Genomic DNA, 57,671 nt, shown 5'->3' with positions numbered 1-57,671 from the left:
ATAGAAAACGAATTTTATCTTTAGGTAGTGAAAGATGTTGACTCATTACGGCTCCGCTACAAAGGCCAAATTTAGTGGCAGTATATTAGCACACCAAAGCGACTATACGCATTTGCTTTCAATCGTTGTATGCTGATATTTTTTAAACGTTTTTGCTTCATAGTGTTAGTTTTAATCATTTTGAGGTGATTTTACTGTAAAAGCTTGATGAATAAAGCCTTTGATAGCGTACTGAACACGCGATTTTAGCCGAGTTTTGGTCGAGTCTAGCCAATTCAACTAAGCCGATTGTCTAAAAATGCCTTATACTACAAAGCCTAATCAGGCAGTTTCTGTACTGCTGAGTCAAATATCATGTGCTTGTCTGTGATCTTGTCTATGATCTGGACAGTGTAAGCAGCTCGCTACTGTTCATGAATTTGCTGAACTTTTACCCCGTGTCTTACTTTGCTAGGTCTGCTGACAATGAATGCTCCAGTCGCTTTAAACCCCGAATTACTGACCCAATTGACCGCTATTGTTGGCGAAAATCGTATTAAAACGGATAGCGATAGTCTCGAAAATTGGGGACGAGACCATACTAAGCACTTTGATCCAAATCCATCGGTTATCGTGTTCCCATCAAGCACTGAACAAGTTCAAGCTATAGTTAAACTTGCAAATCAGTTCAATGTTGCGATTACACCGAGTGGTGGTCGTACTGGGCTTTCTGCTGGTGCTGTAGCAAGTAATGGTGAAATCGTAGTGAGTTTGGACAAAATGAACCAAATCCTACAGTTTTTACCTGCTGACCGTATGGTGCGTATTCAAGCTGGCGTGGTCACTGAACAATTACAAGACTATGCAACTGAGCAAGGGATGTATTATCCAGTTGATTTTGCCTCTGCAGGTTCTTCGCAAATGGGCGGGAATATCGGGACCAATGCGGGTGGTATTAAAGTCATCAAATATGGCATGACACGTAACTGGATTTTAGGTCTTACTGTAGTGACAGGTAAGGGCGATATTCTCCGTTTAAATAAAGGCATGATTAAAAATGCAACCGGTTATGCGATGCAGCATTTATTCATTGGTGCAGAAGGGACTTTGGGGATTGTGACTGAAGCTGAAATTAAGCTTGAACGTCAACCACATGATCTTCAAGTGATCGTTTTAGGTGTACCTGATTTTGCTGCGGTTATGCCGGTACTTCACGCATTTCAAAATAAAATCGATTTAACTGCATTTGAGTTCTTTGGTGAACTTGCAATGCAAAAAGTACTCGACCATGGCCACGTACAACGTCCATTTGCAACTGAATGCCCATTTTATGTATTACTAGAGTTTGAAGCGCCGTATGAGCCAATTATGGACGCGGCGATGGAAATCTTTGAACATTGTATGGAACAAGGCTGGGTGCTAGATGGTGTGATGAGTCAAAGCCTCGAGCAAGTACAAAATTTATGGCGCTTACGTGAAGATATTTCTGAATCTATTGCGCCATTTATTCCATATAAAAATGATATTTCAGTTCTAATTAGTCATGTTCCTGCATTTATTGAAGAAATTGATGCGATCGTGTCTGAAAACTACCCTGATTTTGAAATTTGCTGGTTTGGCCATATTGGTGATGGTAATTTACACCTCAATATCTTAAAGCCAGCTGATTTGAGTAAAGATGAATTCTTTGCTAAGTGTCAGGTAGTTAACAAATATGTATTTGATACAGTGAAAAAATACGATGGTTCGATTTCTGCTGAACATGGTGTAGGAATGACCAAAAAGCCGTATTTGGACTACACCCGTAGTGCTGAAGAAATAGAATATATGCGTGCATTAAAACAGGTTTTCGATCCAAATGGTGTGATGAACCCTGGAAAACTTTTTGATTTAAAATAATATGTTGTATTGAGTCGCTAAGACTTATAAAACCACACTATATCCAGATATAGTGTGGTTTTTTCAATTGAAAGTAGAGAAACATTGCGCTGTTTAACAATATGACTTAAATTTTGCAGAAATACATTATTTATAGAGAGCTGACCATGCGTTTGATCCTTGCTGCCACACTCCTCGCGACTGTGAGTCTGGCTGGCTGTAATAGCCTTCAATCTCTTTATCCATCAGCATTAAAAACTGAAAAGAACGTAGAACAGAAAACACCGCCTAAGCTTGTACAACCGATCGTACAAACGCCGTTGCAACAGCTACATCGTTTACAACCTGACTTAGCCACTGAGTTAAATCAAGTTTCTATCCAACAGGTATTTAATCGCGTCGAATCACCGACTGCTGCACAAGTAACCGTCATACAATCAGGATTGATGGATGACTCCATCGATGCAATCCGAACGGTTTATCAATTTAAACGAGAAGATACGGGTCACTGGGCATTGAAGCAAACTGAAACCAGCTACAAATGCCAGCGTGGTAACAACAAAAAGCTTTTTGAAACAAAACCTTGTGCTTAACTCTATTTCATAATTAAGGTCTTAGACGGGCTTTCATTGAAGAGCCGTTTATAATCTGTAGAAAACTGGGAGAGATGCCAAAAACCCCAATAGCTTGCGGCATCTCCAATAGAAATTTTATTTTTTGCCTGTTGTAACATGCGACGTACACCATTTAAGCGCCAGTATTTTAAAAATAAAGAGGGGCTTTGCCCTGTGACAATCTCAAAATAATTTTGTAGGGTACGTTTGGAAGTTTGAGTGAGCTCACAGCATTTAGATAGTGATATTGGCTGATCTTTATTTTCAATTAAATAGTCGATTAAATATCTAACGACTTCATAGGCTTTACTTTTGGAAATCGCATCATGAAAAGGGCGATCGTGTTCAGTATGAAAATATCGGTAAGCCAAATCAATGAGATCTGATTTGAGATACTCGCATTGTAATGCGCTCAGTTGACTATGCGGATTATGTTGAATAAAAGTAATCATCTCGGTCATTTTTAGATAGAGCTGCATATTTAGTCTTTTATTTTTTATTATATTTTTAGCATCATGTAATCTTTGTAAATCAAACTCTTGCAGTAAGGCTAAGGGGAAATGTAAGGCATAAAACAATGAGTTTTCGGGTGTCTTAATGATGACTTCACTGTCTGGATAGATGCACATCACATCGTGCTGATCAATTGCTTTTCCCATCCATAGTACAGGTTGTTGAATTTGCCTAAATAAGCCAATACAGATGACATCATCTTTGGCTTTACCTTGTTGAAAAATGCACGGTGAGAGGTGTTCTTCGTAGATCCCGATCTCATCTAACCAAAAGCTATTGAGCTGGCTACTAAATTTTCCTTCAGAGACTTGATGATAGAGAAAGTCCCATTCATTGATTAAAGCGGTATGCTGAGAAAGGTTATTAATATTGGGATATGACTGATAGCCTAAGTCGGTCGTTTGATGTTGTAGCGTCATCACCAGCTCCATCTAAATACAGTAAACTCATCCTAAATTCACTTCTAATCTACTGAACTCACAGCAAGATTGCCATGAGTTCAGGAACTAAAATATGCGACTTATGCAGTCACTTGTTTAAATGCAGATTTGAGTGCATTAATCAGTACATCACAGCCGGCTTGATCAATCGTGAGCGGTGGTGCTAGGCAGAGTTTAGTACCAATAGGACGAATCACAGCACCTGCATCTCGGCAAGCTTCTGTTAAACGACTAGCAATATCGCTATCTGCATCGATTGGCTCTCTGGTTTTTTGGTCTTTAACCAGATCAAGAGCAAGCATCAAACCTTTACCACGTACTTCACCGATTAACGCATATTGCTCTTTGATTTTTTGTAGCTCAGTGAGTAAGTAGCGGCCCATTTGAGCTGCATTTTCAGGTAAATTTTCTTTTTCAACGATGTCGAGGACAGCCAGTGCTGCTGCACAACCTAGAGGATGTCCGCCATAGGTATAACCATGCATGAACAAACCTTTATGATCGTTGTTGTCATAAAATGCTTTGGCAATACGGTGGTTAAATATCGTTGCTGAAAGAGGTACATAACCAGAGCTTAAGCCTTTTGCAAGGGTCATCATATCTGGCTTTACTCCCCAACCACGTGAACCAAACATGCTTCCTGAACGGCCAAAGCCTGTGATGACCTCATCAGCAATGAGTAAAATGTCATATTTATCGCATAACTTACGCAGTGAAGGCCAGAAAGCATCAGGTGGAACAATGATACCACCTGCACCTTGAATCGGTTCAGCGATGAAGGCTGCGATGCTGTCTGCACCGTGATATTGAATAGTACGTTCAAGCTCATCAATGACCAGTTGTGCAAGTTGATCAGGATCTTCACAGTTCCACGGATTTCGATAAAGCCAAGGTGATTCGATTTGTATGCACTGTTCGAGGAGTGGGCCGTAATTCATCTTAAATACTGGCATACCGTTGAGTGAGGTCCCACCAATATTGACACCGTGATAAGCATTTTTTAGTGAAATTATACGAGTTCTTTGCGGTTGTCCTTGGAGTACCCAATATTGGCGCGCAATTTTGATCGCAGTTTCAACGGCATCTGATCCACCACTGCCGTAGACTACATTGGCCATATCTTCTTGGGCAGTCATTGCGATCAATTTATTAGAGAGTTGCTCAGCAAGTGGATGGCTAACTCCTGCAAACAATTGATAGTAGGAGATTTCATCCATTTGTTTTTTGATAGCATCTTTGACTTCTGTACGATTGTGACCGACATTGACACACCAAAGTCCAGCAAAGCCATCGAGCATTTTATGGCCTTTGTCATCCCAGACATAGAGACCATCGCCTTTAACTATGCGTAATGGTTGTTGTGTACGCCATTCATTTGGGTGAGAAAGTGCGTGCCAAAATTGATAAGTACTCTGAGTTTTGTTTTCAACGAACTGGTTCATAATGTCTATCATCCTGATCTATATTTGTTTTGATTCATCGCATTGAATAAAGCTTGGCGATGTCTTAGAGCATAGAAAATATGAAATCATCAGGGTTATCGATATTATGCAAAATGGCAGATTAATTTTTAAGTGATCAGTAATTTAAATAACAACAAAGCTCGTTTGGAGCTTGTGAGCTGAGCAAGCGAGCATTGTTGTTATGTATTTTGTTCAATATAAATCTCTTAATGACCTATAAATGCATTAACAGATTAGTCATATTGAATTGTCATTGTGGCAAGTCCTGTTACCCGACCAGGCGTTACGCTTGTAGCACTTTGATAGTAACGTGCAGTCATTGGGACTTGATATTGCACGGTTTGATTGGAGTTGACGCTGCCAAGTTCAAATTTATCATTGTTGGAAATCACTTGTTTGCTTGGACCTTCCCAAAGGAGTTGTGTCGATACACCTTGAGCTTTGTTGTTGTCTGAGGCAATGTTTTTAATCACATTTTGTGCTGAACCTTCGGGTGTAAAATCATAACTTAAACTGATCAGATTTTTTTCCGTATAGCCAGAAGGGTTTTCACCACCATTACATAAAATAGTCATATTAAAAGCTTGCTCTGCCAAGGTCGTACCCACACCTTTGAAGTCAGCTTTGGTCACAGGCGCGAGCTCAATAAAGCGGTTGGTATTACCTTGAATTTCACAAGAAGACGAAGCAATGGTAATGGCATTACCGTATACAGTTGATGTAAGCACAGGTACAGAATTGTCTCTATAGCTATAACTGCTATAGCGACCAGGTGAAAAAGCACCTGAACCTGTTACTGCTGCTGTTTTAATGATTTCTACCACAAAGTAGCCTGGGCTGAGTCTGTACTCGCTCGCAATAAGATTACGTACATAGGGGTAATAGCCTGAGAATTGATCATCTTCTAGTGCCTTACGATAGAGTCGAATACCAATTCCTTGAATATTGGTGTTATAGACTGAATCGCCAACAGGACTTAAGCTTGGATTTTTGTCTAGGACAGCGTGAATCGTACTGCCAGAACCATCACACTGAGATAAAGAGCCATTGGGCACAATGACAAAATTTGCTGTATGTAATATTTGACCCACTGTATGGCTTGGACGTACAACAACACGCCCGACATTCATTGGGATATCTACAGTCGCAAAGCCTGGTTGAGTAATACACGCTGCATTAATGCTTTGCCATGCACCGAGACATAAAATGCAAAGCGCTGTTTGAGTTAAGCACTGATTCATTGACAAATCGCCTCCGTTACAATCGCATCTTGTTGTTTTATTTTAAGTTGTTGACTAATGTCATAATCAATATGGCACTGTACTGTATTGTTCTCACCCCAATGAACTTGCAAATGATCTTTACTGAGGGGGCTACGCAAATAGATCATGCTTCCTTGTGCGACCATACCAACAACTTGTTGGTCTTGATTGGTGACTTGAGCTGCGAAAGGGAGGTGACCACCATCTTTGGTACGTGTATGGATATAGATGGCGTAGCCTTTTTTGGTGTTGAAATCGACTTTAGCTATAGCGCCAGCAAATGGTGCGATACGTTGACTACTCTCTTCAAGTTCAACGCGTGTAGACATATTTTGTGGATCTAAAGTGACATCGTTTAAACGGTAGGGGGTGACATAAGGAATCACCGCATATCCTGCTTTATTGATGCTCAGTCCTGCAACGTTATTGACTTTGGCCCCAGCCGCATCTGGTGCATAAACCAAGACCATGGTTTGTCCTTGTTCCGCGCCAAATAATACTCCACCTGCATGTGCGACGATATTTCCGCTGACATTGAGCATCGCCTGCTGATAACGATCTGCAATATTATAGCTACTTGTTAATGTGGCGTAATTGGTACGATATCGCCCATTAATATTCAATGATGGTTCAGAATAATCTTGTCGGGTAAAAGAAGCACCGTAGCTAAAGCGGTCATTGACCATACTGCTGATGCCAATATTCTGGCTATGCTGGGTAACTGCTGTGTTGACATTGATTGTGTTTTGAAATCCAAAGGGAAGGATAAACTCATCATATATTCAGTGTCATTGCTACTATGGGTAGAGCCATATTGCACTTGACGTTTATTTGCAGATAAACCATATGTTAGACCGCGATAGTTATTGGTATACCCGATTTGATACTGTTGTAAGGTTTCATTACGGTTCCAATAGTCAAGCCAAGAACCGACAACATAAATATTGCCCCAATTTTGAGAGAGACCTTGGTCAAGGGTAATTTGGAATTCACTGCGTTGCTTGCCATGTGCGTGAGTATCAATGCCTTTACTTTCTAGATCTTGTATCCACACTGCATCACGGAAACGATAGAAATCCTCTGTTGAATATCGATAAGCTGCAAGGGTAAGGTTAGTGTTGGTTGGGGAGAATAATTTGCTATAACTGAGCTTAAAACTTTGCCCCGATTTACTCCCTTGATGTTCAAAGTCTGCGTTGGATTGAGTGACGTCAAATGCAATAGAGCCAATTGGTGTTGCAATAGCACTTCCGAGTAAGATTGCAGCATAGTTTTCAGCAACTTGTAGGCCAGTATAGCCTGTTAAGTAGTTATTGATCCCATGCTGATATTTAATTTGACCGAACCATGGTGTGGCATCAATATGGTGATCACGAAACTGTCCAAGTGTTGCTGAGTAGCGGTTTAAACCTGGGCGCAGCATTTGAACTACCGATGAATACGGCACGGTAAAACGTTGGATCTCACCATTGGCTTCAATGACGGATACTTCAAGTTCTCCACCAAATCCTGTTGGATAAAGATCATTAATCTCAAAACTACCAGCAGCTACTGTCGTTTGATAGAGCAGTTGACCTTGCTGACGAATTTCAACTTTGGCATTTGTTTTTGCATTACCGCGAATCTGGGGAGCATACCCCAACATGCTGTTAGGTAACATTCGGTCATCACTTGAAAAGTCAACTCCACGATAAGCTAACGAGTCAAAGACCTCACCATCAGTAAAGCTATCTCCAATGGTAACCATGCCCCTATAGTTAGGAAATGCACGTTGCAGATAAGTGCTATTGGCTTGATAATCTGACCTCGCTTGACCATCCGCTGGTTGGCTTAACCATTGCCATTGACCATTATGTCTCAATTGCCAACTGGCAAGATTTATTCCAGTGTTCAAACTAAGAAAGGCATTGGTACTGTCTTTGTTGTGGTTGGAGTCACGGTTAAAAATCTTATAAGCACTACCGCTATAAGATAAAAAACCTGCATTAATTCCACGATTCCATACGCTTGGGTCTATATAACCCTGCGCATTTTTCTGTAATGCGATTTGTGGAATAGAGATATCCAAACGTAAACGTGAGCTATCAAATTCGTAAAAAGCAGCTTCAATCCATTGTTCAATGTGATAACAACCTGTAGAAGATAAATTATTTTGTAGTGTTAGGACTTGTTTCTTTACACCATATTCAAGTAATTGGGTCTCAGTAAAACAGGTTTGGGCTTTTGATTTATTTTCACTATTTTTAAATTGCACACGACGTTTGCCGAACCAAGTATTGTTGACATATATATCAACATTATACTCACCCGCTAAAATTGGGTTTCCGTACCGAAAAGTAGAAATATCAACTTTTTGTGCATCACCAATTAGAAAACTTGAGTCAAAGTCAGCCGCTGTTACTACTGGAGCTGAAGTAATATTTTCGGCTTGTACCGTCAATGGAATCGCGAAAGTTATCATACCGCTAGCAAAATAAAAGCGGATATGGCGCCTAAAAAAGTGAGAGGGTGAGCTGTATGTGGACATAATTACCCCGCCTATTCAAATGAGTAGGTCTCTTATAAATGTTTAATTTTTTAAATGGTTAGTGGTCTGTTATTGCAGCTTAATTTTGTGTTCTATACGACCGCCGTAGTCATTAATGTTGATAAAAATCATGTTTTCAACATTGCTACTTTGTAATGCTATTTCTTCAGTTGAAAACGGCTTTAACATCATTCCATGCGGGAGTAGGTCAACTTGTTGTTCACCTTTCTTTTGATAAAGGGCCGTTAAGGTGATGTGGAAAGGTGTTGGATTTTTTACATTTAAAGAGTTACCTGTTTTCAACCATTGCAATTGTTCAGCTGCATTATGCGCATCACCTTTAAGCTTAGCTGGTCGATAGAAAACTTTAATCCTTGAGCGAATAGCCAGTTGTAAAAAGTTTTCAGGCGCATCATTTTCACTGCTTGCTGTAGGTTTTGGAGGAATATCAACAACATTAAGCCAAAGTACCGTTTCCTGATTTTGGTTAAATTGCTCAGCCTGTGGCAATGCAGTAATTCTCAGTGTTTGGCTGCGCTCAGCTTCAACTCGTGCGATGGGTGGACTAATCATAAAAGGTGCTTTTGATTGATCCGGTGTACTGTGTGGATTTCCTTCGTCAATCCAAGCCTGAATCAAAGAGGGTTTGCTACCATTATTACTCAATTGTAAGGTGACCTCACGGGCATTGGAGGGATAAATCACCCGCGTACCATGTAGGATAATTTCGGCATGAGCTGCTGTAGCAAAGACAGCAGTGCCAAGTGCAGTTGCAAATAATGCTTTACTCAAGTTCAATTTCATTTCAGCACGCTCATCAGTGTAAATAGGGCACAACAGGACACAGAGTTTTTATACCAAGATAAAAACTCTGTAAGAGCTAGTGATTAATGATAAATAATGGTGTATTGAACAGAAGATTTAACAAGACCTGCACTCGCAGCAGCAGTTGCATAGTATTCAGCATAATAATTGAGGTCTGCGCCAGCTCCATCAGCCACGGTTACCCACTGAGAGTTGTTTTGAGCACCAGAAGCCCCAGCAGCAGTGACAGGAATGAACATATTGTTACTCCCTAGAAGCTGAACATGGACATTTTTTGCGCCAGTCGTATCCATGTTTAAGAGACGTCCACTGTTAAAGTCTACGTTTGAACCAGGCTCAAAATAAGTTGCAACTTTGCCTGCCGAACAATTTGCTAAATTGATTTGGAAAGGTGTACGACCAGCAACACTACCTGTTGTTCCAAGTGTGGTTTTAGAAACTGTAGGTAGCGTAACCGTAAAGTCTTTGCCTGCTGGAGTAACAATGTCACAAGTTTTATCTGTAACTAAACCGTTAATGGTAATGGTCCCATCTGCTGCGTATAGGTTTGACATTACTGCTGTTGTTAATGTTGCGATAAATACAATTTTTTTCATATTGTTGTCTCTAAGTGAATTTTTATCATCTCTTGGTTTTAAGATGGAAACCAAAGAGTGCTATGAAATTAACATTTTTGTGATATATATCCAGAAATCACATATTTTTATCTATAAACACTTGTTTGATTGGATGTTTTATAAATTAATGCCAATTAATAAGCAGGTTTGTTATCAACATGCGTTGTTAAAATTTGATCTTAGGTAGACATAAATATCGTATAAATTAAATTGCGAAGGATGCTTAAACGCTTAGCTAAAAGTGGGTAATAAAAAACCACAGCGTCGATTGAACGTGTGGTTTTAGGGGCATAAATTAAATAATTTGAAGAGCCAGCTGGTTTAGTTGCTATTTACCTATACGCCAGATTGCAATGACACTGGCAAGCACAATCAGAACAACGGAGACATACCAAGGACTAATTACAGCAATACTTAGTAAAATCGCGATGATACTACCGAACATCCAACTACGTTTTTGTTGATATTCCATTTGTAAACGCATGGTTTGTAATTCGCGTAATTGCTTTTCATGCCAAGCCGATTGGTTTTTTAAACCATTTAAGCTATCGATCATTAAGCTTGGTAGATCATGTGCACCAAGAAGTAAGTCAGGAATTTGTTGACCGATTTCTTTGATGTTTTTTACTGGGTTTGCATTTGACTTAATCCATTCAGTCAAAATGGGTTTAGCCAGTTTCCAGATGTCTAATTGTGGATAGAGATCTGTACCCAAGCCCTCAACATGGACTAAGGTTTTTAGCAAGAGCATGAGTTGTGGTGGGATCTCTAAGCGGAAACGTCGCGCAATATCCATGATCTGTACCAAGATACCTGCAAAATCCAATTGATCCATGGGTTTTGAAACCATTGGGCCAACTGTTCGACGCATTTCACGTGCTAGCGCATCTTGATCTGTGCCTGGCGGAATCCAGCCAGCTTGATGCACAATTTGAATAAGCTGCATAAAGTTACTGTTCATGACGGCCAAGAGCATACGTGCTACGGTCATTTGGTCATGTTTAGATAACTCACCCATAATCGCACAGTCGAGCGCAATAAAGCGTGGATTGGCTGGGTTAATTGTTTCTACGAAGACATTACCTGGATGCATGTCTGCATGGAAAAAATTGTCACGAAAAACTTGAGTAAAGAAGATGGTTAGACCTTTCTCAGCCAAGTCAGCGCGATCCATACCCAAGCGATCAAAAGTTTCAATCTCAGAAATCGGTACGCCTGTGATACGCTCTGCCACCATGACATCGTAACTATCCATATACACTTCAGGCACATACATCATGCTTGAGCCTGTAAAGTAGTGACGCATACGGCGAGTATTATCAGCTTCTAGGGTTAGATCTAATTCATTTAAAATAATTTGACGATAATCCTGAATAATCTCAGTGAGATGTAGAGCTCGTGCAGCTTCTATACGTTTTTCAAGACGCTCACCTAACCACTGTAAGATTTCAAAGTCTTGTAAAATTTGTTGGCGAATATTCGGGCGTGTAACTTTGACTACGACTTCACGGCCATCATGTAGGGCTGCGGTGTGTACTTGTGCAATGGATGCTGCTGCAAGGGGTTGCTCATCAAAACGAGCAAACAAAGTATCAATATCCGCTTTGAGGGATTGTTGAATACGTGTTTTAGCAATGGTGCTATCAAAAGGTTTAACACGATCTTGTAGAAGAACTAGCTGCGCTAAGATCTCAGGTTCAATCAGGTCACGACGGGTAGAAAGTAATTGGCCCAATTTGATTGCAAGTGGCCCCATTTCTTCAAGAGCGAGCTTGAGTTTTAACGGATTTTTACGTTCTTTACTTGACCATGCAGCAGGATGCAAACGGATCAAGGACAAAACATGTCGTGCTTTCTCTGGTAATTCTTCCGCAGGAAACAACGTGTCGAGTCTATAGTGCGCTGCAATACGCCAAAGTTCGAGTAAACGTGAAACGTGCGGAATCATAATGCGTATTACCTAGTCTTAATGGGGAGAAGTTTGTGCTGCAAGATCTTGTGGCCCTGATTGCAGTTTATTTTTTAGCTGTGCAATTTTGGCTTCAAAACGATCAAGTTCTTGATTGAGCTTACGGGTATTTTGTTGTAGATCATCCATTTGCCAACGTGCAGCAAATAGACCACTGTCTTCTTTGATAAAGTCCTGAGCAAAAAATAGTTTACTGGCAAAACTACGTTGCAATAGTTTGGGTACAGCCTGTAATTTTCCAATTTCATGCGCAAGAGCAGGACTGATCCAAGGACTCAATTGAGCTGCCAAATCAGGCTCAGCATTTTGAATAATGTTTTGAATATCTTGCAATAGGTGATAATCACCTTGTACAGGAATCGTGCCTACATCACTATTCAACAGCAGTTTTATCAGGCTAACAATATTACTGACATGCAAAACAGCAGTGGCTTCACTGATCGGCTGCGCTTGGTCAAAAGGCCTTTGTTCAAAGATCGATGGTGTTTGTGTATGTCCAGTGACAGTAGGTTCAAGACGAACTTTGTTGTCATCAAAAAACACATCAACAGAAAGCTGAGGGGAGTCGATAATCACCCTCAACATTTTGCCTTGGAGCTGGTTAACTTGGATGCGGGTAATTGCATCCAAGTTAATTGTATGATGAATGATTCGTTCAATTGCACCAAGTGCCAGAATCGACCACATAATTGAAAACCTTAAAGTTTAAAACCACGGTGTACAGCAACAATACCAGCGGTTAAATTGTGATAATCACAATTTTGTAGGCCAGCATTTTCCATCATTCCTTTTAAAGTACGTTGGTCTGGATGCATACGAATTGATTCTGCTAAATACTTATAGCTTTCAGAGTCATTAGCAACCAATTTGCCCATCAATGGCAGTGCTGTAAATGAATAAAGATCATAGAGTTTTGCAAACGGTTCAAATACAGGCTTTGAAAATTCTAAAATAAGTAAGCGACCACCCGGTTTGAGTACACGGTGCATAGCTTGAAGTGCTGCATCTTTATCCGTGACGTTACGTAAACCAAAACTAATCGTTACAAGATCAAAACTATTGTCTTCAAAGGGTTCTAGCGTCTCTGCATTGGCCAAAACAAAGTCAACATTACTACAACCTGCATCAATTAGACGGTCACGACCAACATTGAGCATTGATTCGTTGATGTCCGATAATACAACATGACCTGTAGGGCCGACTTCACGGCTAAATACTTTTGCAAGGTCACCAGTACCGCCTGCGATATCTAGGACACGTTGACCACGACGTACACCTGACATATTGATTGCAAAGCGTTTCCAAAGGCGGTGTATACCAAAAGACATCAAATCATTCATGACGTCATATTTGCTTGCTACAGAGTGAAAAACCTGCGCAACTTTTTGTTCTTTATCAGTTGTATTAATGGTTTCAAAACCAAAGTGAGTCGTTGCGCCAACGTTGCCCGTTTGTGCGCCACGTGGCAAGTTGTAATGTGGGATATTGCTATTTGTTGAGGTTTGAGTTGTAGCTTGAGCTAAACTTTGCTGTTGGCCTTGTGGAGCACCTTCAGGAAGTGTTTGGTTAAGAAAAGGGCTTGGTGTCTCATTCGGTTGTGTTGCTTCAGGCGTTGATTGCGGCTTTTGATTTTCATTCGACATTCGAGTCATTCCTCAACACAAAAAAATTAATATCTCGCAAGGTATTGCATAATGCCAGATTGTTCAAGTTTTTACAGCTTTGTTCCAACAATAGTTAGCCATTATATACTGCAAAAACAACAAAAGGGTGGGCAGTTTTAATGCCCGATCTCAGTTAGTTTGTTGAGAAGGGTTGTGGATGACCGCTGTGTACAGCACTAATGATTAAACGCTCTTTTTCAATGAACTGCTGTAAAAATTTACTGGTTGATTTCATCGGCTTAATTGCAGCAAAACCCTCACCAATAAAACTATACATCAAGTCAAATTGATACTTATGTGCGACACCTTTACACATTTTAAAGGCGGTCAGCAAAATAAATGAACGTAGATATTTATCTAGGCTATGGCCGAGCTCGTCGAGTAATTCCAGTTGTTGTAGTCGAGCTTGTTGCTGATCGAGTTTAATCAAGGTAACACGCATCATTTCGTCGTCAATAGTTTGATCGGCGGGGAAATCTTGCAAAAGTTGAGCTGCAACTTGTTCATCTAATTGCATGGCAAGGAGGGCAAGTTGGATACTTTTTACACCAGTTTGAATTGCTGTGTCTGGAATTTTCTTTTCTGCTTTGTGGGCATATTTGAGTAAACGGGCAATTTGCGCAGCTAAGGCATCAAACTCAGGGCCACCATAGAGGCGATTCATAAAGTACGCTGCCATCAACTGATGTGCAGGTTGAGCGAAGAGTTCTTGATGGGTGTGTTCGATACGATTTTTTAACCATGCTTGTGCTTGTTCTAAACGAAGCTTAAGCTTGGGATCTTGATGATAGGCCAATTGTTGGTACTGTTGTAGTAGCTCATCAAGTGCTGCGAGTTTTGACATATAAAAGCCCAAAGACTGGAGAATTGGCACAGCATAATGGCTGTTGCGCTTTATCTCCATGCTAATGATCAAAAAAAATAACAAATTAAGTCACTAGTGATCAAAAAGTGCATTTCACTCCATAGGATTAATACAAATATAATGTTGATCAATTTTTAGTTTTCCATGCGACTTTGTAGCAATTGTTATATTGAAATGAGTTGTTATACACTGCGGTTAAGTTAAACCTTTTAAGGTTTTCAATAACATGGTTGATGATCATTATGCTTAAAAATAACAATCACTTTAAAGAAATGGATAAAGAGCAGCTCACCTTAAAACTTATAGAGGCACAATATGCGTTGCTGAACTCAGCCGGACGCAACAATGCCAAGAGCTTAGTGGTTTTAGTCAGTGGTATTGAGCTTGCAGGTAAAGGGGAAGCAGTTAAGCAACTACGTGAATGGGTAGATCCGCGTTATTTAGGGGTAAAGGCAGATCCACCAAATATTTTTTCAGAAAAAGAGTGTTTTTGGCAGCCTTATGTCCGTTCTATCCCTGCTGAAGGGCAAATTCAGATTTTATTTGGTAATTGGTACAGTGATTTATTGGCAACAGTTAGCCATGTTTCGAGACCTTTGACGGATAGTGTTTATGATGCATATATTGAACAAATGCGTGCTTTTGAACATGATTTAAAAAATAACAATTGTGAAGTCATTAAAATCTGGTTTGATTTATCTTGGAAGACCCTACAAAAACGTCTTGATGAAATAGATGCTTCGCAGCAACGTTGGCAAAAACTGCATGGCTTAGATTGGCGCAACAAAAAACAATACGACATGTTGCAAAATCTGAGACAGCGTTTTACAGATGATTGGATCGTCATTGACTGTGAAGATGAAGGGATACGTAACCAACAATTTGCTCAACATATCCTACATGCATTGAAGCAACTGCCTCCGCATAAAATGAAGGTCATCGGTAGTTCTTGGCAACAAACAGCTGTACCTGAACAACTGCGCCAGCCTGCGGCTGAAAAAATGGATAAAGCTGAATACAAGGCACAGCTAAAAGAACTTACAGCGAAAGTGGCACGAAAACTCCGTAAAGATAATCGTAATATTTTAATTTTGTTTGAGGGCATGGATGCAGCAGGTAAAGGCGGGGCGATTAAGCGAATCGTCAAGCAGCTCGATCCTAGAGAGTATGAAATTTATAGTATTGGTGTGCCTGAAAAATATGAGCTGCGTCGACCTTATTTATGGCGCTTTTGGACACGCTTAAAGGGAAATGGTGCCATCTCAATTTTTGATCGGACTTGGTATGGACGTGTTTTGGTAGAGCGTATCGAAGGCTATGCTAAACCTGTTGAGTGGCAGAGAGCTTATGATGAGATTAACCGCTTTGAGGAAAACTTGGCATTGAACCAAACACTGGTGATTAAGTTTTGGTTGGCGATTAGTCCTGATGAGCAGGCGAAGCGTTTTAAGTCACGCGAAGAAATGCCACATAAGCGCTTTAAAATTACACCAGACGATTGGCGTAACCGCAGTCATTGGGATGAATACTTAGACTCAGCTGCGGATATGTTGGAGCTTACCCATACAGATGCTGCACCTTGGAATGTGATCGCTACTGATGACAAGTACACTGCGCGGATTCAGGTGCTAAATACAATCTTAGAGAGACTTAAGGCAGATTAATCTACCTTAAGTCTTAAATAAACGTATATGTAATTGGGTGCAACTCAAGTCAGCTGTTAAAAGCTGACTGTCGACATTTGCTGTTTTTGACGGATTTCTTTAGCAAGTTTGTAGCAGTCTTCAATGTGCGCTTGAGCAATTTTTTTCATGATGATATAGCCCAGACCTGCAGCAACGATTTGTCCACCAAGTGGTATAAACTTGGTCACTTGTTTAGTGATGGTCTTGGTGGCGAAATTATTAATTGATTTTTTAATTGCAGTACGTGCCAGTACAAAACCTGAGAACTCGAAGCCTCGTTTACGCAGTTCGTTCCAGTGGACCTGTTTGGTCTTAGGATCATATACGCTGATTTGTTCAGGAGAGAGACCGAAACGGGTATTCACTTCAGGAATTAATATTGACAACATGCTGACATCAATAAGCACATCGAAAAATGGGATAGGTACAAGCGCAGCACCAGCAGAGACATAAGCACGCTTTTGTACTAAGGCCAAACATTCAGTGCGAATGCGTTCTAAATCTAAATTTGGGTCGATAGCATCTGGAATATTATCTATTTTCATGAAAGTACCCACAGTAAAGTTAAGGTTTAAAATACGTGATTTTTATCAGTAAGTGAACTGCCATTGATCAGCTTACTTTTATTTTTAGCTTAAAGCCAAATGTTGCTTAAAATAATTAGCTTCAAATTATTAGATTGAAAAACAGCAACTCAGACAATGGCCTGTTCAATTACATCACTATCAGATTTGCTAAGACTTCAATAAATTTAGCAAAAAAGTACGGCAAAGCTGACTATACTAAAGCCATGGTATTGAAAAAGAACCAGAGTTGCCATAGTGATCAGCTTATTTTAGTTCTTTATTTCAACAGCCGTTATTTACAGTTATGACCGATGGGTCAGGTGTTATTCGAGGGAATATGGGAATTCATGTCATTCAAAGTCAACGTATTGATGTGTTATTAAATGCAGCAGTGAATATGACAACACGTTTGAGTCGTGATGTATTCAGCGTATTTAAAGCACAGCACTTTGTGACCCCTTCGACAGCAGTAGAACAATGGTTAGTACAAAAAATTTCTGAACAACAAGGAATTAGTGCTAATTACCAGTTTCATCAAAGCATCCGTGGTTTACAGTGGTATGCCTATCAACAGTTATTAGAAGATAAAGATAAAGTCCGTAAATCCAATATTCCACGTTTGATTATCAAATGGCGGGTGTTTCAGTTATTAAAACCTATGATTGAGACCGATGAGATCAGTTTACCGACGGATCATCCTGTATTTAGTTTAATTCAGCGTATTTATGACAGTGCAGCATTGCTGGAAAATGGTATTGAAAAACAACTGAAAAAACAGCGTATGTTGTATTGGGTTGCTCAGCAGGTTTCGCGCTTATTTAGCCATTACATGGTTTATCGTGGACAGTGCCAACGTGGCTGTGCAGTTGGACAGTGCAGTTGTCCATCTAACTGGTTACAGGCTTGGGGCAATGATCGGGCACTCGATATCGAAGCGCAGTTTGGATTATTTGATCAGCAGATTTCAACTTTTCAGTTAGAACAAGCCGAGCAGTTGGAGCAGTGGCAGCGTTGGCTGTGGCAGCAAGGTTTTCAGCAAGATTTCCTTGAGATTGAGCAAATTGACCAAGAGTTTTGGCGTGTTTTATCTGATGAAACTCAAGTGAAACAGGCTTTGGCACAGTTACCCTCGCAGTTGATCATCTTTACCTTGCTTGAGTTACCTCCGAGCCAGTTGAGTTTTCTACGGCGCTTGGGGCAGTATATCGATATTTTAATCTTGCACTATAACCCTTCGCAGGAATATTGGGCCGATAGTGTCGATCCAAACTGGAAAAAACAGTACGACCTCAAGGTTAAACAGCGTTTTATCGATAAACATCCAGAAGCAAATGATGCTGAGATTGCTGAATTTTTCCAAGCATTTACCATGAACTTTAATGCTGAGGTGCGTGAATCTCGTCATCCTTTACTGACACGTTTTGGTAAACAAGCACGGGATCACTTCTCGTTATTGTCACATTTATCCTCAGGTGAGGAAGGGAAATGGATTGATGCCTTTGTTGATGAACAGCCAAGTCATTTACTCAGTCAAATTCAGTCTGATATTTTGTATTTGGTTGAGCCTGTCGCGCAAAGTTATGCCTTGGCTGAAGATGATGACTCTATACAAATACATGTTTGTCATTCTACTTTACGTCAGCTTGAAGTATTAAAAGAACAGCTTAGTCATTGGCTGGCACAATCCACAGCAGAACAACCACGCCGACCTAGCGATATCTTGGTTCTGGTCCCGAATCTGGCAGACAGTGAAGCTTTAATTCGAAATGTCTTTCCACATATTGCCCAGCCAAACTCGGTATTTATCCCTGTAAAAATTGCTGGGGTGGTGGCACTTGATGTCCAAAATGCTTGGTATGCAGTCCTTGGGCGGATTCAACTGAGTCAGGGGCGTTTTGGGTTTGATGAGTTTGCCGAGTGGCTAGCGCTGTCGGCCAACCAAACACGCTATGGCTTAGACATAGATATGACTGAACGGATGTTAGCGCTACTTAGCGGTGCAGGCTTTAAACGGGGTCTAGATCCAGTGCAGCTGAGCCGTCATTTACCTGCGGACGATCAGGATTATCGCTATAGTTTTAAATTTGCTTTAGATCGTTTGGCCTTAGGACTTGCTATTCCTGAGCCGCGTATTTTTGCAGATGTACTGGCCAGTGCGGATGTGAGTCGCGATGACTTTGAGCTGGTCAGTATCTTGATTGAAATTTATCAAGACTTTGCCAAGCGCCGAGATTGGATGATCTTACATGAGCTTGGACAAGCACGTTCAGTTGATCGTTGGTTGTGGTGTTTATTACAAGACTTAAACGAGTACCAACAGGCAGGAGTTGATGTCTTAAAGCCTGTTGTTGATATTGTGAAAAAGCAAGAAACCATGCTGACCTTAGCCTGCTTTTATGCAGGACAAGAACAATCAAAGTTATATCAGTTCCAACTTCCATTGCCTTATTTGCTTGATGAAATTCAAAGTGCTTTAGACATGCAAGTGGATCAGGCCGTACCAACTGGACAGGTTACTTTTTGTCAGCTCGGTCAGATTCGACCTGTTCCTTACCAGTTAATTGTGATGCTTAATTTGGACAGTGGAACATTTCCAAGTCGTAATCAGCAAGTTCCTTTTGATCTGATGCAATTACTTCGCCCACAGCTAGGGGATCGATCGCGACTTGAAGATGATCAAGGTGCGTTTTTAGATGCGTTATTGTTGGCCCAGCAACAACTGTGGTTGTTTTACAACGGCTTTGATATGCAAGATGCAGAACCCCGTGATCCTTCAAGTGTTGTTCAAGAACTCTGTCAACATTTGGCCTTTATTTGTCGGGAACCTGAACAGGGCACAACATCTACTGCGCTTAGTGCTGTGGAACAGGCCTTAGAAATCCCCGTACAAATTCGCCAGTTATACCGCATTCACTGTTTACAACCTTTTGATCCTGTCGGCTTTCAGAGTGAAGAAAATACACGCTATCAAGATCATTGGTTTTATTTAGCACAGCAATTACAAAACAAAGATCATAATGTACAACGCCAGCCTTGGGTAAATGCTGCATTAGACATTGAGCCGATGTTGGTTAAGGTATTACAAGCCAATCACTGGATGCAGGATGTGTTGTTCCCTGCACGGTTATATCTGAAATGTCTTGGTGTTGAAAATGTACAAAGCTTAGACACTCAAGACCAAAGCGAGCCTTTGCTGCTCGACGGTTTAGGGCGTTATCAAATTCGTGCAGCCTTACAACGTCAACAACTTTCACAACAAGACAGCATAGCTTTAGCCGATTTAGATCCTGCGCTGTATCAAGACCAGTTGCCTGTGGGGAAAGTCAGACAAAGTGCATGGCAAAGTAGTCTCCAAGAACAACAGGCATTATTGTTGCGCTTACAACACTATGCAGTCGCTCCAACGCAAACAACACAAGTACAGTGGCGTATGCGTCCTGATTTGAGCATGAATTTAACAGTTCCTGCACATCAGGTTAAAGACTGGGTTGGGTTAGAGGCATCCAGTGCTCGAGCCAAACGCCGTGCACAGCTTTGGCTTAGTTATTTGCTGTGGTTAAATTATTTGAACCTTGATGATGAGCAAGCACAGCAGCTTCGCCGTATTGTGGTATTTAGTGATGCGACAATTATTTGTGAAGGGATCACCACGCAACAGGCCAAAGGCTATTTGGCAGAATGGTTTAAAGCGTATGACTATGCACAGCAGCAGCCTTTAGTACTGCCTGCTGCGTTATTGTTACAAGCTGCGGAAACGTCGAAAAGCCTGAATTGGACAGCAACAGAAACGCATTGGGAATTAGAAGATTTTGATCGACTGCTGAGTAGTTGGCAGGCAGATGCTGCGCGTTTTGTTAGTAGTTTTTCCCCAGAGCAAAATGAAGCCACGATGTTGCATCGAGATTGGCAGTTTATCTTGCACGAGCAAGATAGTCGTGCCTTGCTTAAAGATGCTTGTGATCGCTATAGCTATGCCTTATATCAACCCATTTATCAGTATCAACATCAGGCTGAGGATTAAGACATGCAGCATACACAAGTGTCGACTCAACCGATTACAGATATCCAGTTTAATGGCTTACATTGGATTGAAGCTTCAGCAGGCACAGGAAAAACCTATACTTTATCGAGTTTGATGGTCCGGATTCTGTTGGAAAAACATTTGCCCAACCAAGTGATTGCGACCACTTTTACCCGTAAAGCAGCGGCTGAATTAAAAAGCCGTATTCGTTTGCGTCTACAAGAAACTTATAAAATGTTCGATACCTGTCGTGAACTTGATGAGCAACAGGTACTCGCTTTGGCGCAAAGTGAAAGTGATCCATTATATGCTTTCGTACTTAAACAGTTTAGTACCAGAATTGCCTATGCTTGTGAACGATTGAAGTTGGTGATTGATCAGTTAGACGAGCTTTTTGTTGGAACGCTTGATAGCTTTAGTCAAAAGTTGCTACGTGAATTTAGCTTTGAAAGTGGCAAAATTGAAGTGGCCAATATTAGTGATGATTCACGGAAATATATTGTAGAACTGATTCATGATGTGCTGCGTGAATGGATTCAACAGCAAGATCAAGCTTTAGTGGATGTGTTGGTCAGTAGTAAGCGCTTGCAAGGCGCTTCTACGTTTGTTGACTTAGTTGAACAGCGTTTGAATTTTACTTCAGCCGAATTAGTTGCACCGCCAACGAGTAGCATTGACCATCAACACTTTCAAACTGCAATTGCCAGTCTCAGTGCGCTATCTCAAGCACAGTGGCAAAGTTTAGCAGAGTACTATATCGAGGGAGGCAGTTATGCCACGCAGTTTAATGGCATAAAGTTTAAAAATGGTCGTTTTCAGCGCATCTTTATGCAAAGTTTGCCGCAGTTGGTGAATCATTTACAACAACTTGGTGCCAACAGTTATTTTAGTGCAGATTTAGCTGAAGCCAAGGATGACCTAAGTGTATTGATTAAGAATGTCGATGCGCAGCAAGTTTTTAAAAAAGCCACCCCTGTTGAGGTGCAAAATGCATTTTATCAGCATCCGTGTATAGTGACTTTACAGCAAGTATTTAATGCATTGCAGCAGTATGAAAGCGGTTTAGATGAAGTCAGTATGCAACTGAAGTTTCATATTGCAGCACAAGTAAAAATCCGACTACCACAGCGTTTACAGCAACAAGGTGAAACCACATTTTCAGAACAGATTCGTAGTTTAGCTGAAGCATTGAATGCTGAAAATGGTCAAGATTTTGCTCGTTTTATTCATGCACGTTTTCCTTTGATTTTAGTCGACGAATTTCAAGATACCAACCAAGATCAAGACGACATGCTGGCACGCATTTGGCGTCATCCGAGTCGAGTACAGCAAGGCTGTATGATTATGGTCGGAGATCGTAAACAGGCGATTTATGGTTTCCGTGGTGGAGATATGTTGACCTTTTTAAAGGCGCACCAAGATGTATTCTCCCAGCAAGGTCGACTTTATAATTTGATTCATAATCATCGCTCTGTTGCACCCTTGGTCGAGGTTGTCGATGCTTTATTTCAACGACAAATGGACTTTGGTGAAGAGGTTTACTATACCCCTGTACAAGCAGGCTCAAGACCACATCCTGCTTTGATTGACCATGGACAAGAAAATCCAACACCTCTGCGCTGGATCATGCTTGAAGACAAAGAGCGTGAGGCAGAGCAGGTGGCATGGAAAATTAGAGATTTACTCAATCAAGGGATTCAGGGCCAGCTTTATTTTGCTGAAAAAACAGCGAATCGTGCATTACAAAGCGATGATATTGCTGTGTTATCGAAAAACCATCATGGTCTCGATCAGGTACAGTCTGCTTTAGAATTCTTAGGTATTGCTTATCATCGGCCTGCAAAAAAAAGTGTGTTTATTGGATCTCTGGCTCAAGATGTTGCTGCGCTATTGGCAGCAATTCGTCAGCCACACGATGAAGCTAAAGTTCGCCGTGCCTTATTGAGCCGCTTATTGGGTTTTGATGTGGCAAAGTTACGTGCGTTAGAACAACAGACTGATGGATTAAGTCGTTATATTGCAGACTTTGAACAATTCAGAGAGATGTGGCTAGTACAAGGATTCTTGGCAACTTGGCAAGCATTGTTTAGTCATTTTCATGTCTGGGAAAATGTGGTGGCACAGCCGAGTCGAGACAATGAACGAGTGATTGTCAACTTAAGACATCTTAGTGAGTTACTCAGTCGTCATAGCCGTCAACATGCAGGTGTACACCATTTGTCGCAATGGTATATGCAGCAGCTCAATGAAGCAGGACAGCGTGAGTGGGAATTAGAGCGTCGGTTGTCCAATGCAGCAGGAGTTCAGCTGCTGACCATTCACCAATCTAAAGGACTAGAGTTTAAGGTGGTCTTTTTACTGGGTGCAGATAAAAAATTTCAAGATGCACAGTCTGCTTTTAACTTTTCGAGTCAGCAACAGCAAGACCCAAAGACCGGGCAAGTTCAAGAACAACGAATCTTGGCCGTAAATCAAAAACAGTATATTTCTGAGCAAGCCTTAGCGCAGCATCAAAGTCGGGCATTGGCTGAACATCATCGTCTATGGTATGTCGCATTAACTCGTGCCAGTTACCGAGTTTATGCGATGTTACAAGATCAAAAAGCTCAATCCACAACTGGCTTAGCCTTTTGGCGCGGGCAATTGCCAGAGCAATTTCAACATGCTTATAGTCAGCAGGAAATGTGTTTGACTTCGCGACCACCAGCATTAAAGATCGAGCAAAGTCAAATATTACCTTTGTATGCCAAGCAGCAACCAACACAGCGCTTCTACCCCCGAGGTAAAACCAGTTTTAGTGCATTAGCACAGCATTTAAGTCGACAACAAATTCAAGATGCGATGGTCGCTGCTGAATTACAACGCCTTCCCGCCGATGATGAAGTACATGTCAATGTGCAACTGTTACACCCTGAGCCTGTGGGGCATGCTGAGGCTTTAAGCTGGATTCAAGCACAATTTCCTATGGGGGCTTTGGCGGGTAACTGTATACATGAACTATTTGAGCAGATTGATTTTCATGACAAATCACAGTGGCCTTTAATTATTCATCGCCGTTTTAAAAATGATTATCAGAGCCTGTGGCAGGCTTTAGTAGAAAAGTATAATCAAACTTTTACAGACCCAGAGTCTGCTGAAGATGAACTGATTAAATGGATCATGCAGTGGTTAGAGCAAGTGCTTGCAACACCATTAGATGCAGGCTTTCAGCTGAATCAATTACAGCCCAATACTTATTTGAGTGAGTTTCCTTTTTATATGGCTTTGGCTGATCAGCGTTTTGCCGTGCAAAGGATTCATCAGTTATTTACTGAATATGGTATTCATATGCCACGCTTCAATGAAGCCAACGCAGTGCGATATCTAAATGGTTCAATAGACTTGGTCTTTTTTGATGGTCAGCGTTATCACATTGCTGACTATAAAAGTAATTTTTTAGGAACAAGCTATGCTGACTACACAGAAGAGGCAATTCAACACAGTATGACTTATGCCAGTTATTGGTTACAGGCTGCATTATATCTTGTTGCATTACATCGCTATCTAAAGGTCAATCTAGAAGATTATCAGATCGAACGTGACTTAGGGGGAGCGAGTTATCTCTATGTTCGTGGGATGAACACTCAGCCCGAGCAAGGCTATATGTACTGGCAACCTGAGTCTGAGTTTATTCTACGTTTAGATGCAATATTGGGTGATCAACGTGCTCAATGTGCTGGAAGTTAAGATTATATAATGCGTACAAAAAAGAAACTTGAAATGGATAAGTCTGTGGATAACTTTGAGGATAACCATGTGGAAAATCAGACAGAATTAGTTGCAGAGGTCGACACATGGATGATTCGTTGGAGTCAGTATCTGGTGCAACAAGTCACTGGAACCAGCAATGAAGCCGCGGCACAGCGCATTCAACAATTGCTTTTGGCTTTAGAACGTGGAGAAAGTTGTATTGCGATCGATCCGTATGATCCTGAGCAATTACAAGGAATTGCGGTTGAATCCCAACAATTAAGCCAAGCAGTCGCGCCTTTAGTCTATAACGCAGAAAATCTGTATCTCTATCGCTATTGGCAATTAGAGCAACAAGTCGCTCAGCATATTTTGCGCTTAAAACGACAGCAGATCAGTGCGGTGGATATCTCGGCTTATGACAGTCTATTGGTTGATCCACATCAGCACGCTGCTTTAAAAATGGTGGCCAGTCAGGGATTGAGTTTGATTACAGGGGGGCCAGGTACGGGAAAAACCTATACTTTGGCACGGATCATTGCGGTCTTAAACCATTTACAACCTGGACTTCGTATTGCAATGGCAGCACCTACTGGAAAGGCAGCACAGCGTATGAAACAGGCATTGGGACTGGCTTTTACTGATCCTGTATTAAATGATTTAGGTTTGGTGGATGATACTCTACGCGAGCTTGAAACCTTTACTTTACACCGACTATTGGGTTTAGGTTTCCATCGACCTGCGCGTTTTAATGCTGAACATCCCTTACCTTACGATTTAATCGTGATTGATGAAGCATCGATGCTTGATTTGCAATTGGCTAGTCTATTGTTGTCAGCCATTGCAACACCATGTCGTTTGATTTTATTGGGAGATGCCAATCAGTTGGCTTCTGTCGATGTTGGTGCAGTCTTAGCTGATTTACAGCAGGTTGATATTTTACAGCCGAATCGGGTAAATCTTATAACCAGCAGGCGTTTTAAGGCAGGGGCGTTGATCGGTCAGATGGCAAACTTTATTCAGGCTGCATTAACACTCAATATGAGTACAGCGCAGCTGATTAGCCACTTTGAGCAAGAAGTTGTTGCAGCAGGATCATTGCAGGCGATTGAGTTGGTATCTGATATGTCCGATCAGATTCAATTAGAATTTTTAGCGAGCCCAATGAATAACTCGCTACTCGTTGATTATTATCAGCGCTTAGCATGGGGCTTTGAGCACTACTTTGCTGCATTACATCAAGTGGAGCAGCAATACCAACAACTGGGTGAAATTTCTCAAGAAATGTTAAGTCATTTGGTTGCAGTTTTTGATCAATATCGAATTTTAGTTGCGGTGCGACATGGTGATTTAGGTTTACACCGACTTAACCTAGAAATGGAACAAAGTTTATTGAGTACACAAGCCGAATGGGTGAAACAAGGCGATTGGTATTTGGGGCGTCCGGTGATGCTGACACAAAATGATGATCAACTGGGATTGGCCAATGGTGAGGTTGGGATTTGTTTGCCGCATCGAGAGAAAGCAGAGCAATTTGAAGTTTACTTTCCAAACTTAGAGTTATGGGTGGCTGCGACACGTTTACCTAAAACTATAGAAACGGCATTTGCAATGACAATTCATAAATCACAGGGTTCTGAGTTTAAACATGTTGCAGTGGTCTTTGATCAGGCTGCACAGCGATTATTAAGTCAAGAGCTATTATATACAGCAATTACACGTGCTCGATCTGTAGTCAGTTTATTGGTTGATCGCGACACATTTGCTCAAAGTTTGCAGCTAAAAACACGTAGAAGAAGCGGATTGGTCGAGAAAATGACAAACTCCATATAAGTATATTTCAGACCACAACAGACAGTAGTGTAAGTAAATGCTTACAACGATTCGAGAAATTTGCCCATAGTGAGTCAGAGAGCTTTTTGAGATGATGCAAACACATAAGAAGTACAGCACGGAAAGCTGATTTAAATCGCAAAAAATAACAATATTAATCGAGAGATTGCGAGCTTACAGGAAAGTAAGTGATAAACGAAGAATCTTACAGCCGCTAAGCCTCATAGTTTTGGGAGAGACTATGGGGCTTTTTTAATTTTTCTGAAAAATCAAAACCTCTAAATCATAATTACATAAAGTTAACATTTTATGGTTTTTGTATAACTTATATTTATGTCATGATGATTTTCAATTCATTTTTTAGTGGTTTTTAACTTGGCATAAGAAGAAGGTGAAGCAATCCCTACACAATAACCATAAACGAAATTACTAGAATGATAAATTAAAGAAAGTCAGCGCAGAAAAAGCCTTTAAGTTTTTGCTTAAAGGCTTTTTCCTATGGTTGCTTATCTTATCTGAGTTTTTAAAAAGTCTATCGTTTTCTTCTTGTTAGATATTTTTCAATAGTGTCATACAAATATGTCAAGCTTGTTTTGCAATCTGAGGGTAGTTCCTTTAAAATATGCGCATGCTGTAGTGATGCACGGCAGTCAAAAGGGTTTTTAAACCTGATTGATTTATATCTTTTTTTTATTTAAGCATCTCGGAGAAATCGAATGGCTTTAACTAACACAGATCGCGCAGAGATCGTTGCTAAATTTGCACGTGCTGAAAATGACACTGGTTCACCAGAAGTACAAGTTGCTTTGTTAACTGCTCAAATCAACGGCCTTCAAGGTCACTTTAAAGATCACAAACACGACCACCATAGCCGTCGTGGTTTGATCCGTATGGTTAACCAACGTCGTAAGTTGCTTGATTACCTTAAAGGTAAAGATACAACTCGCTATACAGATTTGATCGCTGCTCTAGGTCTACGTCGTTAATTCGATTGGCCTTATTTCAAAAATGTGCATGTTTAACTTGCAGTTGATGAAATTAAGCGTTTACCTGATCTCCATCAGGTGATCATGAAGAAGGGGCGAATATTCGCTCCTTCTTTGTGTTTTTTTATTGGGTTTGCTTTTGCAAACACGTACAAACTAGTGAGGTCGGCTTCTAAGCTTTGTCATTTTAGTGCTGTATTGCAGTATGCTAGGTGCCAAATCTTAGGGGTCTCCACTAGAAAAAATCAGGAACTATAAATAAATGTCTATGTTTAATATCATTCGTAAAGAATTTCAATTTGGTCAACATCAAGTTGTCCTCGAGACTGGTCGCGTAGCGCGTCAGGCAAATACTGTATTTATTACCATGGGTGGTGTAACAGTATTGGTTGCAGTTGTTGCTCAACCTACAGCAAAAGCGGGTCAAGACTTTTTCCCATTGACTGTTAACTATCAAGAAAAGCAATATGCTGCTGGTCGTATTCCAGGTGGTTACGGTAAGCGTGAAGGTCGTGCTTCTGAAGCTGAAACTTTAATTTCACGTTTGATTGACCGTCCAATTCGTCCGTTGTTCCCAGAAGGTTATTACAACGAAATTCAAGTTACTGCATCAGTTGTGTCTTCTGACAAAACTATGGATGCTGATATTGCAGCTATGCTTGGTACTTCTGCAGCACTTGCGATTGCGGGTACTCCTTTCCGTGGTCCAATCGGTGCAGCACGTGTTGCTTTGATCGACGGTGAATACGTTCTTAACCCAAGTCATGAGCAAATGCAGTCTTCTGATCTTGACCTTGTTGTTGCGGGTACAGAATCAGCAGTATTGATGGTTGAATCTGAAGCAAAAGAATTGTCTGAAGATCAAATGTTAGGCGCAGTACTATTTGGTCATGACGAAATGCAAATCGCAATTCAAGCGATCAAAGAATTTGTTACAGCTGTCGGTGCTGCAGAGTCAACTTGGACTGCACCTGAGCACAACGAAGAATTGCGTGCTAAATTAAAAGCAACGTTTGAAGAGAAAATCTCTGAAGCATATACCATTGCTGTTAAACAAGACCGTTATGCAGCATTAGATGCATTGCATGCACAAGCAGTTGCTGAATTCGTTCCAGAAGAAGATACCGATGGTATTGCTGACGAATTAAACTACCTATTTGAAGATCTAAAATACCGTACAGTACGTGACAACATCTTGTCTGGTAAACCACGTATCGATGGTCGTGATACTAAAACTGTACGCGCACTTGATGTACAAACTGGTGTATTAGGCCGTGCGCACGGTTCTGCATTGTTCACTCGTGGTGAAACTCAGGCTTTAGTAACAGCAACGCTAGGTAACACACGTGATGCCTTGATGGTTGATACTTTAGCTGGTACTAAAACTGATAGCTTCATGTTGCACTATAACTTCCCTGCATACTCTGTAGGCGAGACGGGTCGTGAATCTGGTCCTAAGCGTCGTGAAATTGGTCACGGTCGTTTAGCACGTCGTGGCGTACAAGCGGTATTACCAGCTGTTGACCGTTTCCCATATGTACTTCGCGTAGTATCTGATATTACTGAGTCTAATGGTTCTTCTTCTATGGCATCTGTATGTGGTGCTTCATTGGCATTGATGGATGCTGGTGTTCCATTAAAAGCACCAGTTGCAGGTATCGCAATGGGTCTAGTGAAAGAAGGTGAGCGTTTTGCAGTACTTTCTGACATCTTAGGTGATGAAGATCATCTTGGTGATATGGACTTTAAAGTTGCCGGTTCTGCTAACGGTATTACTGCGCTGCAAATGGACATCAAGATCGAAGGTATTACTGAAGAGATCATGGAAGTTGCATTGAATCAAGCGTATGCAGGTCGTATGCATATCTTAAATGCAATGAACCAAGTACTTTCACGTGCTCGTCCAGAAATTTCAGCACATGCACCTACATTTGAAGTGATCACAATCAATCCTGATAAGATCCGTGATGTAATTGGTAAAGGTGGTGCAACAATTCGTCAGTTGACTGAAGAAACTAAAGCTTCTATCGACATCGAAGACAACGGTACAGTGCGTGTATTTGGTGAAACTAAAGCTGCTGCTAAAGCTGCGATTGCAAAAATCCAAGCACTTACAGCAGAAGTTGAGCCAGGTACAATTTACACAGGTAAAGTTATCCGTATCGTTGAATTTGGTGCGTTTGTAAATATCTTGCCTGGTACTGATGGTTTGTTACATATCTCACAAATTTCAAATGAGCGTGTTGCAAACGTTACTGACGTATTGACTGAAGGTCAAGAAATCAAAGTTCAAGTACAAGACGTCGACAACCGTGGTCGTATCAAATTGAGCATGAAAGACGTAGAACAAGCTTAATTGATTTTAACTGAGCTGATTTAAGGCTAAGTTATTCAAGATCATTAAGTAATTCAGAAAGCCCACTTGAAGTGGGCTTTTTTTATGGCATGATTTAAATCAATTGGTTCAAACAGATTAGGCTGTACATGCAAGCATACTATTTTTATCAGCAACCCAATGATGCAAATTTTTATGTACAAAAACAAATTGGTACACAGCCTGCTGAGTTTATTTGGGTGGATTGTCGCCGTGAAGATGTGATTGCAGATGCGGAGGCTTGGCAACAGAAAATTTTCACTCTGACCGGTCTATCTATTAATGAATTTCATGTTCGCGATATTTTAAATCTAGAACATCCTTGTGTTTTTGACACCTTAGAAGACTATGACTTATTGATTTTTCGTAAGTTGATCACACCGAATGATGATATTAGTTTAAGTGAGCCGAGTGAACAACATGAGCGCTTATTTGGTTTAGAAACATCACCTATTGGATTGATTATTACCTCACAAGTATTAATTACTATTCGAGAGACAGGTAACCGAGCACTGGAAAATTATGTGCAACGTGTAGAAACCATCGTGACACGTAAGATCGAGGAGCAAAACAATCCACGCAAATTGGCCAGTTCACCACTCGATTTAGCTTTACGATTGCTCAACAGCGTCATCGATGATTATTTGGATTTAAGAGTGCCATTGACCAAGCGCGTAGAATATTGGCAACAGGCACTCCTGCAGGGGAATCAGCGTTTTAAAAAGTGGCATCAATTACTGCATGAAAATATGGCCTTTCAACAGATTGAGAACCTTTGTGAAGAACAGATTGAAGCACTTCAAGAGTTTCGTGATGATGTCATTGAAAACTATCAGCATATCAAAGGCCGTAAGAGTGCAGAAAAGCAAGATATTATGTTGGTGCGCATCAATGATTTATGTAACCACATTGAACGTATTCAATCGCATACCATTCGTTTTAGGAATTCGATTCAGGCAGCAATGGATCTACATTTTTCAGCTATTTCCAATCAAACCAATGAAAACATGCGGATTTTAGCCATTATTACAGCAGTTTTTGCTCCACTGACATTACTGACAGGTATTTATGGGATGAACTTTGAGTCTATTCCTGGACTTAAATCGCCCAATGGTTTTTGGATCATGTTGTTATTAATGGCATTTACCACGATATTGTTGATTTACTACTTTTATCGTCAACATCTGGTTGGACGTGGTGAAAAAAGTGTTATCGACTTGTTGGCTCAACAACATCGTGATCAACGCGTAAATATGTTTTGGTTTTTAGATTATGAGCCAATCAAACAAACGATGAAAGAAGTCAGTAAGTTGACTCGATTTAAATAATTACTCGCTGCTCGGGGAATGCGCTAGAGAAGTGCTGTGGTAATGTGCAGCCTTTCTCAACAGGGCGTAGAGACGATCTTTATATTTTAATTTTTGTCGTTTGAGTATTTCCAGATTGTCGTTGATGACATTGACTGGATTTAATTCTAAACGTGTGATTTTTCGATCGAGCTCATCATGTGCTTCAAGCATTTTGGCAAAATGTGGATCACTTTGCTTGAGTATGACCATGAGTTCCGTATATTCGGGGAACATATGTTTCAACTTTTTGTTCATTAGCTTGATATTCATGCTCTCTTTACACTCCTTCCTTCCGTGTGAAATATGTCATAAAGATAAAGACCTATATCGCTTAGTTGTGGTTTAAGCCAAGGTCGAGATCATCATGACAGGCGGATGAGTTGCCTGTCATTTGATTTAACAAAAATTAGCCATTTGTATTTAATGATGATGTTGAATTTGTAATCTAAGTTGTTGGATCTCATCGATCAGATCCATCATCATTGCCACAGCAGCTAGGCTTGCCTCAAAGTCTCTTTGCAAGCGATAAGCGCGTTGTGCTCGAGCAAGGTCCTCGGCAAAAAATTGATGAATACGATGATCAGGACGTGCAGTTAAAATTTCATATTCGAGTAATTGTAATATCCATTCTGGAGGTTGGCCGCAGGCCTGTGCTAAATGTGCTAAGTCAAAATATTGTGTGTCGTGTAGGTGATCAAGCCGTGGACTGACATGATCTTCTTGGGGATATTGTGTAGCCATGATCTTATTCCTTGGGCTGAACAAGGATCAAATCGATGTAAGCGGATACAATGAACAGATTTGATCAACTTGAAAAGTAAATAGTAAAACTGGGCAATACATCATCTTTAGTAAAACAGGTTTTTTTATTATGCTACTTATAGTATGAAAAATAATCAAGATGTCGATGTGTGGAGAAAAATGAAATAAGAAACAGATAATTGGTTTTAGGGAATATCACAACCAAGAGCAGATGGATGTTCTTGGTTGTGAAGCGAGTGTTGGAGCGGGTTCGATGGTTTAGCTTAGATGTTCGCCAAATAATCCCAAGGCTTCTTCTGCACTAAAGTGATATTGAGTATTACAAAATTGACAATCCATATGGATTGGATTTTGTACTTCAAGAGTCTCTCGGACACCCTCAACACCGATTTGCAATAAAGCTGTCGCACAGCGTTCTTTAGAGCAAGTACAAGCAAAGTAGAGCTGTTCAACATCTGGCAAACGGACTTCTTCTTCGTTGTATAAACGATACAGAATTTCTTGTGCAGGAAGAGTGGTCAATTCTTCAGCTTTAAGCGTTTGAGTCAACATGGTTAGGCGAGGCCAAACATCTTCGTCGATCCACTGTTCTTCTTCTTCGTTATTACGCGGTAATAACTGAATGAGCAAACCACCTGCTTGTTCCGCTGTACTGGCCAGCACAATTCGAGTTGGAATTTGTGCAGAAAGGTCATAGTACTGCATGAGACATGCGGCAAGAGTCGGTTGATCTAAGGCGATAATACCTTGGTAACGTTCACCATGCTCAGGTTCGATATTAATAAATAACACAGGATCAACAAGGTTGCTGAGCACGGTACTGCTGTCCTCAGCTTGGTTAAAGTGTGGATCATCTTGGTAGTTTGCTAAGGCACGGACTTCACCTTTGTGTGTACATTCAGCCATTGCCCATTTAAAAGTACCTTGAGCCTGAATTTGTAGGCTAATACGTCCTTGAATTTTTAAGGTACTTGCAAGTAATGCTGTTGCAGATAGCATTTCGCCAAGCAAAATTTGAATCGCTGGGGCATAGTCCCGCTGTGCCAAGATCGTGTGCAAGCTGTGTTGCAAATGCACTACTTCTCCACGAACAGGGCAGTTTTCAATATAAAATCGTTGACGTAAATCAGTCATGTTATTCTCCAAATCTCGATATAAATGGTGACAACTGCGCAAATCACAAGTCAATCAAACTCATTTTTAGTTATATCGATTCGATCCTTTGCATGAGTAGGCATAGAGGTTATTGGATGAGCGCAAGAATCAGCAATTGCATCTGTAGCATCTGTGTCTATGGGCGATACTGATGAGCCTACTCGTAGCTGATCACTTTCAAAGATACAGTTTAACTCGTCTATGAAGCTACTGTAACTTTCATAGACTTTTTTATCGTCAGTATAAATACGTTGTTGCTCTGCAATCTGTGCTTCATCATGATCTCTGAAATCTTCAATCAATTGTTTTGCTTGTACTGTGGGTATACCGAGCTTACACAATGTCCGATAAGCCATGCCAAGTGATGACAAATAAGTCTCTCGCCAAATGTGGCTAATACCAAGTTCTTTGAGTAAATGTAAGTGGTGACGGTCACGCGCACGAGCAATTAAACAAAGTGTTGGATAGTGAAGTCGGATATAACGTGCAATTTGCATCGATGATTCGACATCGTCTATTGCTAATACAAATACCTCGGCAGAATCAATGCCTGCTGCAAGCAGGATTTCAGCTTCCGTGGCATCACCTTCGATTATATTTGCTTCACTCCCTTGTAGCATCTGTAATTGTACTGGACTGTTATCAATTGCAGTAAAGGGTAACTGTTGTATATGAGCAACACGAGCTATGATCTGTCCACTACGTCCAAATCCAGCGATGATTAGACGAGGTGTCGTATTTTGCGCTGTCTGTGGTGTGTATGTTTTAAACTTGGGCAAGATATAGCGTTGTATTAGCCAGAATAGTGCTGGAGTAATCAACATAGAAAGTGCGACGAGCCACAGTAACAATTGATAGTGTAGAGGGCTTAAACTTTCTGCATTGAATAGCAATTGAATAGCAACAAAACCTATTTCTCCTGCTTGTGTAAAACTGAGTGCCAAGAGTAGCGGTTGTTGCCAATTACGTTGATAAAAATAGCCCAGTGACACTAGACAGAGTGTTTTAATTAACACAAAAGTGATCAAGGCTGCCAATAGCAGTAAGCTTTGGCTAAACAGTATGCTCAGGTTGAGACTCATACCGATGCCAATAAAGAACATTCCGATGAGTATGCCTTTAAACGGTGCGATATTGGCCTCAAATTCATGACGAAATTTTGCATCTGCAATGAGAATCCCTGCAAAAAGCGCACTCACTGTTGCAGGAATTGATAGTGCAGTAAGCACTAAAAAAACCAAAAGACTTTGTAATACCGCGACTGCAGTTAGTAATTCTGTCGCTGCATTTTTGCTTAAAAAGTGTTGTAGCGGGCGCATTACATAGCGGCCCATTAAAAAAAGTCCACTCAAGGCTGCAACTAAAGATGAGAAGTAGGCGACATCATGGTGAATATTTTGATCGTTAGGGAGAAGTAGTGGAGAAAAGGCAAGTAATAATAGGGCGATCGCACCTTGTAAAATAAGTAAAGCAAAGCTCTGTTGACCAAAGCGACTATTGAGGAGTTGCTGTTGCTGTAGGAGTTGTAGCAAAAGGCTACTTGAGGCAAGGCTTAAGGCAACAGCTAAAATAAAACTGACAGATAGGGAGAGTTTAAAGAGCAGTAATAAAGGTATCATCAGTACCAGTGTGCAAAGGAGCAAGGAAAGACCGCCCAATTTACTGATCTGAGTACGCACTTGCCATAAACGCTGTGGACGCAGCTCTAAGCCAATTAAGAATAAGAGACTTAGAGTTCCAATATAGGTCAGCTCTGTTGTGAGCGCAGTATCTTGATTGAGATCTAAAAGGTTAGGTCCAAGCACAATACCGGTCAATAAAAAAGCCAATACACTACTTAAACCTAAACGCTTTGTTAGTGGAACCAAAATTAAAGCGGTTACCAATAAAATTGAGATTTGTACTAACAATGACATCTAATTGTCCTATGGATCATTGTTGGAAAGTGTTACTTCATTGAGTTTATACACATGGGGTCGAATTGACGAAAGCTTTAAACATCGAGTCAACATGAGAGTTACAGACTTAGTTCAATTCTTGAGGATCGACATCTATGTTGACCTTACAATCATTGGGTTTAAGCTGAAGTAATTGCTGCCACCATGTTCGCACATAAAAATGCATTTGGGCACGTTGTGATGATAATAATACCATATGTGCTTGATAACGACCGGCTTTTCGCTCCATTGGTGCTGGAATTGGCCCCCAAATATCGATGCTCATTTGGCTCTGTTCGCGTAATAGTGTAGCCATTTTACAAAGAAATTGCTGGTTATGTGCCTGATCTTTAGATTCACAACGAATCAAAATAGTCGAGCGGTAAGGCGGCATTTGGCTAACTTTGCGGTCGTGTAAGGTTTGTTTGGCAAAGTGACGATAGTCTTCATGCAGCAAAGTTTGTAAAAGTGGATGTTCAGGACGATAGGTCTGCAAATAAACATCTCCTTTTTTCTCTCCACGACCCGAACGTCCAGCCACTTGAACAATCAATTGAGCAGTGCGTTCTGGAGCTCGAAAATCAACGCTGAGTAACCCAGCATCGATATCTAAGATGGCCACCAAAGTTACATAAGGAAAGTGATGTCCTTTCGCCAGCATCTGTGTACCCAACAAAATAGCGGTCTCATTTTTATGAATGGTATCTTGGATTTTCTGCCAACTGCCAACACGACTGGTCGAGTCACGATCCACTCGAATGACGGGGTATTGTGGAAATAGCGATTGAAGATGTTCTTCCACTTTGGCGGTTCCCATACCAATCGGTTTAAGACTCTCTTGTTGACATGCTGGACAGTGTTCCGGAAGGCTCTTAATTGTACCGCAGTGATGACAGTGCAAGTGTTGATAGGGCTGATAATGCAAGGTCATGTTGGCATCGCAGTTTGAGCAACTGGCCTGCCAACCACACTGCTCACAAAGTAATACAGGGGCATAACCACGTCGGTTGAGAAAGATCAGCACTTGCTCTTTCTTTTCGAGGCGATGTTTAATTTCAAGTATAAGCTGTTGGCTAATCCCGTGCTGCTTTTGTGTGACAGTTAAATCGATAACATGCATTTTAGGCAGTAGGGCGGTGCCTGCACGTTGGTTGAGTTCTAGACAGGTTAATTTGCCCTGTTCAACCAAATGATAACTATCAATACTTGGAGTCGCTGAGCCTAAAATGACAGGGCATTTACGCTGTGCTGCTCGATATAATGCGACATCACGTGCATGGTAGCGAAATCCTTCTTGTTGTTTAAATGATAAATCATGCTCTTCATCTAGAATAATCAAGCCCAAATTGGGCATCGCTGTATAGATAGCAGAACGAGTTCCTAGCACAATCGAGGCTTTTCCAGTTTGTGCTGCTTGCCAAGCTTGTAGACGTTTGTTGTCGTTGAGGCCTGAATGTAGCAGTGCGATATGACAATGAAAACGTGATTGAAAACGGCTAATCGTTTGTGGGGTTAGCCCAATTTCTGGAACTAAAACTAAGACTTGTTTGCCTTGTTTTAGTACTTGTTGCATGACTTGTAAGTAGACTTCAGTTTTACCACTACCCGTGAGGCCATCGAGTAAAAAGGCCTGATAACGCTGCTGTGCTTTTAAAATACTTTTGATAGCATGTGTTTGATCAGGGTTAGCACTTAGTGGCATTTGCGCCATTTGAACGGGTTCAGGACTAAAATCTTGTGTTTCTAGTTCACATTGGATAATGCCTTTATTACTTAGGGCTTTAAGGGTGGCATTATCAATGCCACTGAGGTTTAGTATGTGCTCAAGTGTACCTTGAGGGTGCAGCTTTAAGATTTTATAAGCGTCTCTTTGTTTTTCAGAACGTTTAAGTTTCGCTTCAGCCTCTAAATCCAATACCTTCCATACACGAGCCAGTAAGTTGTATGGTTTACCTTGGCGTAGTAAAGCAGGTAAGGCGGTTTGTATGACTTCTCCGATAGGAAATTGGTAATAATTTGCTGACCATGTCAATAAAGTTAAAACTTCCGCTGGTAGTATGGCCTCTTGGTCAAGCAGTTCGCTAATGGCCTTGAGTTTGAAACGGGGATCGATGGGGTGATCAGGAGCAAGTTTTTCTACGATAACACCAACCAAATTTTGGCGGCCAAAAGATATGGCAACACGTGCGCCAACCTGTGCCTGCTGGTATTGTTCCGGGCTGAGACGATAATCAAAACAGTCAAAAATATGGACAGGAACCGCAACACGAACACGGTAAACATGGGGCTGGGTATGGGCAATATTTGGCATATAAAATTATGGGCGACTCAGTGTGAAAAAGTATCGTGAATAGGATTGGCTTATGTTAGAGTACCAAACGGTAACTTGCTTGAATATGAACAAACTTCAGCGCGGGATGCAACTCCTTAAACAAAAATATTTGGCAACTAGAGCAACATAATGCCGACGTATCAATTTACAGCACTCGATTCTGCTGGTAAGCAACAAAAAGGTCTGCTTGAAGGTGATTCAGCCAGACAGATTAGACAACAGTTACGTGATAAGAGTTGGATTCCACTCAGTGTGGAGGCTGTCGAGCAAAAAGATAAAAATCAGAAATCTTCGTTTTTTCAAAAAAAATTCAGTGCATATGATTTGGCGCTTTTAACTCGGCAACTTTCTGTTCTCGTCGCTGCAGCAATCCCACTTGAAGAAGCTTTAAGGGCGGTTGCTAAACAGAGTGAAAAACAACACGTACAAAACTTGATTTCCTCGGTGCGCAGTAAGGTCTTAGAAGGACATACCTTGGCTCAGGGTTTACAACAATCTGGACGTTTTCCAGAATTGTATATCGCGACGATTGCGGCAGGTGAACGTTCAGGACATTTGGACCTAATTTTAGATCAGCTGTCGGACTATACGGAAAACCGTTTTGCGATGCAGAAAAAAATTCAGGGCGCGATGATTTATCCTTTGATTTTAATGCTGATGTCTTTTGCGATCATTATGGGGCTGATGACCTTCGTCGTGCCCGATATCGTTAAAACCTTTGATCAGAGTAAACAAGCGTTGCCTTGGATCACTGTCGCGATGATGAAATCAAGTGATTTTATTCGTCAAGCTTGGCCATTTTTGATTGTTGGGATTCTCTTTGTTTTTACTTTATTCATGCGATTTTTAAAAACCACAGCAGGTCATTATACTTTCGATCGTTTTCTGCTCAAGTTGCCATTATTTGGTAAATTATCTCGTGGTATAAACTCAGCGCGTTTTGCAAGTACCTTGTCTATTTTGACGCAGTCCGGTGTTCCTTTAGTTGATGCATTAAAGATCGGTGCTGCGGTAAGTAACAATTGGGTGGTGCGCGATGCGATCAATGCCGCAGCAGAAAAAGTCATCGAAGGAGGTAACCTTGCAACTCAACTTGAGCGTAGTGGTTATTTCCCTCCAATGATGGTACAAATGATCAAAAGTGGAGAAGCTTCAGGTGAATTAGACCGTATGCTTTCACGTGCATCGGAGATGCAAGATCGTGAAGTTACGACCTTTATTTCGACTTTGTTGGCGTTGCTTGAACCTTTGATGTTGGTCATTATGGCGGGCATCGTTTTGGTGATAGTCATCGCCGTTATGCTACCCATTGTAAATATGAATAATATGATTTAAGTTGATTAATTAGCTTAAACCTTTGTGTAACGTGTGATGTTCTATTTTTAAAATGTAAAATCAAGAGAGTAAGTCGATGCGACCAAAGCTTAATCCAAAAAAACAATCCGGTTTTACCCTCATCGAAGTCATGGTGGTGATTGTGATTTTAGGTGTGCTGGCGGTGTTAATTGTACCCAATGTGATGGGGCGCGGTGAAAAAGCCAAAGTTGATGCAACCAAAATTAGTCTAAAAGGTGTTGCCAGTGCGTTAGATCAATACAAAATGGATAATAACCATTATCCAACTGAGCAGGAAGGTGGGCTTGAAGCTCTAATTAAAAAACCTGATACAGCAAAAAATTGGGTACCTGGCGGTTATGTTAAAGGTGGTTATCCGAAAGATAGCTGGGAAAATGATTTACAGTATTCACAACCTGGTACAGATGGCCGTCCATATGACTTATATTCATTCGGTGCAGATGGTAAAGCGGGTGGTGAAGAGAACAATGCGGATATCTATTATCAGCCTTAAGCGCTTTGTCTAAAAGAGATATTGCAGACAAATTTAAGATGGCACTTTGTTGTTTATTACTTCGAAAAAGTGATCAATAACAAGGTGTTTTTTAATGGGAAAATTAAAGTAAAAAATAGAATATAACCCATTAATATTACTTGAGATTTATATTGATAATAATTCGCATATGTGATGGTTACAAGAAAGTTACTTCATGAAGATAAATAGGCTTTTCATTTAATTTAAAGCTCGCATAATAAGTCAAGTTTTAGCTTAATTAGGTGGAGGGGGTCATGAAGGCATTATTTTGGTCAGATGAAATTAATCAAACACATTGGACAATGCTTAAATCTGCTCTGCTTATTTTGAGTTTATTGCCAGTGAGTCATGTGTTATTGCAACTTTGGCAAGGGACGGAAGGAGCAAGCCAAATCGTTGTTGGGTTTGTTGCTGTGACTTTACTGAGTAGCTTAACAATTTTAGGCTTTATTTCAGCATTATTGGTTACGGTCTTACAGCTTAAGCACAGCGAAATTTTCTCGGTGATTGAGCAACGCATCGTACAAATTTATCGTTATTTCCCAATGCTTTTGCTTACGGCGATGCTCTCTTATTTATCATTTGATTTTGCTTCACTTCTATTTTAAAAAATATGTCGGTTTGGACGAGTATAAAGTCCAAACCATGTAATCTGGGTGATTAGATTTAGCTTATACTCAAGGGCGATATATTGAGCAGGAAGCAATAATGCAACAGATTGAATGGGATGATTTTATCAAAGTTGAAATGCGTGTAGGTCAGATTATAAAAGCCGAAGTATTCGAAAAAGCCCGTCGTCCCGCATATATTTTACATGTCGATTTTGGTGAGGAGATTGGAGTGAAAAAGTCTAGTGCTCAGATTACTCAGCTCTACCAACCTGAAACGCTGATTGGGAAAAAAGTGGTTGCTGTGATTAATTTCCCGAAGAAACAAATAGGGCCGATCCAGTCTGAATGCTTGGTCACAGGTTTTCATAACGAACAAGGTCATGTTGCACTCTGCGTTCCTGACCAAGATGTACCTTTAGGTACGAAGTTGCTTTAAGTCGAAGCCTACTTCGGTTGAGTCATAAAGCACAGTAAAAAGCCTGTTTATCATCAGATAAACAGGCTTTTTTTACAAACCGAACTTAATTAACGTCGTGATTTAAAGGAGACATCAATCTGACGAGGTCGATAGAACCAACCTAAGAGCAGTAGTAGGCCTGAGAAAATCAAAATTGGCCAATCACTAAGACGTGAATACCAAGTATGTCCTTGCATGGCAGGTAGATCACCTCGAAGAACTGTAGCCACATCTTGAGGTGCTTGTTTGACAATATGACCCTTGTGATCAATAAATGCCGTTACCCCTGTATTGGTTGCACGAATAAACCAGCGACCATTTTCTTTGGCACGCATTTGAACCATCTGTAGATGCTGCCAAGGTCCTGCTGTACCGGTAAACCAAGCATCATTTGATACTGTCACTAAAAAGTCGCTATTTTGAGCGTTTCGGCGGGTAAGATTCGGATAAGCAACTTCATAACAAATTGCCGCAGCAAGAGGATGTTGTTTAATCATGAGCGCAGATTGTTGTTCAGGCCCTCGACTAAAGCTACTCATGCTTGGATCATTTTGCAGCGCAGGTAACACCCAACTGAGCAGTCCATGGAGAGGAATGTACTCACCAAATGGGACTAAGCGTTGTTTTTTGTATAGCCCCTGACTCTGAGAGCCTGAAGCCATTATGCTGTTATAAAACATTGGGTTATTATTCTGAATGCTTTGATTTACATCAAAATATGGAATCCCTGTTACCCAAGCTGTACCTGTGCGTTTTGCCTGTAATTCCATGTTAAGCAAAAAAGGCTGAATATCAGTTTGAAACATAGGAATTGATGATTCTGGCCAAACGATCAGGTCACGTCCCCATTCACTTTTACTCAGGTTCTCATAGATGATGAGTGTCTTATCTTGATACTCGGTCAGCCATTTGAGATCTTGTGGAATATTGCCTTGAATTAATGACACACTTAAAGGCTTTTCAGCTTTCTCACTAACAAATTCAAGTTGTGCAGCACCCCAAGCACCGAGCAAGAGGATTACACTTGGAATACTCCAGAACCAGCGTCCACGAATGATCTCAACCAAAGCACAGGCCAATAAGATCACCACAAAGGAAACAGAGAACACTCCAAATAATGGGGCATACGCATCTAACCAGCGTTCAGTGAACGCATAGCCAGCAAATAGCCAAGGGAAACCTGTAAACACCCAAGTTTTTGCCCATTCAAAAAACACCCAAAGTGGTGCAAAGGTCAATGGTGTTTCTGGGAAAAAGCGTCGATAGAGCCAAGTTTGCAAAGCGCTAAATAAACCCATGGCCAAGGCCATGAGAAAAATCATCAGTACACTGAGCGCTGCATGGGTATCACCGTAAACATGGATTGAGGTGTATAACCAAAAAGCCCCGACGAACCAAAGACCAAGACCATAAGCCCAACCAATGAAAAATGCGTGTTTCGCACTACGCTGTCTTAGACAGGCATAAAGTAAGGCCGGCGATAGTATGGCTAACCACCACCAATAAAAGGGTGCCAGTGCTAAACTAAATAATGCACCTGCACCTAGCGAGATCAAAAGAGGATAAATCAGCGGTAATGCTTTGTCAGTTTGTTCAAGATTGAGTAAGCGGTCAAAGTGATTTCTCATTGACGTACAGCTCGAATCAAATGAATGCTACGTGAATCTGCTTCAATAATGGTAAATGACCAGTTTTCAAGTTCAATCACTTGTCCTTGTAAATCGCTAACCAATTCAATTTCTTGAAGCAATAAGCCCCCAACAGTTTCAACTTCGTCATCGGAGAAATTTGCATCTAAGATAGAGTTAAAATGCTCGATTGGGGTCAGTGCTTGTACGATCCAACTATTGGCATGTGTGGCACTGTGATCAGGCACGATAAACTGTGCTTCAACATCAATTTTATCGTGCTCATCTTCAATTTCACCGACAATTTCCTCAAGGATATCTTCAAGCGTTACCAAGCCAGAAGTCGTGCCATATTCATCAATGACGACTGCAATATGGGTTTGAGTATTTTTGAGCATGCGCATGACCTGATCTGAGCGTGCACTTTCAGGGACATAGAGCGGTTGACGCATCAAGCTATGAATATCAAGCTGTTGATTACGATCTTTTAAAAACGGTAAAAGATCTTTTGCAAGCAACATCCCCACCACGTTGTCAGGCTGATCTGCTGAAAACACTGGGAAGCGAGAGTGAGCTGATTCGATTAAGACGTCTAAAATATCGAGAAGTTTATCATCCTCTTGAAGACTGACCATAGCTGTGCGGGGTGTCATGACCTCACGGATTTTGGTTGCTGGTAAGTCCAATACGCCTTCAAGCATGGCGACGGTATCGGGTTCCAGAAAACGACGTGAATCTTGTACTAACTTGAGTAGCTCGTCGCGAGTTTCCGGTTCTGTTTTTAACCATTTTCGTAAACCGCGCATGCCCCACGACGGGCTTGATTCCTCTTGCATGATCTTTCCTAAAGATACTTAATTTGATAAAGCTGTTTTTTAATCATACCGTAGAAAATATAGATGTCTAGAATTAACGATGGGCGATGGCGTAATTCTAGGGGAGCTGGTGTAGCTCTTGTACAAAGCTTAGGGGCTAAAGTGGAGAATATGTTAATATATGCCATATTTTTTTATTGAGTATTGGCATGTCTGCTATGGATCCGACCCCTCATATTCAACTCAACACACGTGGTTTGCGTTGTCCTGAACCAGTTATGATGTTGCATCAAGCGATTCGTAAATCTAAGTCAGGCGATGTGGTTGAAGTCTTTGCAACAGATAATTCAACATCATGGGATATTCCTAAATTTTGTACCCATTTAGGTCATGAATTGCTCTTACAAGAAGAGCTGTTTGATGAAACAGGGAATAAAGAGTTCCACTACTTAATTAAAAAAGGCTAATGGGCTGCATTTGTTAAACATCTGATCAATGATCATCAATTAGAAATAGTTGAGTGCTCAGTCAGAGATGAATTAGCCCTTTGCGTATATGTTTAAAAGATCTAAACATGATGCAACGGTTTTCTTAAAAACTTAATATCGTCTCATGAGTGAGACAGACTGTATTGATGCACTGTCTTTTTGCTTTTGGTCATTTTGATAAGATTCCATACAGTTTATTTTTACTCTGTTGGGATATCATCATGAAAGTTTTACATATTGATTCAAGCATAATGGGCAAGGCCTCTGTATCACGTCAGCTCAGTCAGGCGATAGTTGATCAATTAAAAACTCAGCATGAGGCTTTGACTGTGACTTATTTAGATCTTGTAGAGCAAGATATACCGCATTTAACTGCGGATATCCTGATGGGTAAAAACGAAGAACAAACCCAGCTAGGTCTACAACTCGTACAACAGTATTTAGATGCAGATATCGTGGTTATTGGTGCTGCAATGTATAACTTTGGTTTATCGTCTGCACTTAAAGCATGGATTGATCGTATTGCTGTTGCAGGTAAAACGTTTAAATATACTGAAAGTGGTTCAGTGGGTTTGGCTGGAAATAAAAAAGCTTATATTGCCAGCAGCCGTGGTGGTATCTATGGCGATAATCATCCCGCAGATTTTCAAGAAACAATGTTAAAAACAGTATTTAACTTTACTGGAGTTACAGACATTGAGGTTGTTCGTGCGGAAGGTGTAAATATGGGTGCAGAATTAAAAGAGAAAGCCATTGCAGAAGCTTTGACTAAAGTAACGACGCTTTAATCGTAACTAGATCACTCCCTCATTTTTGATGACCCATGAAAAAATCCCCGTATTCTGTACGGGGATTTTTCATTTTAATTACATGTTTGGATAGTTTGGACCACCGCCACCTTCAGGGCAGACCCAAGTGATATTTTGACTCGGATCTTTGATGTCACAGGTCTTACAGTGAACACAGTTCGCTGCGTTAATTTGGAAACGCTTCGAACCATCCTCATTTTCCATGATTTCATAAACACCAGCAGGGCAATAGCGCTGAGCAGGCTCATCCCATTTTGGTAAGTTGACATCAACTGGAATACTGGCATCGGTTAATTTCAAATGCGCAGGCTGGTTTTCTTCATGAACTGTATTTGAAATAAACACTGAAGACAGACGGTCAAATGTAAGTTTGCCATCTGGTTTTGGATAGTTAGGTTTAACGTTCGCAGTATCAACAGTTTTCAATACACCGTAGTCTGTTGCAAGATCACGTAAGGTAAATGGAACTCTAAATACGTTTTGGTCAATAAAGTTAAACGCACCACCAATCCATAGACCGAATTTATGCATTGCAGGGCCAAAGTTACGTGAGTTGTATAACTCTTCTTTGAGCCAGCTGTTATTGAACTTATCGGTATAAGCCGTTAACTCTTTTGCAAAGAAGTCTTCGCCTTCTGTAACACGTGCATAAGCAAGGTCACCACCTTTTTCTACACCTGCTTGAATCGCTTCAAAAACAGCTTCAGCACAGAGCATGCCTGACTTCATTGCAGTATGAGAGCCTTTGATTTTAGCAAAGTTTAAGAAACCTGCATCATCACCAATTAAGCAACCACCTGGGAAAGTCAATTTAGGTAGGGCATTTAAGCCTCCCTTGACTACAGCACGCGCACCATAAGAAATACGTTTACCACCTTCTAAATACTGTTTGATCAGTGGGTGTGTCTTCCAGCGTTGCATTTCCATAAATGGATACATATGTGGATTTTGATATGATAAATCAACGATCATCCCTAGGGTAACTTGGTTGTTTTCAGCATGGTAAAGCCACCAACCCCCTGTAGAGCCTGTTTCAGTCAATGGCCAACCTGTGCCATGCATTGCTAAACCAGCTTTGTGTTTGGCTGGATCAATTTCCCATAGTTCTTTAATCCCAATCCCGTAGTGCTGTGGATCAGCATCTTTGTCGAGATTAAATTGAGAAATTAGGCGCTTACCGAGATGGCCACGACAGCCTTCTGCAAATAGGGTGTATTTGGCATGTAATTCATAACCTGGGGTAAAGTTATGTGTTGGTTCACCATCTTTACCAATACCCATATCACCAGTTTGAATGCCTTTTACTGTACCATCTTCATGATACAAAATTTCAGAAGCAGCAAAGCCTGGGAAAATAGATACTTCAAGCTCTTCAGCTTTTTGGCCTAACCAGCGAACAACGTTACCTAAAGAAATAACATAGTTGCCATCATTGTGCATGGTTTTTGGCACCATCCAATGTGGCGCTTCTTTAGATGAGGTATCCGACAGTAAGAAGAAAGTTTTATCTTCTGTTACAGGTACATTGATTGGCGCACCTAATTCTTTCCAGTCTGGAAACAATTCATTTAAGGCACGTGGTTCAAGTAAAGCACCTGATAGAATGTGTGCACCAACTTCGGAGCCTTTTTCTACGACGCATACAGATAAATCTGCAAGATTGTTTTCAATTGCTAATTGACGAATTTTAATCGCAGCAGATAGACCTGCAGGGCCTGCGCCGACGATAACGACGTCAAACTCCATCGATTCGCGTTCGATGTGCTCCATGTCGGACTCCTCATATGGATAAGGGTGGCAACCGTGTCAACAACAACGGTGCTGCCATGAGTATGCTTTTAGTTAGGAACGAGTTATCGTACCATTGCTTTTGTTTGGGCTAGTATAGTTTTAATCCACTCATCCGCCAATTGGCTGAGTCATTATTTTTTGACGTCAGCTAGGCATAACTTATGGTAAAACATAAATATTCACCAAATGAGGCGAACCAAATGCCAGACACTGATGATAAAAACTTAATGCGTATTGCACAAGACCTTAAAGTTGAACAGTTAGGTCACAAAAGGTCAATACCCCCTTTACAAGACTGGCAGCCAAAGCATTGCGGCAAAATGGATTTGATCATTAAATCCAATGGCGAATGGTGGCACGAAGGTCAATTGATTCGTAGACAAGCACTTTTAGACCTGTTTAGTTCAGTGCTTTGGAAAGAGCAAGGACAGTACTATTTAAAGACACCGGTTGAGAAAATTGAAATCACGGTTGAAGATGTACCGTTATTAATCACAGAAGCAGATCAAATTGAGCTCAATGGGAAAAGCTATATTCAGCTTAAAACTGGTCATGGTGATGTGGTGATTGTGGATCAAGAGCACCCGATAGAGATGCGTGAATATTTAGGCGAATTACGTCCTTATGTACATATTCGCTTTGGGCTCGACGCTTTGATTCAGCGTGCAGCTTTTTATCATCTCATCAATATGGGGGAGATGAGTGAAAATGCGCAAGGTCAGACCATTTTATCTTTAAGAAGTGGTGATTTGCACTTGCATTTACACAGCTGAGGTTTAAGCTTGAGAACAGTTTTACTGCACACTATTGATCGATATCATGATTGCTCTTAATCCCATGCCAATAGACCATGAACCAATGCCTGCAGCCCTTGCAGATGCACCGATTGGTATTTTTGATTCTGGGGTCGGTGGACTGTCGGTTTTACATGATATTGCACGTCACTTACCCCAAGAGCGCTTCTTATATTTTGCTGATACCGCACACGTACCTTATGGCCCCCGTGATGCAGATGATATTCGTCAGTTGACTGCGCGGGCGATAGAGTGGTTATATCGACAAGGATGTAAAATTGCGGTGGTGGCATGTAATAGTGCTTCAGCTTTTAGTCTTGATTATTTACGTGATTATTATGGTGAGCGTTTTCCAATCATAGGCTTAGTACCTGCGCTTAAACCTGCCGTATTACAAAGCAAAACCAAGAAAGTGGCTGTGTTGGCAACACCTGCAACTTTTCGCGGTAAATTAATCAAAGACGTGGTCGCAGGTTTCGCAGAGCCTGCACAGGTTGAAGTCTTAGCCTTTACATGTCTTGATCTGGTTCCTTATGTTGAAGCTGATCAGGCCAATAGCCCACAATGTCGTGAAACCTTACGTCAATTGCTTGATCCCGCTGTGGCACAGGGGATTGATTATTTGGTGTTAGGATGTACGCATTATCCTTTTTTAAAACAGAGTCTTGATCTGTTATATGGTGATCGTTTGACCTTGATTGATTCAGGTCTTGCTGTAGCACGTCAGACGTCTCGGATCTTGATTAAACATGGTTTACTCGCACAAGTTGCGGATCCAACTCGAGTACGGATACAATGCGTTATCACAGGCCATAATGTTGAACATTTAAGCTCTGTATTAACACATTTAATTCCAACTGATTTAACGTGGTCGATTGAGCATGTCAATATTGCTACGGCCGATAATAGTGAATAACTCCGCAATCAACGATGCTATTTGATATTTAACAAAGAAAAGCGACATAACTTATTTTTATAAAATTCTGTAGACCGAAATGGTTGGATGAAGGCAAGTGAACATTGGAGTGGTCAATGCTGGACCGACGTTATCAAGTTTTTTTAATCACCTCAGGTAAAGACATGCAACCCGAACGCGAGGTTGTGATGCAAACTTTAATGGCCATGGGGTTTTTTATTTGGGGATTAGAGTCTAGATCTGCGCTGGGGAGGGCTTATTCACGTCGTCAAATTGAAGATTGTGATTATGTCTTACTGCTATTAGGTAGTCAGTATGGTGAGTTGTCTGCATCGGGTATTGGCTATATGCATCTTGAATATATTTATGCAGTGACCAAACAAAAACCAATTATTGTCTTTATGCATGGTTCACCGTCTGAACGTGCTGAAAAACTACAAGAACAGGATGCAGAGTTAAAAAAGAAATTTGATGATTTTCGTCATCAGCTGTTAAAAGAAGTTGACCATGTTATGTTGTATCACAACCTTAGAGACTTAGAGCAGTTTGCACGACGTTATATGCCAAAGTTGATTGAGCACCATCCAACGATTGGTTGGGTACGCCCACAGAGTCTACAAGTATTTCAGGACGAAATTGATCATTTGAAAATTAAGCTAGCTCAAGCGCGTATAGAGCAAGATCATGAACAATTAGATCCTTTTTTATCTTTGCCCATTGTCTCTATTGATGAGTTATTTAGTTTTGAATATCAAATGCATGCTTATCAAACCAACTATATCAAAGAGCTGGCTATGACCAAGCAGCTTACATGGGGAGCTTTGCTAAAGATTTTGTCTACGGTATTTAGACAAGCTCAGGCTGAAACGCTATTTTCAACAGTGATTAATGACTATCTTAAACACCAAGCATTGTTAGATGCTCAAGCAGAAATGCCACGTGTGCATACAGTGGCTCAGGTACAAATTCATTCAAGAGCACTTCGAAGTATTAAGCAACAAATGTATCGCAATGATTGGATTACACCCGTAGGGCGTGATGATCGACAACGTAAACTCTGGAAGATGACCAATAAAGGGTTATTATTGGTCAAAGACATATCTCATGCATAGGTTAAGGTAATAACAAAACCTAGAATTTTTGTAGGGAATTTGACAGTTTGTGCAGCTGACATTGATCAAGTATGCTTGAAGCACTGTGATGACCAGAAAGAAGAATGATGTCTGAGATTAAACCCAAAGTATTGTTGATTGTGGCCAATTTAGGCACACCTGATGCAGCTACCGTGCCCGCGGTACGACGCTTTTTAAAAGAGTTTTTATCGGACTCACGTGTAATTGAAATTCCGAAAGTATTATGGAAAATCATCCTACACTGTTTTATTTTGCCATTTCGTCCACGCCGTGTAGCAGAAGCTTATGCTCAGATTTGGTTAGATGACTCACCGATGCGCAAAATTTTAAATGCGCAAGTTGCGGCTTTGCAGACGCAGCTGATTGCAAAAAATTCTGATCTTGAACTCAATATTGTCGCTGCTATGAGTTATGGTCAACCAGGCATTCGACATGTTCTGGCTGACGCTGCTAAACAGAACTATGACCATATCGTCCTCTTGCCGTTATTTCCACAGTTTTCTGCGACTTCAACAGCACCACTGTATGATGCGCTTGCCGATTGGATTAAGACACAGCGTAATTTACCCGGCATTAGTGTTATCCGTGATTACTATCAGCATCCTGATTATATTGAGGCTTTGGCACAAAGTGTTCGTAAGTATCGCCAGCAGCATGGCGATGCAGACAAATTACTAATGTCGTTTCATGGTATACCACAGCCCTATGCAGACAAAGGTGATCCTTATGCGGATCGTTGTCGTATAACTGCAGCAAAGTTGGCAGCTGCACTTAATTTAGAACCAGAGCAGTGGGCGATTAGTTTTCAATCGCGTTTTGGTAAGCAAGAGTGGGTGAAACCTTACACCGATCAGTTATTACAACAGTGGGCTGAGCAAGGGGTAAATTCAGTACAAATTTTAAGTCCAGCATTTTCAGCAGATTGTTTGGAAACTTTAGAAGAATTAGCGCTACAAAATGCCGAATTGTTTTTGGCCTCTGGTGGCAAAAAATATGAATATATTCCAGCGCTTAACGAAGACCCAGCACATATTGAACTGCTTGCACATTTACTTCAAGGTCATCTCGATGCTATAAGATTGGGTTATTGTGTTTAGGTGTTGAACACAGCTTATTTTTGAGGCATTTATGTTACAAGTTAAAATCGTTCCGGTGACTGCGTTTGCTCAGAACTGTTCAATTCTGTGGGACTCAGAAAGCAAAGACGCCGTACTGATTGATGCTGGTGGTGAACCTGAAAAACTCTTACATGAAGTTGAAGAGTTAGGGTTAAACGTAAAAGCATTATGGTTGACTCATGGTCATCTTGATCATGCTGGCGCAGTGGGTGCTTTAGCTAAAGCGTGGCAAGTCCCTGTCGTTGGACCACACCATGCAGATCAATTTTGGCTGGACATGATTCAAGAAGTTTCTGCTCGTTACGGATTTCCGATTCCTGAAAATGTTGAAGTTTCACAGTGGTTACAAGGCGGTGAGATTTTAACCTTGGGAGAGGAGGAGTTTGAAGTTCGATTTGCGCCAGGTCATACACCAGGTCATGTAATGTTCTATAACAAAAACAATGATTTGTTATGGACAGGAGATGTATTATTTAAAGGTTCAATTGGCCGTACTGATTTTCCAAGAGGAAATCATCAACAATTGTTAGATTCTATTCGTCGAGAATGTTTTAGCCTGCCAGAACAAACCCGTTTTATTTCAGGCCATGGTCCAATGAGTACCATTGGTGAGGAAAAACGCACCAATCCTTTTGTTGCAAGTCAAGCAGGCTAAGCGACTTCGTCTTGTTGGCCAGTTAATCAGTAGGGGTCTTGATCTGCCTGTGGTGCATCTTCTGTAGGTAGCTTGTAGTCCTCACTGGCCCAAGCGCCTAGGTCGATCAGTTTGCAACGATCTGAACAAAAAGGTCGAAATTCATTATCTTTCCAAGTCGAAGCTTGCCCACAACGCGGGCAGGGAAAAGTGCGTGACATAACAACTCCAAAGTCATGAAGCAATAGGAAAGTCTAAACAGAATTGTTAGACTTAGCGTGATTTTTATAAGTTTGATCTGATTATGCCGATTCGTCAATTTCAAGCGCAGCGTATCCATGCCCCGCGTGAGTTTAAAGCCATTCCTGAGCAGGCCCTCTGTGTTGAAATTGGGGCAGGTAAGGGTAAACATGCTTTACTGTTTAGCCAAGCCAATCCTTCACAACATTTAGTCGCAATTGAGCGCACACGTGAAAAGTTTTTGGCGATGAAAAAGCAACATGAGTTGAACCCATGTGATAACCTAAATCCAGTCCATGCCGATGCAATTGCTTGGATGGTACATGCTTTATATCCCGCTCAAGTACAACAGCTTTTTATTTTATATCCAAATCCAGAACCGCATAATCCAGCTCAGCGCTGGTTAAATATGCCATTTTTTGAATTTTTATTATCTCGTATGGCACCAAATGCCAGTATTACGCTTGCCAGTAATATTCCCGAATATATCAGTGAAGCTCAGCAACAGTTAGATACTGTATGGCAATTGCCTTATCGTTTAGAAAAAATAGCAACTGATTCTGCACGTACGCATTTTGAAGTGAAGTATCTAGCACGCGATGAGCTTTGCCAACAATTGGTGGTGACTAAACCAGAAGGTTATCAAACACGTTTTGATGACTTTATGCCATTACAGGGAAAAGTTACACAGCCGAATGAAGCGACTACAACTGCATGATAAAGAAACGCATTGCTATCGTTGGTGCTGGCCCTGCTGGGTTAATGGCAGCAGAGTTTTTGAGTCAGTTTGATTACGATGTGCATGTTTATGAGCATAAGCCTTCAGCTGCACGTAAGTTCTTAATGGCGGGTAAAACTGGACTAAATATATCGCATGCTGAAGAACTTTCTCAGTTTATTCAGCGTTATGACCAAGCAACATGGCTTGCTGATTGGATCTATCAGTGCGATGCAAGTTGGATCCGTCAGTGGATGCAAGGCTTAGGCATCGAAAGCTATGTGGGAAGCTCTGGACGAATTTTTCCTTTGGAAATGAAAGCTGCACCATTGCTCCGTGCTTGGTTAAGACGTTTAGGTGAACAGGGTATACAGTTTCATTATCGGCATCGTGTTGCACATCTAGATGGACAATGTTTAACGATTCAAGATCTCAAAGCACAACAGCAGCATGTGATAAATTTTGATGCCATTGTACTCGCTTGTGGTGCAGTGTCTTGGCCGCAATTGGGCAGTGATGGTGCTTGGCAGCAATGGTTAGGGGCTGATGCGTTAAATACTTTTCAAGCCAGTAACGCAGGGGTGTGTTGTTCTTGGTCTAGCTATATGCAAACACTATTTGGACAGCCACTAAAACGTGTTAATGCCTGGGTTAATCCATCTGAAAAGAGTATTGGTGATATCGTTATTAGTCATTATGGACTAGAAAGTGGTTTGATTTATAAACACAATCGGGCACTACGTCAGCAATTTGCTGTAACAGGGCAGATGAATCTTTACTTAGACTTATTGCCAGAATTGACTGAGGCTGAGCTGAAACAAAAGTTACAAGCGCAAGGTAAACAATCGACAGCAAATCTATGGCGTAAAATAGGTCTAGATTCAGTCAAAGCGGGTTTAGTGCGAGAGCTGGTTCCAAAACAGGATTGGGCCAATCCAACAGTATTGGCTCAGCAAATTAAACAGCTCAAAATTGATTTAGAAAGTTTTAGACCAATTGAGGAAGCAATTAGCTGTGCCGGAGGTGTAAAACAAAGTGCATTGACCGACGGTTTAGAACTCAAACAACATGATCGGGTATTTTGCTGTGGTGAAATGTTGGACTGGGATGCACCAACAGGGGGGTATTTGCTTACAGCCTGTTTTGCAACGGGACGTGCTGCAGCGCACGCAGTGCATCGTTGCCTAGAGGATTAAACTTGCTAAAACTGCTGTGCAGCTGGATGTGCTTATGCTAGTTTTAAGCTCTTTATCAGAATAGAGAATCCGCATGTCAGCAGATCAAATATATACAGGAAGTTGTTTGTGTGGTGGGATTCGCTATGAGATTCATGGCGAAATCGGTCCAGTTTTACTCTGTCATTGTCAGCGCTGCCGTAAAGCCAATGGTACTGCTTATGCCAGTAATGCACCGATCAAAGTAAGTGATTTTCGTATTACGCAAGGTGAACATCTTCTTAAAAAATATTCATCGACAGAGACGACAACACGTTGTTTTTGTAGTGAATGTGCTGCTCCTATTATCAGTATTAAAACAGACACTCCAGATCTTTATCGCCTACGGATTGGTACCTTAGATACACCACTTCAGCAGAAACCCACACAGCATATTTTTGTGGGTTCTAAAGCAGAGTGGGAAACGATCTGTGATGACTTACCGCAATATGACACACGGCCTTGAGTTTGAGCTGAGTAAGCCTTAATGCTTGTGAGTTAAGCTTTGGTTGATCCAATATCAGTATGATTGAGATGCTAAAATCGTCCGAATCACGACGTTATTTGTTCATTGAGAAGTTTAACTAACACTGTTATCAGCGTATCCAAAAGAGATGTGTAAATATCTCTTTCCTATAACAGGGGAGATATTCAGTTACTTGTGTGATTTCAGCAATTAATTTTGTGTTTTTTTCTATAAAAGCAAAATAATTACCAGTACTTAATACTTAATCATCTGCTGGCAAAGGCCAAACGATATTATGATGAAACTGTTTATACCAGTATTGTCTTATATATTCATTATCTGCTCGTTCAAAATGATAAACGAATAAAGCTAATTCTTTATTTAACTCTAAATCATACTTCTGTTGGGCTGAAGCTAAGTACCCTTGTATTTCATATAACTCATCAAATAAAGGAATAGCTTGTTCATATGTTATTTGTTTAATTTGCAGAATGAGTACTTTGATGCGGTTTTCATAAGTAAAGACTATTCTAGAAAGATCAATGCAAGTATCTCGATAAACAATCAGTCTTTGTTCAAACTCGTTCCATGTATAAATCATGTTTTCATTTATCCTATTCGTGTTGGGAAGGCACTGAGGCGAGATTAAACTTATAGCCGAAGTGATTAAGAAAAACTTTAGTACCGTTCAATGCGTAATCCATGCAGTCGTGGTGGAGACCGTTATTTTGTGAAAAACCCTCATGTACTAATACAACGAGAAACTGCTTGATGCTATTAATTTTATTTAGGCTTAATCTAGCATTCACATGTTCTATTTTAATACCAAAATAAGGGGCTAGTGGGAGTGGATGGATCGCACTCAAAATACCATGTCTGCTGACACTCAGAGCAAATATAGTAAAAATACCATACTCAAATTGCATATAGGTTTTTTCACATGGGCTATCTTCAAGGGTGTGGCTCGGAAATTTATCTTTCATTTTATTATCATAGTCGACAATGTTTGAAAAATAATTAGGGCATATAAAGAATTCATTAGCTGTTAGGTATCCCCACATTTTACTTTTACTCTTTTAAATGTTTATATCAGAAATGAAATGTATGAAGAGTTGATTTTAAATGAAACCAAGACTAAATAAAGAGAACTATGAATCAAGTTGTTAACTTCTTCATTATTAGACTTATCCGTCAATCAATTTACTATTCTACATTACAAAAGCATAAGCGAATTTTTCCAGTTGTTCATGGGTGATTTTACAAAGTTTAAAGAGATTAAAATCGCTAAAATAAGAGCGTTTAATTTTCACCGCTAAAAAGGTCTCTGATGAAAAAAAATCTGTTTGCGTGTTTAGTACTATCTACAGCATTAACTCAAGTTGCTTGCTCTACACTGCAAACAACCGCTGATCCTTCTACGCAAGCATCTACTGCGCAGCAGTCAATCAAAAGCTATTTTGATGAAGTGCAGACGAAGGGCGTCATCGTCATTAAACAAGATGGACAACTGCAAACTTATGGTAATGATTTAAGCCGAGCCAATACTGAGTATGTTCCCGCTTCTACATTTAAAATCCTTAATGCTTTAATTGGATTAGAAAACCATAAAGTTACGCTAAATGAGGTTTTTAAATGGGATGGTCAAAAGCGCTCTTTTCCAACTTGGGAGAAGGATATGAACTTGGCTGAAGCAATGAAACTTTCAGCGGTACCTGTTTATCAGGAGCTGGCAAGACGTATTGGTGTGGACTTAATGGCACAAGAAGTAAAACGCCTTAACTTTGGTAATGCGCAAATCGGTACGCAAGTAGACAACTTTTGGTTGGTTGGCCCTTTGAAAGTTACACCAGTACAAGAGGTAGAGTTTGTTGAGCAACTTGCTCATAAGCAGTTGCCATTTAAGCCTGAAGTACAAGAGACAGTACAGCAGATGATTTTATTGCAGGAAGTTAAAGGCAATAAAATTTATGCAAAAAGTGGTTGGGGCATGGACCTAGATCCACAAGTCGGCTGGCTAACAGGCTGGGTAGAACAGCCTAACGGTAAAAAAGTCGCTTTTTCATTAAATATGGAAATGAAACCAAAGATGTCTGGTTCAATTCGTAATGAAATCACTCTAAAAGCACTTGAAAATCTAGGAGTTATTTAGATAACTAACTGAATTAGTTAATGTATTAGAGATGAAGGTGTAAAATCTCCCATTAGGCGTTGTACTCATCACTTTGAGCAAAAGGTGGTTAGGGTGATTTTACACATAATATTAAAAAAACAATCGTTTGGATTGTTTATTTTGCTTGTAAAGCTGTGCCTTCAAACTGGATACCACCCCAACCATTTTGCATAAATTGACGAATATTTTGATGGTCAGTACCTTCAGGAGTTGCCAATACTGATTGATAATGTTCAGCAAATAGGCTTAAAGTTTGTTCAGCATCAAGATTTTCGAGTTGAGCAAAGCTAAATACTTTGGCACTACCTTGATTTTCAGTCGCAGCATTGTGCTGTAGACCATTTTTAAATGCTGTAGGGCAATGTTCATAGCGTGCATCAATAAAAGCCAATACATCACTAAATTTGGCTTGGCCCTGTTGCAGTTGTTCAAGTAATTGCAAAGACATAGATTTATTCCTTGTGGTTGACTTAGGCATCATAACTAAAAAGTTGAAGAGGGCGAAGTGTTTTACCGAGTAGCGCAGCAATACTTGAGCTTTGCCAATGTATTGAATTGGAATAGGTCTTTATTTTGTGGATAACTTAAGAGTTATCCGCATAGACTGGTCGTTATTCGATATTCTACTCAAACAATTTATCAACAAATTTGGAGAAAGAATTCAATGAATTGGGTACTGGTCGCTTGTGGTGGAGCAGTGGGTGCGATGAGCCGCTATGCGTTGGGACTTTATATAAGTCAGCCACAACAGGTATTTCCATGGGCAACGTGGTGGACCAACGTGCTGGGGTGTTTTTGTGCAGGGTTATTCTTTGCTTTGAGCCAACGTTTTCCTATTTTACAGCAAGAAGCACGTTTATTATTGATGGTCGGCGTTTTAGGTGGATTCACCACTTTTTCAAGCTTTGGTTTAGAAACATTCTTATTGCTTAAACAAGGTCAGTGGTTTGTAGCGCTGAGTTATGCCGTGAGTAGCTTAGTCATCGGCGTGATCGCTTTAGCGGTAGGCTATGCTTTGTTGCACACTGTATTGCGTATGGGTGCTTAGGCATAGCTTAGCGATGTTTTAATCTTTAGGCAGTAAGGATTCAAAGAGCTCGCTGAGATCATCATGGACTTTAAGATGGATCAGATTCCAGTAATGGCCAGAGATGGTGCGATTCACCATGAGTGTATCTGGTGAAGGTTTAAATACATCCCAATATTTAAGTGATTGTTTCATCAAGCGCATACCATCATGGTGTGACGAGTTCTCAGCAAAGTCATAGTATGAGACGAGTGGGCGTAGGAATATTTCTATCCAAGCGAGGTAGAGTTCTTCTGGAAATTGCCCTTTTTCAGCCAATGCATCGAGTGCAACAAGATGTGTTTCAATGGTTTTAATATCACCGCATCGTCCTGCTTGAATGAGCGCAGTAAAATGTTGTAGTAGTTCAGATGAAAGTGTTTTAACTCCACCAAAATCATAAATCACAACACTGCCATCTTGACGAAAAGCAAAGTTCCCTGGGTGTGGATCACAGTGAAAACGCTTTAAAAAGAAAATTTGTTGTCCTAATGCTTGGATTAAACGCTGTCCAAGTTCATTACGCAGACTTTGTTCCCACGTACTTGCAGTTTCTATACTCTCACCGAGCTCTAAACTTAAAGTGAGTACACGGCGGCTAGAGTATTCTTCATAAACATGGGGAATGATAATTTTACTGTCCAAGGCCTCATGAAAGGTCTTAAAGACTTTGAGGTTTTGTGCCTCAATTTCATAGTTGAGTTCTTCGTGCAGACTGTCTTGAATTTCTTCAAATAGACGATCTTGCAGTTTTTTATCAATTTTCAGTACACCCATTAAACGCAGTGCTAAGCGAACTTGCTTAAGGTCACTTTCACAAGCTTCGTCTACCCCAGGGTATTGGACTTTAACCACAACTGCATCACCGTTGGGGAGGGTGGCACGATGTACTTGACCAATAGATGCTGCGGCAAAGGGTTGTTCATCAAAATGACTAAATATCTGTTCAATAGGACGAGCAAATTCTTTTTCTACTTGTTGTTTGATTTGTTCAAAGGGCATTGCAGGAGCTTGACGTTGTAATTTTGCAATGGCTTTAGCAACTTCTGGTGGGAAAATGTCTTTATACTGTGATGCAATCTGTCCGACCTTCATCACCGCACCTTTCATTTCTCCCAGCGTATCCGCAATCTGTAGACCAATTGTTTGAAATAGCTCGCTGCGTGATTGATTTTTTTTCTCTTCATCAGCAGTAAGATTACGAATGGAATTACTTACGGTTTTGGTTGCAATACTGGCAGTCATACTCGCCAGTTTCATAAAGCGTCGACCTGCACTTGCACTATTTTTTGCCATTCGTTTTTAAATCCCCAAACTTACCTCAAGTCTCAACTGATCATAGGTGACAAATAGTCAACTGCCTAGTTTTAATTGTTAATGAGTTGTAA

At 40.8% G+C, this 57,671-nt stretch carries 49 protein-coding genes and 1 pseudogene (1 of these 50 running past the window's edge); 25 read left to right on the top strand and 25 right to left on the bottom strand.

The window, feature by feature from the left end; all coding sequences use genetic code 11:
• Positions 1–46: the beginning of a phosphoglycerate dehydrogenase gene (gene serA, locus Aru01_RS02840; RefSeq protein WP_016657701.1), read on the bottom strand. Its footprint begins 1,187 nt before the window's first position; the window shows 46 of its 1,233 coding nt (coding positions 1–46); the start codon lies at positions 44–46; its stop codon lies beyond the left edge, outside the window.
• 419 nt (positions 47–465) lie between these two features.
• Here serA and Aru01_RS02835 point away from each other — a divergent pair, with 419 nt between their 5' ends.
• The gene (locus Aru01_RS02835) at positions 466–1,878 is read left to right on the top strand and encodes a D-2-hydroxyglutarate dehydrogenase (protein ID WP_016657700.1); all 1,413 of its coding nucleotides are present in this window, start codon (positions 466–468) and stop codon (positions 1,876–1,878) included.
• A 146-nt stretch (positions 1,879–2,024) separates the two neighbouring features.
• Positions 2,025–2,450, top strand: a complete 426-nt coding sequence (locus Aru01_RS02830) for a hypothetical protein (protein ID WP_016657699.1) — start codon at positions 2,025–2,027, stop codon at positions 2,448–2,450.
• Positions 2,451–2,452: 2 nt separating this feature from the next.
• Here Aru01_RS02830 and Aru01_RS02825 read toward each other — a convergent pair whose 3' ends face one another.
• From Aru01_RS02825 to Aru01_RS02780, 10 genes and pseudogenes are all read right to left on the bottom strand, one after another.
• Complete coding sequence (locus Aru01_RS02825) at positions 2,453–3,403, bottom strand: helix-turn-helix domain-containing protein (protein ID WP_016657698.1); 951 nt, start codon at positions 3,401–3,403, stop codon at positions 2,453–2,455.
• Between the two features lie 101 nt (positions 3,404–3,504).
• Positions 3,505–4,866: an aminotransferase class III-fold pyridoxal phosphate-dependent enzyme gene (locus tag Aru01_RS02820; protein WP_016657697.1), complete on the bottom strand. Its 1,362-nt coding sequence runs from the start codon at positions 4,864–4,866 to the stop codon at positions 3,505–3,507.
• 254 nt (positions 4,867–5,120) lie between these two features.
• Positions 5,121–6,128, bottom strand: a complete 1,008-nt coding sequence (locus tag Aru01_RS02815) for a fimbrial protein (RefSeq protein ID WP_016657696.1) — start codon at positions 6,126–6,128, stop codon at positions 5,121–5,123.
• Positions 6,125–8,676, bottom strand: a pseudogene (locus Aru01_RS02810) (fimbria/pilus outer membrane usher protein). Before Aru01_RS02810 ends, Aru01_RS02815 begins: the two are co-directional and overlap by 4 nt.
• Positions 8,677–8,745: 69 nt before the next feature.
• Positions 8,746–9,480 (bottom strand): fimbrial biogenesis chaperone, encoded by a 735-nt coding sequence (locus tag Aru01_RS02805; RefSeq protein ID WP_016657693.1) that lies wholly within the window; start codon positions 9,478–9,480, stop codon positions 8,746–8,748.
• Positions 9,481–9,563: 83 nt separating this feature from the next.
• Positions 9,564–10,097 (bottom strand): fimbrial protein, encoded by a 534-nt coding sequence (locus Aru01_RS02800; RefSeq protein WP_016657692.1) that lies wholly within the window; start codon positions 10,095–10,097, stop codon positions 9,564–9,566.
• A 349-nt stretch (positions 10,098–10,446) separates the two neighbouring features.
• Positions 10,447–12,066 carry an ABC1 kinase family protein gene (locus Aru01_RS02795; RefSeq protein WP_016657691.1) on the bottom strand — a complete coding sequence of 540 codons (1,620 nt, stop codon included), beginning with the start codon at positions 12,064–12,066 and terminating at the stop codon, positions 10,447–10,449.
• 18 nt (positions 12,067–12,084) lie between these two features.
• A complete protein-coding gene (locus tag Aru01_RS02790; protein ID WP_016657690.1) occupies positions 12,085–12,774 on the bottom strand; it encodes a ubiquinone biosynthesis accessory factor UbiJ in 690 nt (229 codons plus the stop codon).
• 11 nt (positions 12,775–12,785) lie between these two features.
• Positions 12,786–13,730 carry a bifunctional demethylmenaquinone methyltransferase/2-methoxy-6-polyprenyl-1,4-benzoquinol methylase UbiE gene (gene ubiE / locus Aru01_RS02785; protein WP_016657689.1) on the bottom strand — a complete coding sequence of 315 codons (945 nt, stop codon included), beginning with the start codon at positions 13,728–13,730 and terminating at the stop codon, positions 12,786–12,788.
• A gap of 154 nt (positions 13,731–13,884) precedes the next feature.
• On the bottom strand, positions 13,885–14,595 hold the full coding sequence (locus Aru01_RS02780; protein ID WP_040331456.1) for a DUF8198 family protein: 711 nt from the start codon (positions 14,593–14,595) through the stop codon (positions 13,885–13,887).
• Positions 14,596–14,858: 263 nt separating this feature from the next.
• Between Aru01_RS02780 and pap the strand changes: the two genes are divergently transcribed.
• Complete coding sequence (gene pap, locus Aru01_RS02775) at positions 14,859–16,280, top strand: polyphosphate:AMP phosphotransferase (protein ID WP_016657687.1); 1,422 nt, start codon at positions 14,859–14,861, stop codon at positions 16,278–16,280.
• A gap of 56 nt (positions 16,281–16,336) precedes the next feature.
• On the opposite strand, the gene Aru01_RS02770 is transcribed toward pap, so the two are convergent.
• Positions 16,337–16,846, bottom strand: coding sequence for a hypothetical protein (locus Aru01_RS02770; protein WP_016657686.1), 510 nt, complete (start codon positions 16,844–16,846; stop codon positions 16,337–16,339).
• Between the two features lie 358 nt (positions 16,847–17,204).
• On the opposite strand from Aru01_RS02770, the gene Aru01_RS02765 reads away from it, so the two are divergent.
• The 6 genes from Aru01_RS02765 (at position 17,205) to Aru01_RS02740 (ending at position 31,138) form a co-directional block, all read left to right on the top strand.
• Complete coding sequence (locus Aru01_RS02765; RefSeq protein ID WP_040331420.1) at positions 17,205–20,888, top strand: exodeoxyribonuclease V subunit gamma; 3,684 nt, start codon at positions 17,205–17,207, stop codon at positions 20,886–20,888.
• Between the two features lie 3 nt (positions 20,889–20,891).
• Positions 20,892–24,614 carry a UvrD-helicase domain-containing protein gene (locus tag Aru01_RS02760; RefSeq protein ID WP_016657684.1) on the top strand — a complete coding sequence of 1,241 codons (3,723 nt, stop codon included), beginning with the start codon at positions 20,892–20,894 and terminating at the stop codon, positions 24,612–24,614.
• A 9-nt stretch (positions 24,615–24,623) separates the two neighbouring features.
• Complete coding sequence (gene recD / locus Aru01_RS02755; protein ID WP_016657683.1) at positions 24,624–26,450, top strand: exodeoxyribonuclease V subunit alpha; 1,827 nt, start codon at positions 24,624–24,626, stop codon at positions 26,448–26,450.
• Between the two features lie 716 nt (positions 26,451–27,166).
• A complete protein-coding gene (rpsO, locus tag Aru01_RS02750; RefSeq protein ID WP_016657682.1) occupies positions 27,167–27,436 on the top strand; it encodes a 30S ribosomal protein S15 in 270 nt (89 codons plus the stop codon).
• A gap of 268 nt (positions 27,437–27,704) precedes the next feature.
• Positions 27,705–29,792 (top strand): polyribonucleotide nucleotidyltransferase, encoded by a 2,088-nt coding sequence (gene pnp, locus Aru01_RS02745; protein ID WP_155758012.1) that lies wholly within the window; start codon positions 27,705–27,707, stop codon positions 29,790–29,792.
• Between the two features lie 128 nt (positions 29,793–29,920).
• The gene (locus tag Aru01_RS02740; protein WP_016657680.1) at positions 29,921–31,138 is read left to right on the top strand and encodes a magnesium transporter CorA family protein; all 1,218 of its coding nucleotides are present in this window, start codon (positions 29,921–29,923) and stop codon (positions 31,136–31,138) included.
• On the opposite strand, the gene Aru01_RS02735 is transcribed toward Aru01_RS02740, so the two are convergent.
• The 5 genes from Aru01_RS02735 to Aru01_RS02715 all read right to left on the bottom strand — a co-directional run bounded on the left by Aru01_RS02735 (position 31,139) and on the right by Aru01_RS02715 (position 37,324).
• Complete coding sequence (locus Aru01_RS02735) at positions 31,139–31,429, bottom strand: HP1242/YdcH family protein (protein ID WP_016657679.1); 291 nt, start codon at positions 31,427–31,429, stop codon at positions 31,139–31,141.
• Positions 31,430–31,579: 150 nt separating this feature from the next.
• The gene (locus Aru01_RS02730) at positions 31,580–31,900 is read right to left on the bottom strand and encodes a chaperone modulator CbpM (RefSeq protein WP_016657678.1); all 321 of its coding nucleotides are present in this window, start codon (positions 31,898–31,900) and stop codon (positions 31,580–31,582) included.
• Positions 31,901–32,179: 279 nt separating this feature from the next.
• Positions 32,180–33,055 (bottom strand): Hsp33 family molecular chaperone HslO, encoded by an 876-nt coding sequence (gene hslO, locus Aru01_RS02725; RefSeq protein WP_016657677.1) that lies wholly within the window; start codon positions 33,053–33,055, stop codon positions 32,180–32,182.
• A gap of 50 nt (positions 33,056–33,105) precedes the next feature.
• Positions 33,106–34,992: a cation:proton antiporter domain-containing protein gene (locus Aru01_RS02720; RefSeq protein WP_016657676.1), complete on the bottom strand. Its 1,887-nt coding sequence runs from the start codon at positions 34,990–34,992 to the stop codon at positions 33,106–33,108.
• Positions 34,993–35,101: 109 nt separating this feature from the next.
• Positions 35,102–37,324: a primosomal protein N' gene (locus tag Aru01_RS02715; protein WP_016657675.1), complete on the bottom strand. Its 2,223-nt coding sequence runs from the start codon at positions 37,322–37,324 to the stop codon at positions 35,102–35,104.
• Between the two features lie 150 nt (positions 37,325–37,474).
• Between Aru01_RS02715 and gspF the strand changes: the two genes are divergently transcribed.
• The 4 genes from gspF to Aru01_RS02695 all read left to right on the top strand — a co-directional run bounded on the left by gspF (position 37,475) and on the right by Aru01_RS02695 (position 40,262).
• Entirely contained in the window at positions 37,475–38,680 is a 1,206-nt protein-coding gene (gene gspF / locus Aru01_RS02710; RefSeq protein WP_016657674.1) for a type II secretion system inner membrane protein GspF, read from the top strand.
• Positions 38,681–38,756: 76 nt separating this feature from the next.
• Complete coding sequence (gene gspG / locus Aru01_RS02705; RefSeq protein ID WP_016657673.1) at positions 38,757–39,194, top strand: type II secretion system major pseudopilin GspG; 438 nt, start codon at positions 38,757–38,759, stop codon at positions 39,192–39,194.
• Positions 39,195–39,469: 275 nt separating this feature from the next.
• A complete protein-coding gene (locus tag Aru01_RS02700) occupies positions 39,470–39,823 on the top strand; it encodes a hypothetical protein (RefSeq protein ID WP_016657672.1) in 354 nt (117 codons plus the stop codon).
• A gap of 100 nt (positions 39,824–39,923) precedes the next feature.
• Complete coding sequence (locus tag Aru01_RS02695) at positions 39,924–40,262, top strand: tRNA-binding protein (RefSeq protein WP_016657671.1); 339 nt, start codon at positions 39,924–39,926, stop codon at positions 40,260–40,262.
• 89 nt (positions 40,263–40,351) lie between these two features.
• Here the strand turns inward: Aru01_RS02695 and lnt are convergent, their stop codons facing one another.
• Positions 40,352–41,911, bottom strand: coding sequence for an apolipoprotein N-acyltransferase (lnt, locus tag Aru01_RS02690; RefSeq protein WP_016657670.1), 1,560 nt, complete (start codon positions 41,909–41,911; stop codon positions 40,352–40,354).
• Positions 41,908–42,747 carry a CorC family transporter gene (locus Aru01_RS02685; RefSeq protein ID WP_016657669.1) on the bottom strand — a complete coding sequence of 280 codons (840 nt, stop codon included), beginning with the start codon at positions 42,745–42,747 and terminating at the stop codon, positions 41,908–41,910. The genes lnt and Aru01_RS02685 overlap by 4 nt, the downstream gene beginning before the upstream one ends.
• 188 nt (positions 42,748–42,935) lie before the next feature.
• On the opposite strand from Aru01_RS02685, the gene tusA reads away from it, so the two are divergent.
• Positions 42,936–43,193: a sulfurtransferase TusA gene (tusA, locus tag Aru01_RS02680; RefSeq protein WP_016657668.1), complete on the top strand. Its 258-nt coding sequence runs from the start codon at positions 42,936–42,938 to the stop codon at positions 43,191–43,193.
• A 242-nt stretch (positions 43,194–43,435) separates the two neighbouring features.
• Positions 43,436–44,002, top strand: coding sequence for an FMN-dependent NADH-azoreductase (locus Aru01_RS02675; RefSeq protein WP_016657667.1), 567 nt, complete (start codon positions 43,436–43,438; stop codon positions 44,000–44,002).
• 78 nt (positions 44,003–44,080) lie between these two features.
• Here the strand turns inward: Aru01_RS02675 and Aru01_RS02670 are convergent, their stop codons facing one another.
• Entirely contained in the window at positions 44,081–45,793 is a 1,713-nt protein-coding gene (locus Aru01_RS02670) for an electron transfer flavoprotein-ubiquinone oxidoreductase (protein ID WP_016657666.1), read from the bottom strand.
• Positions 45,794–45,975: 182 nt separating this feature from the next.
• Between Aru01_RS02670 and Aru01_RS02665 the strand changes: the two genes are divergently transcribed.
• The 5 genes from Aru01_RS02665 to Aru01_RS02645 all read left to right on the top strand — a co-directional run bounded on the left by Aru01_RS02665 (position 45,976) and on the right by Aru01_RS02645 (position 50,430).
• A complete protein-coding gene (locus Aru01_RS02665) occupies positions 45,976–46,587 on the top strand; it encodes a DUF1285 domain-containing protein (RefSeq protein WP_040331419.1) in 612 nt (203 codons plus the stop codon).
• 46 nt (positions 46,588–46,633) lie between these two features.
• Complete coding sequence (murI, locus tag Aru01_RS02660) at positions 46,634–47,524, top strand: glutamate racemase (RefSeq protein ID WP_016657664.1); 891 nt, start codon at positions 46,634–46,636, stop codon at positions 47,522–47,524.
• A gap of 116 nt (positions 47,525–47,640) precedes the next feature.
• On the top strand, positions 47,641–48,636 hold the full coding sequence (locus Aru01_RS02655; protein ID WP_016657663.1) for a DUF4062 domain-containing protein: 996 nt from the start codon (positions 47,641–47,643) through the stop codon (positions 48,634–48,636).
• 107 nt (positions 48,637–48,743) lie between these two features.
• A complete protein-coding gene (gene hemH / locus Aru01_RS02650; protein ID WP_016657662.1) occupies positions 48,744–49,754 on the top strand; it encodes a ferrochelatase in 1,011 nt (336 codons plus the stop codon).
• A 31-nt stretch (positions 49,755–49,785) separates the two neighbouring features.
• Positions 49,786–50,430: an MBL fold metallo-hydrolase gene (locus Aru01_RS02645; protein ID WP_016657661.1), complete on the top strand. Its 645-nt coding sequence runs from the start codon at positions 49,786–49,788 to the stop codon at positions 50,428–50,430.
• A 26-nt stretch (positions 50,431–50,456) separates the two neighbouring features.
• Here Aru01_RS02645 and Aru01_RS02640 read toward each other — a convergent pair whose 3' ends face one another.
• Entirely contained in the window at positions 50,457–50,630 is a 174-nt protein-coding gene (locus Aru01_RS02640) for a DNA gyrase inhibitor YacG (protein WP_016657660.1), read from the bottom strand.
• A 77-nt stretch (positions 50,631–50,707) separates the two neighbouring features.
• On the opposite strand from Aru01_RS02640, the gene Aru01_RS02635 reads away from it, so the two are divergent.
• The 3 genes from Aru01_RS02635 (at position 50,708) to Aru01_RS02625 (ending at position 53,047) form a co-directional block, all read left to right on the top strand.
• Positions 50,708–51,367, top strand: coding sequence for a class I SAM-dependent methyltransferase (locus Aru01_RS02635; RefSeq protein ID WP_155758001.1), 660 nt, complete (start codon positions 50,708–50,710; stop codon positions 51,365–51,367).
• The gene (locus Aru01_RS02630) at positions 51,364–52,563 is read left to right on the top strand and encodes a TIGR03862 family flavoprotein (protein WP_016657658.1); all 1,200 of its coding nucleotides are present in this window, start codon (positions 51,364–51,366) and stop codon (positions 52,561–52,563) included. The genes Aru01_RS02635 and Aru01_RS02630 overlap by 4 nt, the downstream gene beginning before the upstream one ends.
• Positions 52,564–52,636: 73 nt before the next feature.
• A complete protein-coding gene (locus tag Aru01_RS02625) occupies positions 52,637–53,047 on the top strand; it encodes a GFA family protein (RefSeq protein WP_016657657.1) in 411 nt (136 codons plus the stop codon).
• Positions 53,048–53,309: 262 nt separating this feature from the next.
• Here Aru01_RS02625 and Aru01_RS02620 read toward each other — a convergent pair whose 3' ends face one another.
• Positions 53,310–53,648: a CdiI-like immunity protein gene (locus Aru01_RS02620; RefSeq protein WP_016657656.1), complete on the bottom strand. Its 339-nt coding sequence runs from the start codon at positions 53,646–53,648 to the stop codon at positions 53,310–53,312.
• A 13-nt stretch (positions 53,649–53,661) separates the two neighbouring features.
• The gene (locus Aru01_RS02615) at positions 53,662–54,030 is read right to left on the bottom strand and encodes a hypothetical protein (RefSeq protein ID WP_228128759.1); all 369 of its coding nucleotides are present in this window, start codon (positions 54,028–54,030) and stop codon (positions 53,662–53,664) included.
• Positions 54,031–54,374: 344 nt separating this feature from the next.
• Here Aru01_RS02615 and Aru01_RS02610 point away from each other — a divergent pair, with 344 nt between their 5' ends.
• Complete coding sequence (locus Aru01_RS02610) at positions 54,375–55,196, top strand: carbapenem-hydrolyzing class D beta-lactamase OXA-665 (protein ID WP_016657654.1); 822 nt, start codon at positions 54,375–54,377, stop codon at positions 55,194–55,196.
• Between the two features lie 136 nt (positions 55,197–55,332).
• Here the strand turns inward: Aru01_RS02610 and Aru01_RS02605 are convergent, their stop codons facing one another.
• Positions 55,333–55,665, bottom strand: coding sequence for a HopJ type III effector protein (locus Aru01_RS02605; RefSeq protein WP_016657653.1), 333 nt, complete (start codon positions 55,663–55,665; stop codon positions 55,333–55,335).
• A gap of 216 nt (positions 55,666–55,881) precedes the next feature.
• On the opposite strand from Aru01_RS02605, the gene crcB reads away from it, so the two are divergent.
• The gene (crcB, locus tag Aru01_RS02600; RefSeq protein WP_016657652.1) at positions 55,882–56,265 is read left to right on the top strand and encodes a fluoride efflux transporter CrcB; all 384 of its coding nucleotides are present in this window, start codon (positions 55,882–55,884) and stop codon (positions 56,263–56,265) included.
• Between the two features lie 18 nt (positions 56,266–56,283).
• Here the strand turns inward: crcB and Aru01_RS02595 are convergent, their stop codons facing one another.
• Positions 56,284–57,579: an ABC1 kinase family protein gene (locus Aru01_RS02595; RefSeq protein ID WP_016657651.1), complete on the bottom strand. Its 1,296-nt coding sequence runs from the start codon at positions 57,577–57,579 to the stop codon at positions 56,284–56,286.
• Between the last annotated feature and the right edge of the window lie 92 nt (positions 57,580–57,671).

It is taken from the genome of Acinetobacter rudis (genome assembly GCF_000829675.1).
Lineage (GTDB): Bacteria > Pseudomonadota > Gammaproteobacteria > Pseudomonadales > Moraxellaceae > Acinetobacter > Acinetobacter rudis.
The sequence above is the reverse complement of the archived record's forward strand: the minus strand, read 5'-3'. Positions and strand labels throughout refer to the sequence as shown.

What these genes read in the sequence shown, in the direction of transcription:
- Aru01_RS02835 (WP_016657700.1), top strand. Translation starts at nt 466, where the DNA reads ATGAATGCTCCAGTCGCTTTAAACCCCGAATTACTGACCCAATTGACC.
- Aru01_RS02830 (WP_016657699.1), top strand. Translation starts at nt 2,025, where the DNA reads ATGCGTTTGATCCTTGCTGCCACACTCCTCGCGACTGTGAGTCTGGCT.
- Aru01_RS02825 (WP_016657698.1), bottom strand. Translation starts at nt 3,403, where the DNA reads ATGACGCTACAACATCAAACGACCGACTTAGGCTATCAGTCATATCCC.
- Aru01_RS02820 (WP_016657697.1), bottom strand. Translation starts at nt 4,866, where the DNA reads ATGAACCAGTTCGTTGAAAACAAAACTCAGAGTACTTATCAATTTTGG.
- Aru01_RS02815 (WP_016657696.1), bottom strand. Translation starts at nt 6,128, where the DNA reads ATGAATCAGTGCTTAACTCAAACAGCGCTTTGCATTTTATGTCTCGGT.
- Aru01_RS02805 (WP_016657693.1), bottom strand. Translation starts at nt 9,480, where the DNA reads ATGAAATTGAACTTGAGTAAAGCATTATTTGCAACTGCACTTGGCACT.
- Aru01_RS02800 (WP_016657692.1), bottom strand. Translation starts at nt 10,097, where the DNA reads ATGAAAAAAATTGTATTTATCGCAACATTAACAACAGCAGTAATGTCA.
- Aru01_RS02795 (WP_016657691.1), bottom strand. Translation starts at nt 12,066, where the DNA reads ATGATTCCGCACGTTTCACGTTTACTCGAACTTTGGCGTATTGCAGCG.
- Aru01_RS02790 (WP_016657690.1), bottom strand. Translation starts at nt 12,774, where the DNA reads ATGTGGTCGATTCTGGCACTTGGTGCAATTGAACGAATCATTCATCAT.
- ubiE (WP_016657689.1), bottom strand. Translation starts at nt 13,730, where the DNA reads ATGTCGAATGAAAATCAAAAGCCGCAATCAACGCCTGAAGCAACACAA.
- Aru01_RS02780 (WP_040331456.1), bottom strand. Translation starts at nt 14,595, where the DNA reads ATGTCAAAACTCGCAGCACTTGATGAGCTACTACAACAGTACCAACAA.
- pap (WP_016657687.1), top strand. Translation starts at nt 14,859, where the DNA reads ATGCTTAAAAATAACAATCACTTTAAAGAAATGGATAAAGAGCAGCTC.
- Aru01_RS02770 (WP_016657686.1), bottom strand. Translation starts at nt 16,846, where the DNA reads ATGAAAATAGATAATATTCCAGATGCTATCGACCCAAATTTAGATTTA.
- Aru01_RS02765 (WP_040331420.1), top strand. Translation starts at nt 17,205, where the DNA reads ATGGGAATTCATGTCATTCAAAGTCAACGTATTGATGTGTTATTAAAT.
- Aru01_RS02760 (WP_016657684.1), top strand. Translation starts at nt 20,892, where the DNA reads ATGCAGCATACACAAGTGTCGACTCAACCGATTACAGATATCCAGTTT.
- recD (WP_016657683.1), top strand. Translation starts at nt 24,624, where the DNA reads ATGCGTACAAAAAAGAAACTTGAAATGGATAAGTCTGTGGATAACTTT.
- rpsO (WP_016657682.1), top strand. Translation starts at nt 27,167, where the DNA reads ATGGCTTTAACTAACACAGATCGCGCAGAGATCGTTGCTAAATTTGCA.
- pnp (WP_155758012.1), top strand. Translation starts at nt 27,705, where the DNA reads ATGTTTAATATCATTCGTAAAGAATTTCAATTTGGTCAACATCAAGTT.
- Aru01_RS02740 (WP_016657680.1), top strand. Translation starts at nt 29,921, where the DNA reads ATGCAAGCATACTATTTTTATCAGCAACCCAATGATGCAAATTTTTAT.
- Aru01_RS02735 (WP_016657679.1), bottom strand. Translation starts at nt 31,429, where the DNA reads ATGAATATCAAGCTAATGAACAAAAAGTTGAAACATATGTTCCCCGAA.
- Aru01_RS02730 (WP_016657678.1), bottom strand. Translation starts at nt 31,900, where the DNA reads ATGGCTACACAATATCCCCAAGAAGATCATGTCAGTCCACGGCTTGAT.
- hslO (WP_016657677.1), bottom strand. Translation starts at nt 33,055, where the DNA reads ATGACTGATTTACGTCAACGATTTTATATTGAAAACTGCCCTGTTCGT.
- Aru01_RS02720 (WP_016657676.1), bottom strand. Translation starts at nt 34,992, where the DNA reads ATGTCATTGTTAGTACAAATCTCAATTTTATTGGTAACCGCTTTAATT.
- Aru01_RS02715 (WP_016657675.1), bottom strand. Translation starts at nt 37,324, where the DNA reads ATGCCAAATATTGCCCATACCCAGCCCCATGTTTACCGTGTTCGTGTT.
- gspF (WP_016657674.1), top strand. Translation starts at nt 37,475, where the DNA reads ATGCCGACGTATCAATTTACAGCACTCGATTCTGCTGGTAAGCAACAA.
- gspG (WP_016657673.1), top strand. Translation starts at nt 38,757, where the DNA reads ATGCGACCAAAGCTTAATCCAAAAAAACAATCCGGTTTTACCCTCATC.
- Aru01_RS02700 (WP_016657672.1), top strand. Translation starts at nt 39,470, where the DNA reads ATGAAGGCATTATTTTGGTCAGATGAAATTAATCAAACACATTGGACA.
- Aru01_RS02695 (WP_016657671.1), top strand. Translation starts at nt 39,924, where the DNA reads ATGCAACAGATTGAATGGGATGATTTTATCAAAGTTGAAATGCGTGTA.
- lnt (WP_016657670.1), bottom strand. Translation starts at nt 41,911, where the DNA reads ATGAGAAATCACTTTGACCGCTTACTCAATCTTGAACAAACTGACAAA.
- Aru01_RS02685 (WP_016657669.1), bottom strand. Translation starts at nt 42,747, where the DNA reads ATGCAAGAGGAATCAAGCCCGTCGTGGGGCATGCGCGGTTTACGAAAA.
- tusA (WP_016657668.1), top strand. Translation starts at nt 42,936, where the DNA reads ATGTCTGCTATGGATCCGACCCCTCATATTCAACTCAACACACGTGGT.
- Aru01_RS02675 (WP_016657667.1), top strand. Translation starts at nt 43,436, where the DNA reads ATGAAAGTTTTACATATTGATTCAAGCATAATGGGCAAGGCCTCTGTA.
- Aru01_RS02670 (WP_016657666.1), bottom strand. Translation starts at nt 45,793, where the DNA reads ATGGAGCACATCGAACGCGAATCGATGGAGTTTGACGTCGTTATCGTC.
- Aru01_RS02665 (WP_040331419.1), top strand. Translation starts at nt 45,976, where the DNA reads ATGGTAAAACATAAATATTCACCAAATGAGGCGAACCAAATGCCAGAC.
- murI (WP_016657664.1), top strand. Translation starts at nt 46,634, where the DNA reads ATGATTGCTCTTAATCCCATGCCAATAGACCATGAACCAATGCCTGCA.
- Aru01_RS02655 (WP_016657663.1), top strand. Translation starts at nt 47,641, where the DNA reads ATGCTGGACCGACGTTATCAAGTTTTTTTAATCACCTCAGGTAAAGAC.
- hemH (WP_016657662.1), top strand. Translation starts at nt 48,744, where the DNA reads ATGTCTGAGATTAAACCCAAAGTATTGTTGATTGTGGCCAATTTAGGC.
- Aru01_RS02645 (WP_016657661.1), top strand. Translation starts at nt 49,786, where the DNA reads ATGTTACAAGTTAAAATCGTTCCGGTGACTGCGTTTGCTCAGAACTGT.
- Aru01_RS02640 (WP_016657660.1), bottom strand. Translation starts at nt 50,630, where the DNA reads ATGTCACGCACTTTTCCCTGCCCGCGTTGTGGGCAAGCTTCGACTTGG.
- Aru01_RS02630 (WP_016657658.1), top strand. Translation starts at nt 51,364, where the DNA reads ATGATAAAGAAACGCATTGCTATCGTTGGTGCTGGCCCTGCTGGGTTA.
- Aru01_RS02625 (WP_016657657.1), top strand. Translation starts at nt 52,637, where the DNA reads ATGTCAGCAGATCAAATATATACAGGAAGTTGTTTGTGTGGTGGGATT.
- Aru01_RS02620 (WP_016657656.1), bottom strand. Translation starts at nt 53,648, where the DNA reads ATGATTTATACATGGAACGAGTTTGAACAAAGACTGATTGTTTATCGA.
- Aru01_RS02615 (WP_228128759.1), bottom strand. Translation starts at nt 54,030, where the DNA reads ATGAAAGATAAATTTCCGAGCCACACCCTTGAAGATAGCCCATGTGAA.
- Aru01_RS02610 (WP_016657654.1), top strand. Translation starts at nt 54,375, where the DNA reads ATGAAAAAAAATCTGTTTGCGTGTTTAGTACTATCTACAGCATTAACT.
- Aru01_RS02605 (WP_016657653.1), bottom strand. Translation starts at nt 55,665, where the DNA reads ATGTCTTTGCAATTACTTGAACAACTGCAACAGGGCCAAGCCAAATTT.
- crcB (WP_016657652.1), top strand. Translation starts at nt 55,882, where the DNA reads ATGAATTGGGTACTGGTCGCTTGTGGTGGAGCAGTGGGTGCGATGAGC.
- Aru01_RS02595 (WP_016657651.1), bottom strand. Translation starts at nt 57,579, where the DNA reads ATGGCAAAAAATAGTGCAAGTGCAGGTCGACGCTTTATGAAACTGGCG.